Genomic DNA, 56129 nt, shown 5'->3' with positions numbered 1-56129 from the left:
CTGGACCAGCAACTGGACCGTGCCCCGCTCGATCACCAGCGCCGGGTCGCGCGGGTCGGGCAGCGGCAGCAGCGTCGCCGCCGCGGGGGCCGGCTGGAGCTGGTCGGCGCCGACCGCCGGCTCGGCGGGGCCGGCATCGCGCGCCCCGCCGCGGCCGCCCTGCTGGGCCCGGCCGCCCTGCTGGGCCCTACCGCCGGGGCTGCCCTGGTCACCGCGGCCACCCCGAGCGCCCTGCCCGCCGCGTTCGGCCCGGGCGACCTCCCGGCGGACCTCCTCGACGTCCATCCCGAGCAGCCCGGCCAGCTCGTGGACGTACGCCGCCACCAGGGAACGGTCCCGGATGGCGGCGACCAGCGGGGCCGCGGCCCGCAGCGCCGCCAGCCGCCCGTCGGCGCGATCCAGGTCGTACTCGGCGATCACGTTGTCCATCACGAAGCGGTACAGCGGCACCCGGCGGCCGATCAGCTCCCGCACCGCCGCATCACCCTCGTTGATCCGCAGGTCGCACGGGTCCCAGCCGTGCGGCTCCACCGCGACGTACGTCTGGGTGATGAAATTCTCGTCGCCCCGGAAGACCTTCAGCGCCGCTGCCTGCCCGGCCGCATCGCCGTCGAAGGTGAAGACCACCTCGCCCTGGGTGGCCGAGGTCTGACCGATCAACCGCTGCAGGATCCGGGCGTGGTCGTCGCCGAACGCCGTGCCGCAGGACGCGACCGCGGTGTCGACCCCGGACAGGTGCGCCGCCATCACATCGGTGTAGCCCTCCACGACCACCGCCTGGGACTTCTTCGCGATCGGCTGGCGGGCCAGGTCGAGGCCGTACAGCACGTGCGACTTCTTGTAGACGGTGGTCTCGGGGGTGTTGATGTACTTCGCCGGCAACCGGTCGTCGTCGAACAGCCGCCGGCCCCCGAACCCGAGCACCACGCCGCCGGCGTCGCGGATCGGCCAGATCAGGCGGCCCTGGAAGAAGTCCCAGCCGCCGTTCTCCCGGACCAGGCCGGCCCGCACCAGTTCCTCGTCGCGGAACCCCCGCTGCCGCAGGAAGCTGTGCAGGTCGCGGCCGCCGCGCGGCGCGAAGCCGATCCCGAAATGCTCGGCCGCCTGCCGATCGAAGCCGCGGCCGTCGAGGAAACGCCGCCCCTCGAGCGCGTCCGGGGTGGTCAGCTGGTGGGCGAAGAACTCCGCCGCGAGCCGGTTCGCCTCGGTGAGTCGGCGCCGATTGCCGGAGTCGGAGGTGCGGCCACCGTCGTCGACGTAGCGGAGCTGCACGTTGAACTGGTCGGCCAGCCGCTCGACCGCCTCGACGAAGGACAGGTTCTCCTTCTTCTGCAGGAAGGTGATGGCGTCCCCGCCCTCGCCGCAGCCGAAGCAGTAGTAGAGCCCGCGCGCGGGGGTCACCTGGAAGCTCGGGGTCTTCTCGTCGTGGAAGGGACACAACCCCTTGAGCGACCCGGCGCCGGCACGCCGCAGCGTCACGTACGGACTCACCACGTCATCGATCCGGGCGCGCTCCCGCACCAGGGCGATATCCTCCTCATTGATCCGGCCTGCCACAAGGTGTCAGTGTACGTGGCCGGTCCACCGCCGCCGTTCTCAAGCAGCGCACAGGAAACCATCAGCTTCCTTGAATCAGCGGCGAACATGGTGGTCAGAGCAAGCGTCCTGCGATCTTGGAGGAGAACAATGTCGGAGCACCCCGGTCCCCCATCGTTCGAACAGCCCGCCGGCGGGTCACCGACGCCCGGTCAGACCCCGGGCGAGCGGCCCGCACCCGCCCCCGAGAGTGCCCAGGACCAGACCCACGCAGCCGGGCGCGGACAGGCCCCGTACGGACAGACCACGTACGGACAACCGCAGACCCCCTACGGACAGCCCCAGGCCCCGTACGGCCCGCCGTGGCAGTCCTCGCCGCAGTGGCCGGCCAGCGGTCAGGCGGCCGCCCCGACGCCGGGCCCCGGCCAGCTGCAGCCGCCCCACAAGCCGCGGAGCGGATCCGGCCGGCTGGTCGCCCTCGTCCTGGTCGGCGCGCTGCTCGGCGGCGGCGTCGGCTCGGCGGCCACCCTGGCCGCCACCGGCATGAACAACCAGGTGGTGACGGGCGGCACGACCACCCCGGTGGTCCAGGGCAACGGCACGGCCGTCGACTGGGCGACGGTCGCGAAGTCCGTCGAACCGGCCGTGGTCTCGATCACCGTCACGTCCGGCAACAACGGGGCGGAGGGGTCGGGGGTCATCCTCGACACGCAGGGCCACATCGCCACCAACAACCACGTGGTGAGCGGCGGCCAAAACGGACAGATCAGCGTCACCCTGAACAACAACACCATCCACAAGGCCACCATCGTCGGCACCGACCCGGGCACCGACCTGGCGGTGATCAAGCTCACCGATCCGCCGAGCGACCTCACCCCGATCGCCTTCGGCGACGTCAACAAGGTGGCGGTGGGCGACCCGGTGATGGCGATCGGCAATCCACTGGGGCTGTCCGGCAGCGTGACCACCGGCATCGTCTCGGCCCTGCACCGGCCGGTCAGGTCGTCGTCGAGCGAGAACCAGCAGCAGTCCCCGTTCTCCCAGGGGCAGACCCAGTCGGCCGACACCACCGTGGTCACCGACGCGATCCAGACCTCCGCCGCGATCAACCCGGGCAACTCGGGCGGTGCCCTGGTCAACGCCTCGGGCCAGCTGATCGGCCTCACCTCGTCGATCGCCACGCTCGGCAGCTCCTCCAACAGCCAGTCCGGCAACATCGGCATCGGCTTCGCGATCCGTGCCGACCAGGTGCGGGCGGTCACCAACGAGCTGATCAACAAGGGCAGCGCCACCACGCCCCTGCTCGGGGTCTCCACCACTGACGGGGTCAGCACCGTCGGTGGCCAGCAGGTCGTCGGCGCCGAGGTCAAATCGGTCAGCTCAGGGTCACCGGCCGCCAAGGGCGGCGTCCGGACGGGCGACGTCATCACCGGCATGGACGGGGTGCCGATCACCGGATCGGTCAGCCTGGCCGCCCGGGTCCGCAGCCAACAGGTCGGCGACACCGTCACCCTCGACGTCAGCCGCGACGCCACCACCCAGCAGATCAAGGTGACCCTCGCCGGCAAGTGACCCCTCACCGGCAGGGTCACCCTCACCGGCACGTGATCCTCGGCCACAGGGTCATCCTCACCGGCACGTGATCCTCGGCCACAGGGTCACCCTCACCGGCACATGACCCTCACCGACAGGAGCCCTGTCGGCAGAGGTGACCGGTGCGCCGTGGCCGCCGCGTCACCCTGCCCACCCGCGTGAGTAGGGTGACAGCGTGACTGTCGATCTGGGCTGGGGGCTGGCCATCGCCCTGGTGGCGCTCGTCGCCCTGTCGGTGCTGCTGTCCCGCCTCGGTGAGCTGGGCCTGGCCCGCCAGCAGGTGATCGCCGCAGTGCGGGCGGTCCTGCAGCTGGCCGTGGTCTCGTTCATCATCGTGGCCGCCGTACGGTACGTCTGGTCGGCGCTGCTGTTCGTGTTGCTGATGTTCTGCATCGCCACCTGGACGGCCGCGGGCCGGGCCGGGGTCCGCAACGCGATCGGCTGGGTAGCGGTGGCGATCGCGGGCGGCATCGTGCCGGTCGCCGCGGTGATCTTCCTGTCCGGCGCATCGCCGTGGAACGGTGCGGCGATCATCCCGATCGTGGGTATCATCGTCGGCAACGCGATGAACGCGCACACCTTGGTCACCCGCCGCGCCTTCCCGGCGCTGCGGGAGCAACGCGGGCAGTACGAGGCCGCCCTCGCGCTCGGTTTCGAACGGCCCTGGGCCATCCGTCAGATCATCCACCCGGGGACGGCCGAGGCCCTGATGCCCAACATCGACACCACCCGTACGGTCGGGCTGGTGACCCTGCCGGGCGCGTTCATCGGTGTTCTGCTCGGCGGCGGCTCCCCCATCCAGGCAGGCGCCTCCCAGCTGCTGGTGCTGATCGGCATCATGGCCGCCAACGCCGGCGTCGCGGTGCTGGTGGAACGGCTGGCCGCCGCCGGGAAGTTGCTGCCGCCCGACCTGAAGGCGAGCCTGCGTCCCTGACCGGCACGCCTGGCCCTGCTTGCCCCCGACCCGAGACCCGCGACCTGCGCCCCGGACCTGTCATCCCGGACGCGCCCCAGACGCCAGAAGGGCGACCTCGCCGCAGCGGGTCGCCCTCCTGGCGAACACCGGACCGGGTCCGGCGATCGGGGTCAGATCTCGGTCAAGGGTCAGATCTTGATGCAGACGTTGGAGATCTCGGTGTAGAACTCCAGGCCGTGCACGCCGCCCTCGCGGCCGATGCCGGAGTGCTTCATGCCGCCGAACGAGGTGCGCAGGTCGCGGAGGAACCAGGAGTTCACCCAGACGATGCCGGCCTCGAGCTGCGGGGCGACCCGCAGCGCACGCGACATGTCCTTGGTGAAGAAGGTCGCCGACAGACCGTACTTGGTGTCGTTGGCGAGCCTGATCACCTCGTCCTCGTCGGTGAACGGGATCAGCGCGACGGCCGGGCCGAAGATCTCCTCGGTGGCGACGCGCGAGTCGTGCGCCAGACCGGTCCAGATGGTCGGCTCGACCCAGGAGCCACCGTCACGCTCGTCGCCGAACGTCGGGGCGCCGCCACCGGTGACCACCGTGGCGCCCTCCTCCTCGGCGAGACGGTAGTACGACAGCACCTTGTCGCGGTGCTCATCGGAGACCACCGGGCCGAAGTTCATCGCGTCGTCGTCGGGGTAGCCGTACGTCAGCTCGTTCTCGGCGTAGTCCTTCAGCCGGTCACGGACCTGACCGAAGATCGACTCGTGGACGTAGACCCGCTCGGTGCCGAGGCAGACCTGGCCGGTGTTGAGGAAGCAGGACCGGCCCAGCTCCTTGACCGCCAGGTCGAGGTCGGCGTCCTCGAAGACGATGCCGGCGTTCTTGCCGCCCATCTCCATCGAGGTGGCCTTCAGCGTGTCGGCGGTCGCCTTGATGATGATCGAGCCGGTCACGGTCTCACCGGTGAAGGTGATCCCGTCGACGTCCGGGTGCGAGGTGATCATCGCGCCGGTCCTGCCGAAACCGTTCACCACGTTGTAGACACCGGCCGGCACGCCCACCTCGTTCATCACCTCGCCGAGCAGCGAGGCGGTGGACGGGGTGACCTCGGAAGGCTTCACCACGACGGTGTTGCCCATGGCCAGGGCGGGGCCGGCCTTCCAGGTCATCAGCAGCAGCGGCAGGTTCCACGGCGAGATGATGCCGATGACGCCACGGGGGCGGCGGACGCCGAAGTTCCAGGCACCGTTGCCGTCGGGGGTGTCCATCCGGAAGGTCTCGGTCGCGTGCTCCTTGAGGGTGTGCGCGAAGGCCTTGAAGTTCGCGGCGCCACGCGGGATGTCCACGTGGGAGGCGACCGAGTACGGCTTGCCGGTGTCGAGGACCTCGAGCTCGAGGAAGTCGTCGAACCGCTTGGTGATGCCGTTGGCGATGTCGAGGACGAGCTCGATCCGCTGATCGGTGGTGAGCTGGCCCCACGGACCGCTCAGCGCGGCCCGGGCGGCCGCCACCGCGGCGTCCACCTCGGCCTGGCCGGCAGTGTGGACGTGCGCGGTGACCTCGCCGGTGACCGGGTAGAGGACATCGAACGTGTCGCCGGTCTCGACGTACTGGCCGTTGATGAAGTTGGCCACGTTGCGCGGCGTGATGACCTTGTGCATGGGTGCCTGTTTCCTGTCTGTGCTGCTGGTCTGTGGGGTGCTAGCCCTGCGCGGCCGCCCGCCGGGCCTGTCGCTCGGCGATCGTCTCGTCACCGGCCGCGAAGTGGGTCTTCGGGATCTCCCGGATGACGACGCGGATGCTCTCCTTGGGAGCCGCCACCGCCGTCACCGCGGCCTCGGTGAGCTGGGTGATCAGGGCCCGGAGCTGCTCGGGGGTCCGTCCCTCGGTGAGGGTGCATTCGATCAGCGGCATCACTCATCACCACTGTGGAAGTGCACCGACCCGAGGTTGGTGAAGTGGAAGGCGATGGAGGTGCCGGGGGTGGCGAAGTAGGCGTCGGTGATGCCGCCGGTGAGCACGATCCAGCCGGCCTCGATCGCCAGGCCGCGCTTGGCGAGGTCGTTGGCGGCCAGCGCCAGCGCCTCGCCGGGGTGGCCCTGCACCGCGGCGCCGGTGGCGGAGTCGACGATCTCGCCGTTGACCTCGACCAGGACCGCCTCGGTGGACAGATCGACGTCCTCGGGCCGGACCGCGATCGGGCCGGTGGAGAAGGCCCCGGACGAGGCGTTGTCGGCGATCACGTCACCTGCGGTGAAGCGGAAGTTCTTGTAGCGGGAGTCGATCACCTCGCCACCGCCCTGGACCTGGCCGACAGCGGCCATCGCCTGGGCGGCGGTGACGCCCGGCCCCTCGAGCCGGTCCTTCATCACGAAGACCAGCTCGGGCTCGATCCGGGGGTGGATCAGCCGGTCCTGCGGCACCGGGTCGCCGGCGGGCAGGATCATCGCATCGGTCAGCCAGGCGACGAAGGGCATGTCGACGCCCATCCGCTGCTGCTTCGCGCGGGAGGTCAGCCCCAGCTTCACGCCGATCAGCTTCTCCCCGCGGGCGAGGCGCTTGGCCAGGTTGGCGTCCTGGATGCCGTACGCCCCGGCGACGTCGCTCGCCAGCTCGGGCCACTCGTCGCTGATCGGTTCGCGGTCGCGGACCTCGTCCTCGCAGGCGAGCAGCTCCGCGGCGACGCTCTCGTAATCCCAGGCCATGGGTCAGTTCTCCTTCGGGGTGTTGGCGATCAGGGCGGTCACCGAACCGAGTCCGCCGAAGTTGGCGGTCACCCGGTCACCCGGGCCGACCGGGACCATCTTCGTCACCGAGCCGGGCAGCACGACCTTGCCGGCCTCCAGGGTGGTGCCGAGCGGGCCGACGGTGTTGGCGAGCCAGACCAGTGCGTTGATCGGCGAGCCGAGGACGGCGCCGCCGGCACCGGTGCCGACGACCTTGCCGTTCTTGTGCATGGTGCAGCCGGCCAGCCGCAGATCGAGGTCGCCGAGGTAGCTGGGCGTGGAGCCCAGCACGACGCCGCCGCCGGAGGCGTTGTCGGCGACGGTGTCACCGATCCGGATGTCCCAGTCACGCACGCGCGAGTCGACGACCTCCAGGGCCGGCAGCACGTAGTCGATGGCGCGGATCGCGTCGACGACCGTCACCCCGGGGCCCTGCAGGTCCTCCTTGAGCACGAAGGCGATCTCCGGCTCGACCCGGGGCAGGATGTGCCCGCTGAGGTCCATCGGCATGTTCTCGAGGTAGAACTGGTCGGTGAAGATGTGGCCGAAGTCCGGCTGGGCGACCCCCAGCTGCTTCTGCATCGCCGGAGAGGTCAGCCCCACCTTGTAGCCGCCCACGGTGCGGCCCTCGGCCAGCCAGCTGCGCACGGTCAGCATCTGGATCTCGTAGGCGTCCTCGATGCTGAGGTCGGGGTAGGTCTCCCGCAACGGCGGGATCGACACCCCACTGCGGTTGGCCTCGAGCAGCGCCTCCGCGGCGCTGGTCCGGCTGATCGAATCCACGTTCTTCTCCTTCCGTCGGTTGTCGGTCTTGCGAGGTGGGCGGGTCAGCGCCCGAGGGAACGACTGATCCGCTGGGCCGCGGTGTGCAGCAGGCGGGCCAGCGTCGGCACCTGGGGGGCCAGTCGTTCGTTGGGCCCGAGCAGGGACAGCGCAGCGTACGCGTGCTGCTGGAGGTCCAGCAGCGGCACCGCCACCGTCGAGATGCCCTCGTACGACTCGTGGTCGGCATGGGCGTAGCCGAGCCGGCGCACCTCGTCGAGGGTCGCCTCCCACTCCGTACGACTGCGGATGGTGTGGCTGACCCGGGGCGGGAAGCCCGCCTCGGTCCGGGCCCGGGCCGCGTCCGGGTTGTACGCCGCCATCACCTTGCCGGAGCTGGTGACGTGGCTGGGCAGCCGGCGCCCGGACTTGGCGAGCAGCTTCGCCCCCGCGCCGATCTCCAGCCGTTCGATGTAGACGACGTCGGCGCCGTCGGGGACCGAGAGGTTGACCACGTAGCCGGTCTGCCGGCTCAGCTCGAGCATGGTCGGCATCGCGACCTGGCGCAGGTCGAACCGCGCCTGGGCCAGGTGCCCCAGCTCGAACAGGTGGATGCCGAGGCGGTAGCGCCCGGTGTGCGGGTTCTGCTCGACGATCCGTCGCGAGGCCATGGTGGTGAGCAGCCGGTGTGCGGTGCTCTTGGCGATGTCGAGGCGGCGGGCGATGTCGGAGACGCCGAGCTCCCCGTCGACGGAGAAGCACTCCAGGACGTCGAGGGCGGTGCCGACGGACTTCAGCTCACCGCTGCGGGGCTCCTGGCGGTCGCTGCGGGAGCGCGCCGTCGTGGTGACCTCCCAGGTCCTGCTCGGCCCGGTCGTTGTCGACGCCGTTCTGCTCTCGGTCTGTTTGCCCGCTGCCACGGCCGTCATCGACCGAGCACCGCCGCGGCGCCTGCCTCGGCGATCTGCCGGTCCTCCTCCGAGGTGCCGCCGGAGCAGCCGACGGCACCGACCAGTTCGCCGTCGATCACGATCGGGATGCCGCCGCCGAAGATCACCAGGCCGGGACGGTGCGGGATGCCCTGGCCGACCGAAGCGTCGTCACCCGCGAAGAGCTCCGACCACTGGTGGGTGGGCAGCCCCTTGAAGGAGACCACCGAGATGGCTTTGTCCTGCGCGATGGAGGCCGACATCAGGGCCGCCCCGTCCATCCGGTCGAAGCTGACCAGGTTGCCCCCGGCGTCCGCGACGGCGATGTTGACGGCGACGCCCAGCTCGGTGGCCCGGGCGACCGCCCCGGCGATCGCTGTCCGGGCTCCATCGAGCGAGATGACGGTCTGCGGGCGGGTGATGGACACGGGGGTGACTCCTTCCGAGGCGTACGGGTCGGCGTACGGGGCTGGGTGGGCGGTTTCGCCGGCGGTCCGGGGACCCGGGTGGAGGATCCCCGGACCGCGACGGTTGATCGGACTAGGTGAGGACGGTGGTGAAGCGCTCGTTGAGCTCGCGGGCGTGGTAGAAGATCGCCTTGCCGAGCACATCCGGGGTCCAGGTCACCATCGGGCGGTCCGGGAACGACAGGTAGCCGCCGGCGAAGACCTCGTTGCGGTTGCCTGCCGGGTCGAAGAAGTAGACCGTCTTGCCGCGGGTGATGCCGTGGCGGGTCGGGCCGACGTCGATCGGCACGTCGTCCATCGAGAACAGGTCGGCGGCGCGGGTGACCTCCCAGCCCTCCTCCAAACGGAAGGCGAAGTGGTGCAGCTTGGACTGCGGGCCCTCGAGGACGGCGAGCTGGTGGATCTGGGTGGTGGCGGTCATCCAGACGGCGATGGTGTGCTGGTCGGCCGGATCGAGCGAGGTGGCGACCTTCTCCGCGGTCCAGTAGCCGAAGCAGTCGTGCAGGAAGCGCTCCATCAGCCCGCAGTCCTCCGCGGTGATCAGCGCATGGTCGAGGGCAGGGGCACCGACGCCGCGCAGGTCACGCGGGAAGGCCTCCGGGTTGACGTTGCCGACGGCGGCCTGACCGGAGGTCATCTCGTGGTAGACGTCGAACAGGTGGCCGGAGGGGGTGTGGATCCGGAGGATCTCCCCGACCTCGAGCTCCTCGCCCTTGGAGATGCGCTCAGTGGTCGCACCGAACGCGTGGGCCTTGTTCTCGATGTCGGCCAGATCGTCCTCGTACTGGGCCTTGAAGCCGAACTTCACCAGGCCGACGCCACCCTCCTCGAGCACGACGGAGTGGTGGTCCCACTCGTCCCAGCCCTTGAGGTACACCTTGTTGTCGGTGGCGGCAACCTCGTCCAGACCCATCGTCTGGGTGTAGTGCTGACGGGCCTCGGCCAGGTCGGTGACCCGGACGTGGGTGTAGCCCATTCGCATGATCGCCATGAGGGAACTCCTTTGTTGTCGTGGCGGTTGTTGTCGTGGCGGTACTGAATCGGATGCTAGGTGGATGGACGGGATCCGGTGGCTGACGAGAGGTACGTCACACCGGGGTACTGATCCGCGGCGTTTTCGTCGGGACTTCCTTGGCGGACAGCATGTAGCGCATCAGGGGGTTGACCAGGCGCAGCGAGTTCTCCCGGAACTCGACGACCATGTCCTGCGTCGGCACCGCCCGGCAGGGCAGGCAGACACCGTGGGCGGCCTCCTCGGGGGTGACGACCTCGTCGGAGACCGGACGCTCGTAGGTGAACGATCCGTCGTGGACGTCGATCTTGCAGAAGCCGCAGCCCCCGCGCTTGCAGCCGATGCGCATCGCATATCCGGTGCGGTAGAAGGCGCCCATGATGGTCTCACCGTCACGCACCTCGACCACTTCCCCGGTCGGGTGCACAGTCACCTTCGTCATGGCGCTCCTTCGCGTCAGTGCCTCGGGCCGTCCGCGGGCGGCTCGTCGTGCGATACCCAGAACTTTCCTGCAGACGTGTGGCCCCCACCACATTCGTTCCTCGATGCGGAACGGGGTTCGCCCAGCTGGAACGTTACCCGCTGCGCCGCTGCGCCGGACCTAGGCGAATTCCCGGATCGCTTTCGGCAGTCTTGCCGGGTCCCAGTGCAACTCCCGAGTGGCGATGTCGAAGGCGTAGCGGTCGGTCATCCCGCCGATCCAGGTGATCGCGGCACGGACCGTCTCCGGCGAGTCCGCCGGGGCGTCCGGGGCTCCGGGCAGCCGCTCCGGCCGGTGCGAGTAGTGCTCGACCAGCGCCCGGAGCAGGTCGACGACCGCCCGGGACTGGGCCACCGACTCCGGTCGGGTGTAGATCCGTTCGTAGTTGAAGGACCGCAGCCCGGCCAGCGCGGCCGCTTCGTCGGGCCCCATGCCGACCTCCCCGTACGCCCCGACGGTCCGGACGACGGCCCGGACGAAGGTGCGGATCTGGGTCCGCCGGTCCCGGCCGCACCCCTCGGCCACCGCCTCCGGGAGCTCGTCCAGGGTGACGATGCCGGCCCGGGTGGCGTCCTCCAGGTCGTGGGCACAATAGGCGATCCGGTCGGCCCAGGAGACGATCTCCCCCTCGATGGTGGCCGGTGCCGGCCGGGACCAGGAGTGGTTGCGGATGCCGTCGGTGGTCTGGGCACACAGGTTGAGGTCGACGAGCGCGACGTCGGCGCCCCACGGGCCATGGTCATACCCTTCCGGCAGGTACGGATCGAAGGCGTCCTCCGAGGCGTGGCCGCCGGGGCCGTGTCCGCAGTCGTGGCCGAGCGCGATGGCCTCGGTCAGCGCCACGTTGGCTCCGACGCCGCGGGCGATCGACGACGCGACCTGCATCACCTCGAGGGCGTGGGTCAGCCGGGTCCGCTGGTGGTCGGTGGGGTGGACCACGACCTGGGTCTTGCCGGCCAGGCGGCGGAAGGCGGTGGCGTGCACGATGCGATCGCGGTCACGCTCGAAGCAGGTCCGCTCCGGGTCGGGCTCCTCCTCGCGGGGTCGGTCGCCGGCACCGTACGAGAACGCCGCCCCCGGCCGCAGGGTCGCTCGCTCAAGAGCCTCCCGGGCCTGTCGGCCGATCACCTCACCGGGGCCGATCGGCGCCGACGAATCAGCGTGCGCGCGGACGATCCGGTCCCCGTGGCGGTGTCCACCCATGGTGCGGGCCCACTGCCGGGCACGCGGCAGCGGGTCGGTCGTACTGTCAGACACGACCGGGTCGGTCGACAGGGCCGGATCTGCGGACACGTCATGGACGTCCATGCCCTCCATCCTGCCAGCAGCCCCTGACATCGGCCCCGAGCGAAGGACTCAGCCGCCGGAGACGCCGAGCTCCGCGGCGGACAGGTCCTCGCCGAGCCCGCAGGTGTCGGCCAGCCAGCCCTCCGGCATGGCGACGCGGTCCCGTGGCGACCCCTGCCGGCCCCGGGCCACCCCGACGGCGGTGTCCGGGAAGGCCACTGTCGGGTCGAGCCGACCCAGCAGATCGTCGAGCTCGGCGAACGAGGAGACCATCGCCAGACCGCGTCGGACATCACCCCCGACCGGGAAGCCCTTGAAGTACCAGGCGACATGCTTGCGCAGGTCGGTCAGGCCGCGCCGCTCCCCCATCAACCCGGCGAGCAGTTCACCGTGGCGACGGAACATCGCCGCGACCTCGCCGAGGGTCGGCAGGGTGCGGGTCGCCCGGCCGGCGAACGCGTCGGCGAGATCACGGAACAGCCAGGGCCGGCCGAGGCAGCCGCGGCCGATCTCGACCCCGGCGACCCCGGTCTGCCGGACCATCTCCAGGGCGTCGGCAGCCTCCCAGATGTCCCCGTTGCCGAGCACCGGGATCGAGACGTGCCCGACGAGCTCGGCCATCGCGTCCCGGTCGGCGTCGGAGGAGTAGGCCTGGGCGACCGTACGCCCGTGCAGGCAGATCGCGGCGATCCCGGCGTCCTCGGCGATCCGACCGGCGTCCAGGAAGTACCGGTGGTCGTCGTCGATGCCGACCCGGGTCTTCATCGTCACCGGGACACCGTGGCGGTCGGCGGCCCGCACGGTCGACCGGAGGATCTCGCCGAGCAGATCACGCTTCCAGGGCAGCACCCCGCCGCCGCCCTTCCGGGTGACCTTGGGCACCGGGCAGCCGAAGTTGAGGTCGACATGGTCCACCCCGAACTCGGCACAGAGGATCTCCGTCGCGGCTCCCATCACCGCCGGGTCGACGCCGTAGAGCTGCACCGACCGGACCTTCTCGGCGGGCGAGAACGCCAGCATCTCCAGCGACTTGCGGTCGCGCTCGACCAGGCCGCGGGAGGTGATCATCTCGCAGACGTACAGGCCGGCGCCCTGCTCGGCGCACAGCTCCCGGAAGGCGGCATTGGTCACCCCGGCCATCGGTGCGAGCACGACCGGGGTGTCGACGACCACCGCGTCCGGCCGGGACGGAGCCGAAAGGGCCAGCGGGGCGGGCACGCCGAGCGGGGCGGGCGGAGCGGTCAGGAGCACCGGGCGATTGTACGCGGAGTGCCCACGCCCCCGACAGTCGCGACGTGACAGGATGGCACCATGACCCCCCGCGCAGTCGTCTTCGACATGGACGGTGTCCTCACCGACACCGAGAGCGTCTGGGACGAGGTGCGCCGCGGCCTGGCGGCTGAAGAGGGCCTGCCCTGGCCGGCCGGGGCCACCCGGGCGATGATGGGGATGAGCACCCAGGAGTGGAGTGGCTACCTGGTCGGCACGGTGGGCCTGAGCGGCACCGCCGAGGAGGCCGCCCGCCGCACGATCGACGCGCTGGCACAGCGCTACGCGGTGGACCTGCCGGCTCTGCCGGGCGCCGTCGACGCGGTCCGGCGACTCGCCGCACGGTGGCCGCTGGGGCTCGCGTCCTCCTCGCCCCGGCGGCTGATCGACGTCAGCCTGACCATCCTGGGGATCGCTGCGGAGTTCCGGGTCACCGTCTCGACCGAGGAGGTGGGCCGGGGCAAGCCGGCCCCGGACGGCTACCTGCGTGCCTGCGAGCTGCTCGGTGCCGATCCCGCGCAGTGCGTGGCGATCGAGGACTCCAGCAACGGCCTGCGCGCCGCCGCAGCCGCGGGGATGGCGGTGATCGCGGTGCCCCGGCCCGACTTCCCGCCCGCGCCGGGCGCCCTGGAGCTGGCCGACGCCGTGGTCCCCCACCTCGACGATGTCACCCTCGACCTGGTGGAGGGGCTGCGCTGATGGCCACCCCGGAGTTCATCCTGCGCCAGCGGGCGAAGCTCGGCCACGAACTGCTGTGGCTGTCCGGCTGCACGGCCGTCGTGCTCCGCGACGGGTCGCGGGGCCCCGAGACCCTGCTGGTCCGGCGGGCCGACAACAGCATGTGGACGCCCGTCGCCGGCATCATCGATCCCGGCGAGGAACCGTACGCCGCGGCGGTCCGGGAGGTGCACGAGGAAGCGGGGGTGGTGGCCGAGGTCGAGCGGCTGGCCTGGGTCACCGTGACCGATGTGGTCACCTACGAGAACGGCGACCAGACCCAGTACATCGACCACATCTTCCGGTGCCGCTGGCTGTCCGGTGAACCACGCCCGGACCTGGAGGAGACCACCGAGGCACGGTTCTTCCCGATCGACCGGCTGCCACCGATGGACCCGGTGCACACGAGCCGGGTCCGGGTGGTCCTGGAGGACCGACCCGAGACCCGGCTCGGACCGTACGTCGCCTGACCGGCACGGCCTGACGCCGACACATGGTCCGAACCGCACCGCCCGCACCGCACCGCCTGAACGACACGACCTGAGCCGTACGCGGCCCGACCGGCCCGGAGAAGAGACCAGTCCTCTGCCCGGGGGAAGAGGTCAGGCCTCGGCGCTGGACCAGTCGGCGGCCAGGGCACGGACCCGGGCGACCCGGGCGAGGATCGCCTCGGTGTCGGTGGGATCGGAGACCAGGCCGACGAGCATCGCGGTCAGCGGCGCTCCGGGACGGCTGGGCCCGTGCGCCACCTCCGCGATCATGTCGAGCATCGGCGTACGGATCCGGTCGAGCACCTCCGGGGCGATGCCCAGCTCAGCGACCACCGTGTCCAGCCATTCACCCATCCGGCGCATCTTCTCCGCCTCGGCATCGGGATCCGACGACTTGGCCATCCCAGTCCTCCCTCGCGCAGTGCCGGCCCGCAGGGCTCAGCAGCCGATGAGCTTGCCGGCCAGGTACGACTCGACCTGGGCGATCGCGACCCGCTCCTGGGTCATTGTGTCACGCTCGCGCACGGTGACGGCCTGGTCCTGGAGGGTGTCGAAGTCGACGGTCACGCAGTACGGGGTGCCGATCTCGTCCTGACGACGGTAGCGCTTGCCGATCGCCTGTGCGTCGTCGAAGTCCACGTTCCAGTGCTTGCGCAGCTGCGCCGCCAGCTCCTTGGCCTTCGGGGTGAGGTCCTCGTTGCGCGACAGCGGCAGCACCGCGGCCTTCACCGGCGCGAGGCGCGGGTCGAGCTTCAGCACCGTACGCTTGTCGACGCCACCCTTGGCATTGGGCGCCTCGTCCTCGACGTACGCGTCGGTGAGGAAGGCCATCAGCGAGCGGGTCAGGCCGGCCGCCGGCTCGATGACGTACGGCGTGTAGTGCTCACCCTTGGCCTGGTCGAAGTACTCCAGGACGGTGCCGGAGTGCTCGGAGTGGGTGCCCAGGTCGAAGTCGGTGCGGTTGGCCACGCCCTCCAGCTCGCCCCAGTCGGAGCCCTGGAAACCGAACCGGTACTCGATGTCGACGGTGCGCTTCGAGTAGTGGGAGAGCTTCTCCTTGGGGTGCTCGTAGAACCGCAGGTTGGCCGGGTCGATGCCGAGCTCGACGTACCACTGGTGGCGGTTGTCGATCCAGTACTGGTGCCACTCCTCGTCGGTCCCCGGCTCGACGAAGAACTCCATCTCCATCTGCTCGAACTCGCGGGTGCGGAAGATGAAGTTGCCGGGGGTGATCTCGTTGCGGACGGACTTGCCCACCTGGCCGATACCGAACGGCGGCTTCTTGCGCGCCGCGGTCATCACGTTCTTGAAGGTGACGAAGATGCCCTGGGCGGTCTCGGGGCGCAGGTAGTGCAGGCCGGACTCATCCTCGACCGGGCCGAGATAGGTCTTCAGCATCATGTTGAAGTCCCGCGGCTCGGTCCACTGGCCCTTGACCCCGCAGTTGGGGCAGTTGACCTCGGACAGTGCCACCTGGTCGGGATCGGCGACGTCATGCTTGGCGGCGTAGTCCTCCTGCAGGTGGTCGGCCCGCAGCCGCTTGTGGCAGGAGAGGCACTCGGTGAGCGGGTCGGTGAACACCCCCACGTGACCGGAGGCCACCCAGACCTCACGGGGCAGGATGATCGAAGAGTCCAGGCCGACGATGTCCTCGCGCCCGGTGACCATCCACTTCCACCACTGGCGCTTGATGTTCTCCTTCAGCTCGACGCCGTAGGGTCCGTAGTCCCAGGCCGACCTCGTGCCACCGTAGATCTCGCCGCTGGGGAAAACGAAGCCGCGCCGCTTGGCGAGGGAAATGACATTGTCGAGCTTGCTCGGGGCCACGTGTTTTCACTCCGTCTGTCTGTCCGGGGGCATCCGGCTGATGCCACCGGCGGCCAGCCTAGCCGACCACCCCCGCCACAGCGTCAGACGGTGCCCCGGGGGACGTTGTCCCCCAGCTCGTCGGCCGGCAGGTAGGCACTCGGCTCGTCCAGGGCGTACGCCATCACCGGCATCAGCGCATACGTGGCGACCGCGCCGCCGATCGCCCGCCGGTAGCTGAGCGGGTCGTCCCACCGGGTCACCAGGGCCCAGAGCAGGGGGTCGTCGAGGTTGCGGACCAGGTCGACGCCGGCCACCCCGGGGCGGGCCCGGAAGTGGTCGACGGCCACGTCGGCGGCCGCGGCGAACTCCGCCGTACGATCCGCGGGGACCCGGAAGCGATGGATCACCAGCACGGGAAGCAGACTACCCCGGCCACCTGCTGCCTCGACCACCCGATATTGACATTCATTCCCATCTTGTTGAGAATGATTTTCATGAACGGTTCACGTGTCCTCGCCGGTGTCTCCGCCCTGGCCGCCGTCGCTCTGCTGGGCGCCTGTGCTGGTTCCCCCTCGTCCGCCCCGTCGTCCGGGCCGAAGCGGGTCGTCGCCGCGATCTATCCGTACGAGTGGCTGGCCCGCCAGATCGGTGGCGATCGCGTCACGGTGGAGGGCCTGCTGCCACCCGGCGGCGAGGCGCACGACCTCGAGCTGACCCCCCAGCAGGTCGCCGATGTGACGACCCGGGGCGACCTGATCATCTACGAGTCCGCCTTCCAGGCCGCCGTCGACAACGCGGTCGGTCAGGGCACCCGGGGCCGGGCCCTGGACACCCGCACCCTGGTGCAGAACCTCGACACCACCGAGACGGCCGCCGGCCACGACCTCGAGACTCCCACCTCCGCCCACGACCACGCGGCCGACCCGCACGTGTGGCTCGATCCCACCAACATGGTCACCATGGCGACGGCGGTCCGCGACGAGCTGGTCGCCCTCGACCCCGCGGGCACCGACAGCTACCGGGCGAACACCGACACGGTCACCGCTGAGCTCAAGGCCCTGGACGGCGACTACTCCGCCGGCCTGGCCACCTGCGAGCGCCGCGGGTTCGTCACCTCCCACGAGGCGTTCGGCTACCTGGCCCAGCGCTACAACCTGCAGCAGATCTCCATCCGCGGCCTGGACGCGACGGTCGAGCCGACCGCTGCCCGGATCGCCGAGGTGCAGGACCTGGCCAAGCGCGAGGGGATCACCACGATCTTCTACGAGACCGCCGTCTCCCCCGCGGTCTCCCGGTCCATCGCCCAGGATGTCGGCCTGCGGACCGACGTCCTCGACCCGCTCGAGGCCAGGCCGACGGACACCTCGCGCGGCGCCGACTACCTTGGGGTGATGCGCGCGAACCTGCAGTCCCTCCGGACCGCCAACGGATGCCGGTGATGCCCGGGAGCCCGACGCCGCCCGGCACCGATGCAGCAGTGGTCAGCCTGCGCGACGTCTCGGTCACCCTGGGCGGACTGCCCATCGTCCGTGGCGTCTCGGCCGACATCGGCCCGGGTGAGTTCGTCGCCCTGCTGGGCGCCAACGGATCGGGCAAGACCACCCTGCTGCGGGCCGTCCTGCGGCTGGTCCCGCACCAGCGCGGCCGGATCGAGCTGTTCGGCGTGCCGCAGCACGAGTTCCACGACTGGCGCCGGATCGGCTACGTCCCCCAGCACGTCGATCCGGGGCTGCTCACCGCGACCGTACGCGAGATCGTCGCCGCCGGGCGGCTGCCGCTGCGACGTCCGTTCATGCCGCCGCGCCGGGCCGACCGGGAAGCGGTCGACCGGGCCATCCGCGAGGTGGGACTGACGGCGAAGGCCGGCACCCAGCTGGCGCACCTCTCCGGTGGGCAACGGCGCCGGGCGCTGATCGCCCGGGCGCTGGCCACCGACCCGGAGCTGCTGGTGATGGACGAGCCGTTGGCCGGGGTCGACGTGGCCACCCAGCAGTCGCTGGCCGACCTGCTGCGTACGCTCACCGCCGACCGCCGACTCACCGTCCTGGTCGTGCTGCACGAGCACGGTCCGTTCGCCGACCTGGTCCGGCGCAGTCTGCTGCTGCAGGACGGCCGACTGGTGTTCGACGGAGTGGGCTTCGACCCCGACCTCCCGCACGAGCACCACCTGCCGCCGGAGCACGTCTCCTCCCACAACGACTGGGTGCCGGCGTACCCGTCCTTCCCCGAGCCCGAACAGGAGGACGCATGACGACGATCCTCAGCTACCCGTTCATGGTGCGCGCCCTGATCGGGGCGCTGCTCACCGGCCTGATCGCGCCGACGATCGGCATCTACATCGTCCAGAAGCGGCTCAGCCTGCTGGGCGACGGCCTGGGTCACGTGGCCCTCGCCGGGGTCGGCCTGGCGTTGCTCACCGGCACCTCTCCGCTGCCGGTGGCGATCACCGTGGCGATTCTCGGTGCCGTGCTGATCGAGTACCTGCGCCAGCACCAGCGCGCCTCGGGCGACGTCGGGCTGGCGATCCTGTTCTACGGCGGTCTGGCCGGCGGTGTCTTCATGTCCGGCCTGGCCGGCGCCGGCGGCCTGAACCAGTACCTCTTCGGGTCGATCACCACGATCAGCGACGGCGACCTGCTGATGATCGTGGTGCTCACCGTCGTCGCCCTGGTGGTGTCGGTCGGGCTGGCCGACCGGCTGTTCGCGGTGGCGACCGACGAGGAGTACGCCCGCACCCTGGGCCTGCCGATCCGGTTCTACAACTACCTCACCGTCATCCTTGCGGCGGTGGCGATCTCGCTGTCGATGCGGACCGTCGGCCTGCTGCTGGTCAGCGCCCTGATGGTGGTGCCGATCGCGGCGAGCCGCAACCTGGTCACCGGCTTCTGGCTGACGATGGTGCTGGGGATGGCCATCGGGGTGCTCTCCGCGACCGGCGGCATCGTCGGCTCGTTCTACTGGAACGCCCCGCCCGGGGCACTGATCGTGCTGATCGCGATCGCGGTCTTCATCGTCTCGCTGCCGATCGGCGGCGCGCTGACCCGGCGGCGCCACGCCGACCGCGCCGTCCCGGTCGTCGACGAGATCGTCCCGGCGCCGCACGACCACGCGGAGGGCCACGCCCACGTCCACGGCGGACCCGACTGCCACCACCCCGCGGTGCGTCACGGCGACCATGTCGACTACGTGCACGACGGCCACCGCCACGCGATGCACGGCGACCACTACGACGAACACTGAGCGCACGACGAACACTGAGCGCACGACGGACATCGAGCGCCACGACAGCGAGCGCCACGAACAACGGGACAGGAGGTGGCGGGATGACCGTGGGCCAGCGGACGACCCGGCAGCGTGAGGCGGTGCGCCGGGCGATGGACGAGGCCGAGGAGTTCCGGACCGCGCAGCAGGTGCACGACCTGCTGCGCGAGCGGGGCGACCAGGTCGGGCTGACGACGGTCTACCGGGCGCTGCAGGCGATGGCCGACGCCGGGGAGATCGACGCCCTGCGCACCGCTGACGGGGAACTCGCCTACCGTCGCTGCGTCACCGAGCACCACCACCACCATCTGGTCTGCACCCGGTGCGGGCGCACGGTCGAGATCGAGGACCCCGACGTGCACTCCTGGACCCAGCGGGTGGGGGCCCAGCACGGCTTCCACGACGTCCGCCACGATCTGGAGATCTACGGCGTCTGTGCGCAGTGCTGGGCCGCCCGCCCCTGAGTCACCTCCCGGTGCGACGCACTCACTCGTCGATCAGGATCACCCACAGGTGCCGCGGGCCGTGCACGCCCTCGACCCGGCTCAGCTCGATGTCGGAGGTGGCCGACGGCCCACTGATCCAGGTCAGCGGGCTGCCGGCGCGTACCGAGTCGGCCAGCCGGGTGACCGCCTCGGGCACGTCGGACACCACGTCAGCGGCCCGGACCAGGCAGATGTGCCGGTCGGGCACCAAGGAGAGCGCGCGACGCCCCTGGCCCGGGCCGTGGTCGAGCACGATGGTGCCCGTCTCGGCGATGCCGACCGAGCTGGCGGTGACCACGGCATCGGTGGCATCGAGGTCCGCAGCGGTCAGCGACCCGTCGTCGACGCGGACGGACAGGTCCGCGGCCATCTCGAGGGCCCGGCGCAGCTGTTCGTCGGCGCCGGCCGGCAGCACGACCGTACGGGCCCCCGTCCCGGTCAGGCCGCGGACGACCTGGCCGGGCACCTGGGCGGCGGAACAGCGCACCACCGTCGCCTTGTAGTCAGTGACGGTCTCTTCGAAGCGGTCGACCACGTCGGTCATCGGGGTCGGCGCTCCGTACGCCCAGGCGACCGGCCAGTCCGGCTCGGTCACGTCGGTCAGCGAGGCCCGCACCCGGGCCAGGACGTCCTCACGCGCGCTCATCATGATTCTCCTTCCACCACTGGCGGAACGTCTGGGCAGGGACCATCGGGACGTCGCGGTTCTGGGTCCACCGCGACAGCGGCCCGGGCAGCGGGCCGATCGTCCTGATCGGGAGCAGCTTGCCGGCCAGCGAGCTGGCGGCACCGGCCGCCTCGAGGTGCTTGTGGTCGGCCATCACCCAGCTGGCGGCCTTCATCATGGCCGGCTCGAACTGGTTGAGCTGGTGGCGCTTCTTCTCCTCCACCACCCGGTGCCGCTCGTGGACGAGCAGGTCGGCGATCGGGATCTTCACCGGGCACACCTCTGTGCAGGCACCGCACAGCGACGAGGCGAACGGCAGCGACTTGTCGATCGGGTTGTCCACCCCGCGCAGCTGCGGGTTGAGGATCGCCCCGATCGGGCCGGGGTAGACCGAACCGTACGCGTGGCCGCCGACCCGCTCGTACACCGGGCAGATGTTGAGGCAGGCCGAGCAACGGATGCAGCGCAGCGCCTCGCGGCCCTTGGGGTCGGCCAGCGCATTGGTGCGGCCGTTGTCGAGCAGGATGACGTGCACGTTCTGGGGCCCGTCGCCGGGCGTCGGCCCGGACCACATCGAGGTGTACGGGTTCATCCGCTCCCCGGTCGAGGAGCGCGGCAACAGGCACAGGAAGACCTCGAGGTCCGCCACGGTCGGCAGCACCTTCTCGATGCCCACCACCGAGATCAGCGTCTCGGGGAGGGTGAGGTTCATCCGGCCGTTGCCCTCGGACTCGACGACCACCAGGGTGCCGGTCTCGGCGACGGCGAAGTTGGCCCCGGAGATGGCGACCTTGGTGCGGAGGAACTTGTTGCGCAGGTGCGTACGGGCCGCGCCGGCCAGTTCCACCGGCTGCTCGGACAGCCCCTCGGGAGCCGGCGTGCCGTACACGCCCATCTCCTCGCGGAAGATCTCGCGGATCTCGCCGCGGTTGCGGTGGATGGCGGGGACGAGGATGTGGCTCGGGAAGTCGTGGCCGAGCTGGACGATCAGCTCGGCGAGGTCGGTCTCCCAGGCGGCGATCCCGGCCTCCTCGAGCGCCTCGTTCATGCCGATCTCCTGGGTGACCATGGACTTCACCTTGGTCACCTCGCGCTCCCCCGTCGCCCTGACCAGGTCGACGATGATGCGGTTGGCGTCGGCGGCGTCCCGGGCCCAGTGCACGGTGGCGCCGGCCTTCGTCAGGGATGCCTCGAGGGTCTCCAGGTGCTGGTCGAGGTGGCGCAGGGTGCGGTTCTTGATCGCCTCGCCGGCGGAGCGCAGGTCCTGCCAGTTCTCCACTTCGGCGACGACCCGGGCCCGCTTGGCCCGGATGGTGCCGGTGGCATGGCGCAGGTTGGCCCGCTGGACCTGGTTCTCCAGGCCCTTCACGGCGGCCTCGGGGAACGGCAGTGCCGGGCGGGTGGTCCATTCCGGCGGTGCGGGGGTGAGCCGTCCGTCCTTGTCGCGGCGCGGCTGCTCGGTGGCGGTCACTTGCCGTCGCCTCCTTCGGTGTGGGCGAGGATCTCGGCCAGGTGGATCGGCTTCACGCCGCCGCGGTTGCGGTGGATGACGCCGGAGATGTTGAGGGCGCACAGGTTGTCGCCGGTGACGAGATACTCGGCGCCGGTGTCCATCACGTGGCGGGCCTTGTCGTTGACCATCGCCCGGGACACGTCGGGGTTCTTCAGCGAGAAGGTGCCGCCGAAGCCGCAGCACTGCTCGGCGAACTCCAGCTCGATCAGCTGCAGACCCCGGACGGCCCGCAACAGTTGCAGCGGGGCGTCACCGACCTTGGCGACCCGGACCGAGTGACAGGTCGGGTGGTAGGTCACCCGGTGCGGGAAGTAGGCACCCACATCGGTCACGCCGAGGACGTTGACCAGGAACTCGGAGATGTCGAAGGTCCGCGAGGCGACATCGGCGGCCTGGCCGGCCAGCCGGTGGTCCCCGGCCTCCTCCGCGAGCATCGCGTGCTGGTGACGTACGGCGCCGACGCAGGACCCGGACGGTCCGACGATGTACTCGTAGTCCGAGAACGCCTTGACGTACGTCTTCACGCTCGGCAGGGCCTCAGGGTAGTAGCCGGTGTTGGTGAACACCTGGCCGCAGCAGGTCTGTTCCTCGGGGAACACGACCGTGCAGCCGAGTCGCTCGAGGAGACTCACCACCGCCTTGGGCGTGTCGGGAAACATCACGTCGTTGGCGCAGGTGGCGAACAACGCCACCGTCTTCCCGGAACCGGGAAGGCCAACGGAGGATGGGGACGTCATTGTCTCTCCTTCAGCAGGGGATGGGGGTTGGGGAGGAAATCAGGCGGGGAGCAGCCAGCCGAGGACCGGCGTCGACATCAGGCCGACCAGGACGCAGAGGAAGGCCAGCAGGCCGAAGCTCCAGCCGACGATCCGGCGCAGGATGAGGGACTCCTGGCCGATCAGGCCGACCGAGGTGGCGGCGATCGCGAGGTTCTGCGGGCTGATCATCTTGCCGAGGACACCGCCGGAGGCGTTCGCCGAGACGGTGAGGTACGGGTCGAGGCCGATCTGCTTGCCGACGGTGGCCTGGAGTCCGCTGAACAGCGCGTTCGCGGTGGTGTCGGAGCCGGTGACGTAGGTGCCGATCCAGCCGAGGATCGGCGAGAGGAAGGCGAACAGGGCACCGGTGCCGGCGATCCAGGTGCCGATCGTGACGGTCTGGCCGGAGAAGTCCATCACGTACGCCAGGGCGACGACCGAGGCGATGGTGAGGGCGGTGAACCGGAGCTTGTGGGCGTTGCGGCCCAGCGAGCCGACCATCGCCCGGGGGTGCACCCGGTAGATCACCGAGGTGATGATCGCGATGACGGCCAGCAGGGTGCCGGGCGAGGACAGCAGGGCGAGCTTGAAGGTGGTGCGGGTGACCTTGTGGCCGGCGGCGTCCATGATGTTGCCGGACAGTCCGGGCCAGCCGAACTTGATGTCGGTGGCGGCCAGCCCGTGCTGGATCGCCGGGATCAGGTTGACGATCGAGAACAGCGCGACGACGAGGATGTACGGCAGCAGCGCCATGGTGATCCGGCCGGCGGTCAGGCTCTTCGGGTCGGCCGGGGTGTGGGCGTCGCGGTCCAGGCTCGACTCGGGCTCACCGTGCATCAGCCGGGAGATCCGGTCCCGGGCCTCGGCGGAGCCGGTGGGCTTCCAGAACCGCATCAGCACCACGCCGGCGGCGATGCCCAGCAGGGACGCGATGACGTCGGTGAGCTCGACCGACACGTACGTCGAGGTGACCCACTTGGCCACGGAGAACACCCCGCCGATGACCAGCGCGGCCGGCCAGACCTCTTTCAGGCCCTTGCGGCCGTCGATCAGCAGCAGCATCAGGAACGGCACGATGAAGGCGAGGATGGCGGTCTGGCGGCCGACGAAGGCACCGATCCGGTTGTAGTCCAGTCCGGACACGTTGCCGGCCATGATGATCGGGGTGGCGATGGCGCCGAACGCGACCGGGGCGGTGTTGGCGAGCAGCACGGTGAGGGCCGAGCGCAGCGGGGAGTATCCGATCGCCACCAGCATCACCGAGGTGATCGCGACCGGGGCGCCGAAGCCGGCGAGGGCCTCCAGCAGGCCGCCGAAGCAGAACGCCACCAGGATGCCGAGCACGCGCGGATCGTCGGTGATCAGCGAGAACGTCGAGCGCAGGTCCTCGAACCGGCCGCTGACCACGGTGATGTCGTACATCCAGATGGCCGCGAGCAGGATCCAGGTGATCGGGAAGATGCCGAAGGCAGCGCCCTGCAGGGCCGACAGACCGGCCATGCCGACCGGCATCCGGAAGGCGAGGACGGCCACCAGCAACGCGGCGAGCAAGGAGGCGAGACCGGCCAGGTACGCCTTCCACTTCAGCACACCGAGCGTGATGAGCATCACCAGAATGGGGACCAGCGCCACCAGTGCGGAGGCCGTGACGCTGCCCAATGGGTCGAGCGTCGGCTGGAAGGTAGTCATCGGGAACACCTTTGTCCTCTGTCTTCTACGATCGGCTGTCTTCTACGATCATCCGGAAGTCAGCAATGGTCTGACCAACAGCGATAGAGTAATCATTGGTCAGACCAATGGTCAAGAGTGTCCGATTAGACTGATCCGGTGACCCTATCGGAAGGCAGTGACATGACCGCAGGCAGCCGCGCCTACGAAGTCGTCCTCTCCCACGTCGAGGAGGCGATCCTCGACGGATCGCTGGTGATCGGCCAGCAACTGCCCCCCGAGCGGGACCTCGCACTCCAGCTCGGCGTCAGCCGCGCCGCGGTGCGGGAGGCGATCCACGCACTGGTCGCCCAGGGCGTGCTCACCGCCTCGGTCGGCCCCCGTGGCGGGACCCGGGTCGCTGCCCTTCGCACCGAGGCACTCAAGAAGGTGCTGCGGCTCCAGGTGGCCCTCGCGGACTTCCCGGTGGAGGACGTCACCGAGGTCCGGATCGCCCTGGAACGGACCACGATCATGGCTGCCTGCCATGACATCACCGACGAGGACCTCACCGAGTTGCGGGGGATCCTCGATCAGATGGCGACCACCGAGGACCCCGACGTCTTCAACGACCTGGACACCAAGTACCACGTGGCGATCGCGAACACCGGCCACAACACCCTCGCCACCGACATGACGATCGCCATCCGCGAGTCGCTCCGCCGCCCGATCGTGACGGCCGAGAAGCGCATGGACGACTGGCCCAGCTTCCGGCACAGTGCGATGACCGCCCACGAGGCGGTCTACGCAGCGCTCGCCGCTCGCGACCCCGAGCAGGCCGCCGCGGAGATGGAGGCCCACATCCGGGCCGCGTACGCGATCCTGCCGATCGACGAGGCCACCGCACGGGCCGCTGCGGCCCGGGCGGCACAGTCGGTGGTTCCTGGTCCGGCCGACCCGGTCGGTCGCTGAAGCGGTCCCCGACCGCATCGTTCCCGGGCTACCACATCGTTCCCCCCGGCTACCGCATCGGTCCCCGGACTACCGCTCGACCAGGGAGAGGGACCGCAGTCCGCGCTCCATGTGCCAGTTGACGAACGCCGCGGTGAGGCCACTCGCCTCCCGCTGGACGGTTGCCTCCACGGCACTGGTGGCCGCCCAGTCCCCCACCAACAGGGCACTGAGCAGGTCGAGCGTCGCCACCTGGGGGTGCGCGCTGGCCGGCGGCCGGCAGAAGCGGCACACCACTCCGCCCGCCGCCGGTGAGAAGGCGGTGTGCGGCCCGGGGGCTCCGCAGGAGGCGCAGTCGGTGAAGGTCGGGGCATAGCCGGCGACGGCCATCGAGCGCAGCAGGTAGGAGTCGAGCACCATCGCGGCGGGCCGGGGGCCGTCGCTGGTGCCGCGCACCAGCACCGCCAGGGCACCGACGAGCAGCCGGTACTGCTGGAGGGCCGGCTGGTGTTCCTCGCCGACCAGTTTGTCGGCGGTCTCCACCATCGCCTCACCCGCCGTCCAGGCCGGGTAGTCGCAGGCCAGCCGGGCACCGTACGCCTGGATCGTCTCGACCTGGTCGACGTAGTGCAGGTTGCGCCCGGTCGCGAGCTGCAGGTCGACGTGGCTGAACGGCTCGAGCCGAGCGCCGAACCTGGACCCGGTGCGCCGCACGCCGCGGGCCACCGCACGGACCTTGCCGTGGGCGCGGGTCAGCAGCGTGATGATGCGGTCGGCCTCGCCGAGCTTGTGCGTCCGCAGCACCACGGCTTGGTCGCGGTAGGTCGGCACGCGCTCAGTCTAGGCGTCTCCCGCGGCCGGGCCGGGGTGCGCCCCATTAGGCTGGTCCCATGTCGCCCAGCACGCCGGTCCCGCCCCCGCCGCACCCCTCCGGGGCCCGTCCGCCGCAGATCCCGGCCGGCAAGGTGCCCCGACACGTGGCGATCGTGATGGACGGCAACGGGCGTTGGGCCAAGGAGCGCGGCCTGAAGCGGATCGAGGGGCACGCCCGGGGCGAGGCGGTGCTGATGGACGTGCTCGCCGGTGCGATCGAGATCGGTGTGAAGTACGTCTCCGCGTACGCCTTCTCGACCGAGAACTGGAAGCGCTCCCCCGATGAGGTCCGCTGGCTGATGGGGTTCAACCGCAACGTCATCGGCCGGCGTCGCGACGAGCTCGGCGCGATGGGCGTACGGATCCGCTGGGCCGGTCGCCGGCCGCGGCTGTGGCGGTCGGTGATCCGGGAGCTGGAGACCGCCGAGGAACGGACCCGCGACAACGACACCCTGACACTGCAGTTCTGCATGAACTACGGCGGGCGGGCCGAGATCGTCGACGCCGCCCGTCAGATCGCCCGGCTGGCCCGGGACGGCAGGCTGCGTCCCGAGGACATCACCGAGTCGTCGTTCCACCGGTTCCTGGACGAGCCGGACATCCCCGACGTCGACCTGTTCATCCGCTCCTCGGGCGAGCAGCGCACGTCGAACTTCCTGGTCTGGCAGTCCGCGTACGCGGAGATGGTCTTCCTCGACACGCTGTGGCCCGACTTCGACCGGCGCGACCTGTGGGCCGCGATCGAGTCGTACGCCGGCCGGGACCGCCGGATGGGTGGTGCGGTGCCGAACCTCGAGGGCCACACCGAAGCGGCCGACGTGCACCGACCCAACGCCCTGCACGTCACGAAGACCCCGTACGAACTGGCCGAGCCGGTGGCCCCGGGGGTCCGTACGGACGTCATCCCCGACGAGGAGGAGGCAGAGCCGGACGACGGGGCCCTCGCCTGACCGAGGATCCCACCAGGTCGGGATCCGGCCCCGGCCGAGGTGTCCATCCGACCGGGACTCTCGCCCGACAGGAATGCCCGCCCGACAGGAATGCCCGCCCGAGGATCCCTCTCCCAGGCCGGGACCCCGCCGACCGGCCTCCGGTCAGTGCACCTGACCGAAGAGCAGGCCGCGGACGTACGCGGCCTGGCCGGCGTGCTGGGCGGCGTCGTCGACGACGCTGACCAGCCGGACGCCGCGGGTCACCGGCGGGTCCCACCGCTCGTCGACGATCTCGTCGAGCGTTGCGGGTGTCACCGACGCCAGATAGGCCTTGGTGGCCTCGACCGTGGCGTCCAGGTAGCCGGTCAGCAGTGAGGTGTCGTCGACGATGACCTTGCCGACGGCCTCGGTGTCGTGGCCGTAGCCCATCGACCGGGCCGGCAGGTCGAGACCGAACCGCTCGTACCAACCCTGTCCGGTCCAGACCTGCGGTGTGCCGCCCAGTGGTGCGATCTGGACATCCTGTTCACGCGCGATGTGCCACACCAGCCAGGTGATCGAGTTGTGGTCGCCACCCGGGCGTCGGTTCGCCTGGTCGGCGGTCAACCCGCGCAATACCGCGTGACAGACCTCCCGGCTGCGTTCGATTGCATCTGTCAGCAGGTCATTGACATCCATGGACGTGAGACTAACGCGCGCGGGTGGGTGATCCGGATCATACGCAATTTGAACGGGCCACCCGTATCAATCGATTAGGGTTCCCGCATCCCTAACGAAGGAGATCACCCCCATGCTGTCGGACACCTCCCGCCCGATCATCGCGGCCACCGCACCGGTCGTCGCCGAGCGCATTCCCTTCATCACCCCGGAGTTCTACCGCCGGATGTTCGGGGCGCGTCCCGACCTGCTGGACGGCATGTTCAGCCGCTCCAACCAGATCACCGGTGAGCAGCCCAAGGCGCTGGCCGGCTCGATCGTCGCTTTCGCGACCTGGCTGCTGCAGCACCCGGACTCCTACCCGGAGACGGTGCTGTCGCGGATCGCACACAAGCACGCTTCGCTGGGGCTGCAGGAGGACGAGTACCCGACCGTCTACGAGCACCTCTTCGGCGCCATTGCCGCCGACCTCGGTGACGCCGCCACCCCCGAGGTGGTCGAGGCCTGGACCGAGGTCTACTGGCTGATGGCCCACGCGCTGATCAACATGGAGAAGAACCTCTACGCCTCGCAGCCCAACGACAAGCCGTTCGCGCCGTGGCGGGTCACCGGCAAGGAGATCTCCGGCGGGGACGTCGCGGTGATCAGCTTCGAGCCGGCCGACGACACCGCGGTGTCCGACGCCCGCCCGGGCCAGTACGTCTCCATCCTGGTCCCGACCCCCGACGGGATCCGCCAGCCGCGACAGTTCACCCTGATCCCCTCCCCCGCCGGCACTCGGCGGATCGCCGTCAAGCTCGACCCGGCGGGCGAGGTGACCCCGCTGATCCACGAGAAGCTCTCGATCGGCGACGTCTACCAGCTGTCCAACCCGTACGGCGACCTCGTCCTGCGCGACACCCAGGTGCCGCTGGTGCTCGCCTCCGCCGGCATCGGCGTCACCCCGGTGCTCTCGCTGCTCGAGGCACTGGTCCAGCGCGGGTCCGAGCGAGAGGTCGTCGTCCTGCACGCCGACCGCTCCTCGGCCAGCTGGCCGCTCGCCGAGGAGATGAAGAAGCTCGTCGCGCAGCTGCCGAACGCCCGGATCGAGACCTGGTTCGAGGAGGGCACCGATGGTGACCACCAGGGCCTCATGGACGTCTCCGGTGTGGGGATCCCGGCCGACGCCAACGTGGTGATGTGTGGCCCGCTCCCGTTCCTGAAGGCCGTCCGCTCGCAGGTCATCGCCTCCGGGCATCCGGCGGAGAAGGTCTTCTACGAGATCTTCGGTCCTGACCTGTGGCTGGTCCAGGGCACCGAGTCCTGATCACGGCCGGACCGTTCCGGCCCTGACCGTCCGGCTCGGACCGGGGCATCTCGTCCGGACCGGCCGGCTCGGCCGGGTCCGGAACGCCACGAAGCCCTGCTTCTCCTCGTGGGAGGCAGGGCTTCGTGTTCCGGGCGGGGTCAGGTGTGGCGACGGCCCGGGGTCCGGGGGTGCGGTGCCGTCAGCGGATGGCCCGGTTGACCGCGTGGGTGACCGCCTGCAGGGAGGCGGTGATGATGTTCTCGTGGATGCCGACGCCCCACATGATCCGGGCGTCGTCACCGTCGCCGATCTCGCACTCGACGTACGCGGCGGCCTTGGCGTCGCCGCCGGCGGCCATCGCATGCTCGGAGTAGTCCAGGACGCGGACCGAGCGGGTGCCGAAGCTGGACAACGCGTCGACGTACGCCGACACCGGGCCGTTGCCCTCGCCGTGGATCTCCAGCTCCTGGCCGTTCATCGTGACCTTGGCGTCGATGGTGTCGACCCCGTTGTTCTGGGTGCGCACGCCCAGCACCTGCAGCGGGCCGGGGGTCTCGATGTACTCGTGGTCGAAGATGTCCCACAGCTCCTGGGAGCTGATCTCCGCACCGGAGGTGTCGGTGGCCTGCTGGACGACCCGGGAGAACTCGATCTGCAGCCGGCGCGGCAGGTCCAGCTTGTGGTCGGCCTTCATCAGGTACGCCATGCCGCCCTTGCCGGACTGCGAGTTGACCCGGATGACCGCCTCGTACGTACGGCCCACGTCGTGCGGATCGATCGGCAGGTACGGCGCCTCCCAGGGGTTCGCGGTCACCGTGGTGCCGGCGACCTTCGCCTTCTGCTCCAGGTCCTCCAGACCCTTCTTGATGGCGTCCTGGTGGGAGCCGGAGAAGGCGGTGTAGACCAGGTCGCCCGCGTACGGGTGGCGCGCGTGGACCGGCAGGCCGGTGCAGTACTCGACGGTGCGGCGGATCTCGTCCATGTCGGAGAAGTCGATCATCGGGTCGATGCCCTGGCTGAACAGGTTCATCGCCACGGTGACCAGGTCGACGTTACCGGTGCGCTCACCGTGCCCGAACAGGCAGCCCTCGACCCGGTCGGCGCCGGCCATCAGGGCCAGTTCGGTCGCGGCCACGGCGGTGCCGCGGTCGTTGTGGGCGTGCAGCGAGACGGTGACGGACTCGCGGTTGTTGATGTTGCGGCAGAAGTACTCGATCTGGTCGGCATACACATTGGGCGTCGACATCTCGACCGTGGCCGGCAGGTTCAGGATGATCTCCCGGTCGGCGTCCGGCTGCCAGCGGTCCATCACTGCGTTGCAGACCTCGATCGCGTAGTCGGTCGGCGTCTGGGTGAAGATCTCCGGGCTGTACTCGTAACCGAACCGTACGTCGCCCAGGTACTGCTCGGCGTACTTCATCACCAGGTCGGTGCCGCGGCAGGCCAGGTCCTTCGCCTCGTCCTCATCCATCCGGAACACGACCCGGCGGAACATCGGTGCCAGCGCGTTGTACATGTGGATGTTGGCCCGCGCCGCACCCTGCAGGGCCTGGGCGGTGCGCTCGATCAGGTCCTCACGGGCCTGGGTCAGCACGGTGATGGTGACGTCGTCGGGGATCGCGTCGTTCGCGATCAGCTGGTGGACGAAGTCGAAGTCGGTCTGCGAAGCAGACGGGAAGCCGATCTCGATCTCCTTGTAGCCCATCCGCACCAGCAGGTCGAACAGCTTCTGCTTGCGGCTGGGGGTCATCGGGTCGATCAGCGCCTGGTTGCCGTCACGCAGGTCGGTGGACAGCCAACGCGGCGCCTTGGTGATCTTCTTGTCCGGCCAGGTGCGGTCGGGCAGCGCCACGGGCTCGAAGGCGTGGTAGCGCTGGATCGGCATGCCGCTCGGCTGCTGGACCGGGCGGGACTGCGGCATCGTGCCGAACGGACCGGTGAAGGTCACGGGGGTGGTGCTGGCCTGGGGAACGGTGTTGGTGGTCATTTTCTTCCTCGCTGTCAGGAGTGGCGGGACGGCACGCTTCGACTCCGCAGCGAGGAGGCCGACCTCAGTAGGCCTCGCTGCGGCAAGGAAGGAGAATCAGGACCTGTGCCACGTCAGTGACTTTAGCCGAAGGATCCGAGCTGTCAACCGTCATCCCACCCCGGAGACCGCCATCGGCGCCACGACGAGGGTCGCCCGTTCCACCAGCAGTGCCACCTGGACCCGGCTCGGCACGTCGAGCTTGGCCATCGCATGGCTGAGGTGCGTCTTGACGGTGGCGGCGCTGCAGCCCAGCCGACGCGCGATCTGGTCGTTGCTCAGCCCCTCGTGGACGAGCCGGACGACCTCGGTCTCCCGGTCGGTGAGCAGGGAGAGGAGCCCGAGGGCCCGCTCTGTCTCCTCGCGGTGCCCGGAATCGACGAACCGCCGGATCACATACGTGGTGGCGCGCGGTGACAGCACCGAGTCGCCCCGCTGCACCGTCCGCACCCCGGCCCGGATCTGCTCGGGCGGATCGTCCTTGAGCAGGAAGCCGGCGGCGCCGGCCTCCAGGGCCTCGAACACGTGGCTGTCGAGGGCTGCCGAGGTCAGCGCGATGACCCGCGGCGGGTTGACCTCGCGCTGCAGGCGCGCGGTGACGACGATGCCGTTCATCCCCGGCATGTGGAGGTCCATCAGGACGACATCCGGGTGATGGGCGTGCACGGCACCGATCACGTCACGGCCGTCCGACACCTCGGCGACCACCACGAGGCCCGGATCGGCCCCGAGGATCATCCGGACTCCGTTACGCGCCATCGCGTCATCGTCGACCAGCATCACCCGGACCGGCCGGGCGCCCCCTGCTTCTGTCTGTGTCACGCCAACGACCCTAGGAGACACCTGTGACAATTCCGGTCAGCCGGATGTCTCCCCTTGCCAGGGTAGGGATGCCTCGACCATGAAGTGCCCTCGCTCATCCGGCCCGGCAGTCAGGATCCCGCCCAGCAGGGCGGCTCGCTCCTGCATGCCGATCAGCCCACTCCCCGGCCCCGACAGCATCGATCCCGGCCCGGCCGGCCCACTCGACGCACCCCCGTGGCCGAGCGGATTGTCCACCACCAGATGGACCCCGGCGGCCGGTGCGGCGGTCACGTCGACCCGCACCGGCTGCCCGGGTGCGTGCTTGACCGTGTTGGTGAGGGCCTCCTGGAGGATCCGGTAGGTGGCCCGGTCGAGCAGGTCACTCGCCCGGTCGGCATCCTGGACCAGGATCGTGGCCTCGAGACGGACACCGTAGGCCCGCGCGGACCCGACCAGCTCGGGCAGGGCCAGCAGTCCGATCGCAGGCAGGACCTCGGGGCCGTCCGCCGCAGCCGACGACCGCACCGAGGCCGGCCCGCGGAGCGCGACGACCGGGTCGCGGAGGTCCTCCAGCGAGCGGTGGTCGCTGCCCGGGAGTACCTCTCCCCGGATCATCCGGGCCAGTCGGCGTGCGGTCGCCCCGGTCACTCGGCGGGCGAGCACCGATGCAGCGCTCACTCCAGGTCGTTCCAGCATGGGGTTGATCATATGTTCGATTCCTGGCGTGTACATCAGCCGTTCGGGTGACCCCGACGGCCGCCGGCCACCCGAAATGATGACCATGGCGAGCCGGTCGGCCGATGTGGCGCAGGTGCCCCTGCCGGTTCCATGGAACCTGTCAGCCGCACCAGACAGGAGACGCAGATGTCCCAGGCGCCCTACCCCCAGCCCGGGCCCCAACAGCCCGGCCCCCGGTTCCAGCAGGTCCCCGGCCAGCCCTACCCGCCGCAGCAGCCGATCAAGCCCAGGAAGGCGTGGTACAAGCGCCCGTGGTTCTGGATCCTGGTGGCCGTCGTGGTCATCATCATCGGTGTCAACGGCAGCAAGGGCGCCAATCGCACCGCCGGGTCGGGCACCGAGGCGGGCTCACAGGCCACCACTGCGACCCAGCAGACCGAGGCCGCCACCCAGACCCGGGCCACCACCAGCCCCCAGGCCGCTCCCCAGGCCGAGAAGGCCGCCGGCATGAACGAGGCGGTCGACGCCGGAGACCTGCAGTACACCGTGACCAAGGTCCAGACCGGTGTCAGCACGGTCGGTGACCAGTACGTCAACCAGCAGCCCCAGGGCCAGTACGTCCTGGTGACCGTGAGCGTCAAGAACACCGGGAAGTCGGCCACGACGTTCGACTCCAGCCTGGTGAAGCTCTACGACAAGAACGCCGCCCAGTACAGCACCGACACCACTGCCGAGATCTACGCGAACAAGCAGAACACGACGTTCCTGCAGCAGGTCAATCCGGGCAACACCGCCAAGGGCGTGCTCGTCTTCGACATCCCCAAGGATGTCCAGCCCACCCAGCTCGGCGTACGCGGCGGTCTCTTCGGGTCGGAGAAGAAGATCTCACTGTCCTGACCACCACGCCTCCGCTGTTGGGGGGCAGCGGAACGGCGAACGGCCCACGGGTTCACCCCCGCGGGCCGCTTCGTCGTGCCGTACGTGTCAGACCGTGCCGTACGCGTCAGGCCGTGCCGTACGTGTCAGTCGGTGCCCTGGTCGAAGGCCGCGCGGTCGAGCGCCTCCGCCTCGTCATGCGGACCCTTGCCCCCGGCGATGGCCTGCGCGGCGCCGGCCTCCAGCGCGCCGACCAGCTCGGCAGTGGCGCCGCCGACGATGCCCTGCTGGGCGTACTGCTCGAGGCGGGCACGGGAGTCGGCGATGTCGAGGTTGCGCATGGTGAGCTGGCCGATCCGGTCCTCGGGGCCGAACGCGGCGTCCTGGACGCGCTCCATCGACAGCTTCTCCGGGTGGTAGCTCAGCGCCGGGCCCTCGGTGTCGAGGATGGTGTAGTCGTCGCCGCGGCGCAGCCGCAGCGTCACCGACCCGGTGATGGCCGAGCCCACCCAACGCTGCAGCGACTCGCGCAGCATCAGCGACTGCGGGTCGAGCCAGCGACCCTCGTACATCAGGCGACCGAGGCGACGACCCTCGTTGTGGTAGTTCGCCACGGTGTCCTCGTTGTGGATAGCGTTGAGCAGCCGCTCGTAGGCGATGTGCAGCAACGCCATGCCCGGCGCCTCGTAGATGCCGCGGGACTTGGCCTCGATGATCCGGTTCTCGATCTGGTCGGAGACGCCGAGCCCGTGACGGCCACCGATGGCGTTGGCCTCCAGCACCAGCTCGACGGCGGTGGCGAAGGTCCTGCCGTTGATCTCGACCGGGCGGCCCTGCTCGAAGCGGACGGTGACCTCCTCGGTCTTCACCTCGACGCTCTCGTCCCAGGCCTTGACACCCATGATCGGTTCGACGATGTCCAGACCGGTGTCGAGCATCTCGAGCTGCTTGGCCTCGTGGGTCGCGCCCCAGATGTTGGCGTCGGTGGAATACGCCTTCTCCTTGGAGTCGCGGTAGGGCAGGTCGCGCTCGCCCAGCCACTGCGACATCTCGTCGCGCCCACCGAGCTCGTTGACGAAGTCCACGTCCAGCCACGGCTTGTAGATCTGCAGCTGCGGGTTGGCCATCAGCCCGTAGCGGTAGAACCGCTCGATGTCGTTGCCCTTGTAGGTGGAGCCGTCGCCCCAGATGTTGACGTCGTCCTCCTTCATCGCCCGCACCAGCAGGGTGCCGGTGACGGCGCGCCCCAGCGGGGTGGTGTTGAAGTACGCCTTGCCCGCGGTCCGGATGTGGAAGGCGCCGCACTGGAGAGCGGACAGCCCCTCCTCGACCAGTGCCTCACGGCAGTCCACCAGGCGGGAGATATCGGCGCCGTACGCTCCGGCACGCCCCGGGACCGAGGCGATGTCCGGCTCGTCGTACTGCCCGATGTCGGCGGTGTACGTGCACGGAATCGCGCCCTTCTCGCGCATCCAGGCGACGGCGACGGAGGTGTCGAGACCTCCGGAGAAGGCGAGGCCGACGCGCTCGCCGACAGGCAGGGAAGTCAGAACCTTGGACATGGGGGTCAGCCTATCGTCCCGGCCCCGCCCCCCGGCGGACCGTCCGTACGGCCCCGGGCCGCCCCCGGGAGAGCCCGCGAAGCTTCGGGTCAGAAGCCCAGCCGGTTGAGGTACTTCGGGTCGCGCTGCCAGTCCTTCATCACCTTGACCTTGAGGTCGAGGTAGACCGGCACGCCGAGCAGGTGGGCGATCTGCTTGCGGGCGGTGGTGCCGACCTGGCGCAGCCGCTCCCCCTTGTGCCCGATCACGATGCCCTTCTGCGAGTCGCGCTCGACCACCATCGAGGCATAGATGTCGAGCAGCGGCCTGTCCTCGGGACGGTCGGCGCGCATCCGCATCTCGTCGACGACCACCGCGATGGAGTGCGGCAGCTCGTCGCGGACCCCCTCCAGGACCGCCTCGCGGATCAGCTCGGCGACCAGCTGCTCCTCGGGCTCGTCGGTGAACTCGTCGTCGGGGTAGTACTGCGGACCGTACGGCAGCAGGCCCAGCAGGACGTCACCGACCTCCTGCACCTGTTCACCGGTGCGGGCGGAGACCGGGATGATGTGGGTCCAGCTGATGCCGACCTTCTCCTCCAGACCCTGGATGGCCACCAGGTGCTGGCGCAGCCGGTCACCGCTGACCAGGTCGGACTTGGTGGCCAGGGCGACCAGGGTGGGCCGGTTGCGCAGCCGGGCGAGCTGCTCGACCAGGTAGGTGTCCCCGGGGCCGATCCGCTGGTCGGCGGGCAGGCAGACCGCCACCACGTCGACCTCGGACCAGGTGTCGCGGACCAGGTCGTTGAGCCGCTCCCCCAACAACGTACGGGGACGGTGCAGGCCGGGGGTGTCGATCAGCACCAGCTGGCCGTCGGGGCGGGTGATGATGCCGCGGACGACGTGGCGGGTGGTCTGCGGCTTGTCCGAGGCGATGGCGATCTTCTGCCCCACCAGGGCATTCGTCAGCGTCGACTTGCCGGCGTTGGGCCGGCCGACGAAGCAGACGAAGCCGGACCGATAGCCGTCCGTGTCGTTGTCGGTGGTGCTCTGGTCCGCCATCACTTCTCCTCCGTGTCGTCGGCCGTCCGTGGCGCCGAGTGGCCGCGTTCGTCGCCGGTCTCCTCGTCCCCGGTCCGGGTGACCAGGACGGTGCCGATCTGGTTGCGCCGGCCCTGGGCCCGCTCGGCCACCAGTTCGAGGCCCTCCCAGCGCACCACCGAGCCGGCGATGGGCACCATGTTGAGCAGCTTGGCCATCAGGCCGCCGACCGTGTCGACGTCCTCATCGTCGAGCCTGCGCCCGAACAGCTCCCCCAGCTCGTCGACCGCGAGACGCGCCGAGACCCGGTATCGACCCCCGCCGAGCTGGGTGATCGGGGCCACCTCGCCCGCGTCGTACTCGTCGACGATCTCCCCGACGATCTCCTCGAGGATGTCCTCGATCGTCGCCAGGCCGGCGGTGCCGCCGAATTCGTCGACCACCATCACCAGATGCGAGTGGGTGGCCTGCATGTCCCGCAGCAGGTCGTCGACCGGCTTGGAGTCGGGGCACCAGACGGGCGGGCGCATCAGCGAGGAGACCTTCTCGGTGGTCTGCGCCTGCGGGTTGTCGTACGTCCGCTTCATCAGGTCCTTGAGGAACACGATGCCGACGACATTGTCCAGACCGCCCTCCCCGACCACCGGGATCCGGCTGAAGCCCGACCGCAGCGCCAGCGAGGTGGCCTGGCGCAGCGTCTTGGTGTCATCGATCGAGACGATGTCGGTCCGCGGCACCATGACCTCCTTGACCATGGTGTCGCCCAGCTCGAAGACGGAGTGGATCATCCGACGCTCGCCGGCCTCGATCACGTCCGACTCCTCCGCCTTGTCGACCAGCTCGCGCAGTTCCGCCTCGGAGGAGAACGGCCCGTCGTCGAAGCCCCGGCCGGGGGTGAGGATGTTGCCGAGCGCGATCAGCAGCTGCGGGATCGGCCCCAGCACGGTGGTCAGGCCCGTCACCAGGCCCGAGGTGCGGGTGGCGATCCCATCGGCGCGCTGGCGACCCAGCGTCCGCGGCGCGACCCCCCAGGCGATGAACGAGACGATCACCATCGACCCGATGGCGAGCAACAGCTCCGCCCAGTCGCGCAGGTCCAGGCCCATCACGACCCGGGTGACCAGGACGATGGCGGTGACCTCGAGGATGGTCCGGATGAACAGCACCGCGTTCAGCGTGGGGGCGGGGTCCTCGGTGATCAGCTCCAGGCGCCGGGCGCCGGGCGCCCCCTCCTCCACCAGGTTCTGCGCCCGGGCGTGGGAGAACGAGTGCAGCGCCGACTCGATGGCCGCGAGGAACCCGGCGGCGACGGCGAGGACGAAAGCAATGACCAGCTGGACGATGTCCGGCTCGCTCATGCCTTCCCGCCCGCGCTCGCCCGATGGGCCTCGTACGCCGCCATCAGGCGATCGTGCAGGCCGAACATCTCGGCGTGCTCCTCAGGGGTGGCATGGTCGTAGCCGAGCAGGTGCAGGATGCCGTGCACCAGCAGGTACTCCGCCTCCTGGTCCGGGGTACGGGCGTTCTCGGCGGCCTGCCGTGCGGTCACCGCCGGGCAGAGCACGATGTCACCGAGCAGGCCGGCCGGCTCCGGCTCGTCCGGCTCCGGGATCCGCAGCTCGTCCATCGGGAAGGACAACACGTCGGTCGGGCCGGGCAGATCCATGTACTTGACGTGGTAGGCCGCCATCGTCTCCTCGTCGACCAGCACGATCGACAACTCGGCCTGCGGGTGGATCCGCAGCTCGCCGAGCACCCAGGTGGCCAGCGCGGTCAGGCCCTTCTCGTCGGCCTCGTCCCCCGACTCGTTGTTCAGTTCGACGCTCACCGGCGCTTGGTCCCCTTCTCCTGGTTGTCCTGACCGCGGGCCGACTCGAACCGGTCGTACGCGGCGACGATCCGCCCCACCAGCCGGTGCCGGACGACATCCTTGCTGGTCAGCTGGCAGAACGCGATGTCCTCGACGTCACCCAGGATCTCCGGGACGACGCGCAGGCCGGAGCGCTGGCCGCCCGGCAGGTCGACCTGGGTGACATCACCGGTGACGACCATCTTCGACCCGAAGCCGAGACGGGTGAGGAACATCTTCATCTGCTCGGCGGTGGTGTTCTGCGCCTCGTCGAGGATGATGAACGCATCGTTGAGCGTACGGCCGCGCATGTACGCCAGCGGGGCCACCTCGATGGTGCCGGCGGTGAGCAGCCGCGGGATGGAGTCCGGGTCGACCATGTCGTGCAGCGCGTCGTACAGCGGCCGGACGTACGGGTCGATCTTGTCGCTCAGTGTGCCGGGCAGGTAGCCGAGGTGTTCGCCGGCCTCCACCGCGGGGCGGGTGAGGATCAGCCGGTTGACCTCCTTGCGCTGCAGCGCCTGGACCGCCTTCGCCACAGCGAGGTACGTCTTGCCGGTGCCCGCCGGACCGATGCCGAAGACGACCGTGTGCCGGTCGATGGCGTCGACGTAGTGCTTCTGGTTGAGCGTCTTCGGTCGGATGGTCCGGCCGCGGTTGGACAGGATCGAGTGGGTGAGCACGTCGGCGGGGCGCACCTCGGCCTCCCCCGCCAGCATCCCGACCAGCCGCTCGACGGCGTCACCGGTCAGGCCCTGGCCGGTGCGGATGATGGTGACCATCTCGGTCAGCGCCTCGGTGCCCGCCCGCAGGGCGGCCTCGTCGCCGGACAGATGGATCTCGTTGCCCCGGACGTGGATGTCGGCGTCGAGGACCCGTTCGAGGATCCGCAGGAACTCGTCGCGCGGGCCGAGGACCGACACCATGTCGATCGAGGCGGGCACGATGAGCGTACGGACCCCTCGGCCCTTGTCGTCATCGATCACGTCGACGGTGCGCACGCTGGACAGGATGCCTCCGAATGTCGCGGGACAGGGCCTCCCGGGGCGGGAGGACCGGATGGCTCCATCGTAGTCGGACTCTCAGTCGTCGCGGCGTTCCGCTTCCTCGACCTGGTCCTCGTCGAGGATCTGGACGGCGGCCTCCTCGGCGCTCGCGGCGCCGCCGGAGATGCCCACGTCGTGGCCGATCAGCCCCGCCTCCCGGTCCTCGCCGTCGTAGCCGGCGTTGTCGTCGACCAGTCGACCGGCGCGCCGGTAGTCCCGTTCGTCGTCACCGGTGCCGTTCCAGTCCGGCTCCTCGAAGCGCTCGCGCCCCGGGTCCTCGCGCTTGATCCGCTGTTGCAGCCCGACGGGACCCTCCAGAACCTCGGTCATGGCGCCCGACCAGTCGTCGGGGGCGATGATCCCCTCATCGAGAGGATCCTCGACCCCACGCTCGACGAGACTCTGCTCCGGGTCGAGCTGGTCGACGACCTCCGACGGGTCCGTGTTGGCTTCGTCGTTGTAGGTGGTCATACCCACAGTGTGCCTCGTCCGGACCCGGATCGTGCGTCGTCCGGGTAGGAGACCGGGGAGGTGTCGCGCCACATGGATGGGACGTGGGCGTCACGTGGATGAGACGTGACGTCACGTGAAAAACAAGGCCACCTCCCCCAAATGGTCAGACCATTCAATTTGGTCAGACCATAGAGGTACTGTCGTTCCGACAGTCAATGACGATCAGGAGTCTCCCCATGGCCACGTCGACGGCGCACGACCACACCACCCTCCTCGGTTCGGCCGGGATGTACTCCGCGAGTGAGTTCGACCGGCGTTCCCTGGCCCATGACGCCTCCCACTACCTCGTCGTCCCGCAGATCGTGGCCACCCCCCGGTCCGCCGACGACATCGGCACGCTGTTCCGTGCGGCCCGCAGCAGCGGCCTGCCACTGACCTTCCGCTCCGGCGGCACCAGCCTGTCCGGACAGGCCCAGGGCCGCGGCATCCTCGCCGACACCCGGGCGAACTTCCGCGGCATCGAGGTCCTCGACGACGGGGTCCGGGTCCGGGTGCAGCCGGGCGCGACCGTCCGCGCGGTGAACCTGGCGCTGCGCCCGTACGGTCGCAAGATCGGTCCCGACCCGGCTTCCGAGGTCGCCTGCACGATCGGTGGCGTGGTCGCCAACAACTCCTCCGGGATGGCCTGCGGCACCGAGTTCAACACCTACCGGACGCTCGAGTCCATGGTGCTGGTGCTGCCCTCGGGCACGGTGATCGACACCGGCGTCCCGGACGCCGACGAGAAGCTGCGCCGGCTCGAGCCCACCCTCTACGCCGGGCTGGACGGCCTGCGCGACCGGGTCCGGTCCCGCCGGGACTCGGTCGACACGATCCGCCAGCAGTTCTCGATGAAGAACACCATGGGCTACGGGCTGAACTCGTTCCTCGACCACGACCGCCCGGTCGAGATCCTGGCCCACCTGATGATCGGTTCGGAGGGCACGCTCGGCTTCGTCGCGGAGGCGACCCTGCGCACCGTCGAGGTGCTGCCGGCGATCACCACCGGCCTGATGGTGTTCGGGACCATCGACACGGCGATGGCGGCACTGCCCGACCTGGTGGCGGCCGGGTTCGCGACGGTCGAGCTGATGGACTCGGTCAGCCTGCGGGTCGCCCGGACACTGTCCGGCAGCCCCCGGGCGATCACCGACCTGCAGGTCAAGGACCACGCGGCACTGCTGGTCGAGTTCCACGGGCACACCACCGAGGAGCTGGCCGACCGGATCGCCTCCGCCCGGCCGGTGACCGACCAGCTGCCGTTGGCGGTGCCCTTCGGGATGGCCGAGGACGCCCGCCGGGCCGCCGAGCTGTGGACCGTCCGCAAGGGTCTGTACGCGGCCGTCGCCGGCAACCGGCCGAGTGGCACGACCGCTCTGCTCGAGGACGTCGTGGTGCCGGTCGGCGCGCTGGGCCGGACCTGTTCCGAGCTCGCCGAGCTGTTCGTCAGGCACGGCTACCAGGACTCGGTGATCTTCGGCCACGCCAAGGACGGCAACATCCACTTCATGCTCAACGAGCAGTTCGCCGGCGGGTCGCAGACGGCCCGCTACGAGGCGTTCACCGACGACATGGTCGATGTCGTCCTCGGCCACCACGGCTCGCTGAAGGCCGAGCACGGCACCGGCCGGATCATGGCGCCGTTCGTCGCCCGCCAGTACGGCCAGGAGCTGTACGAGGTGATGGTCGCGGTCAAGCAGCTGTGCGACCCCGACGCACTGCTCAACCCGGGCGTCGTGCTCTCGGAGACCCCCCGCTCGTACGTCCAGGACCTCAAGCAGTCCCCGACGGTCGAGGAGGAGGTCGATCGCTGCGTCGAGTGCGGCTACTGCGAGCCGATCTGCCCCAGCCGTGACCTCACCCTCACCCCGCGCAAACGGATCGCCCTGCGCCGCGAGATCACCGCCGCCCAGCAGGCCGGCAACACCGCACTCGCCGACGAGCTGACGAAGGCCTACCGCTACCAGGGCATCGAGACCTGCGCGGTCGACGGCCTGTGCTCGGTGAACTGCCCGCTCGACATCAACACCGGCGACCTGGTGCGCCGGCTGCGCGCCGAGGGCCACGGCAACGCCTCACAGGCCGTCTGGGACGCCCTGGCCCGCAACTGGGGCGGGCTCACCGCGGCCGGCGGGGTGGCGATGAACGTCGCCGCCGCCGTCCCACCACTCGCCACCGCGGCGACCGACATCGGCCGTGCGGTGCTCGGCCACGACAACCTGCAGCGCTGGACCTCCGACCTGCCGCGCGGTGGCAGCCGCCGGGCACCGCGGCACCCCGCCGGACCGGTGGCGGTCTGGTTCCCCGCGTGCATCCACAACCTGTTCGGCGCCGCCGAGGGCGGGCCCGGCGTCGGCCCGGCCCTCGACGCCCTGCTGGCCCGGACCGGCACGACGGTCGACATCCCGGAGGGGATCAACGGGCTGTGCTGCGGCACGCCCTGGTCCTCGAAGGGCTTCACCCGTGGCCACGCCACGATGCGGGAGAAGGCGCTGCCGATCCTGTGGGAGGCCACCGGCCACGGCCGGCTGCCCGTCGTCGTCGACGGCGCCTCCTGCACCGAGGGTGTGCTGAAGTTCCAGCACACGGACCCCGACCCGAGGTACGGGGAGCTGACCATCATCGACGCGGTCGAGTTCGTCGCCGACCGGCTCCTCGACGACCTGGTCGTCACCCACCCGTACGACACGGTGGTGCTGCACAACACCTGCTCGATGACCCACCTCGGCCTCAATGCCGCGGCACGGGCGATCGCCGAGAAGATCGCCTCGTCGGTCATCGTCCCGGTGGCGACGGGCTGTTGTGCCTTCGCCGGCGACCGCGGCATGCTGCACCCGGAACTGACCGCCTCGGCGACGAAGGGCGAGGCCACCGAGGTGGCGGCCCGGACCGGCCGGGACACCGGACGGACGGCGTACGCCTCGGCCAACCGGACCTGCGAAGTGGGAATGACCCGGGCCACCGGGCAGACCTACCACCACATCCTGGAGCTGCTCGACCTGGCGACCCGGCCCTGACGGCTCAGTACCGGCGGTCCTGACGCTCACCACCAGCGGCCTGACGGCTCATGCCTCACCACCAGCGGCCTGACGCCTCATGCCTCACCACCAGCGGCCTGACGCCTCAGGACCGCCGGTGGTGCCCGGAGTAGAAGCGGCCGAGCACCTCGTCGCGGCAGTCCTCGAACCGGCCCTCCTCCAGCGACGTACGGATGTCGTCGACCAGCCGGACGGTGAACCGCTCGTTGTGGATCGTCGCCAGTGTGGCCGACAGCATCTCCTTGGCCTTGAACAGGTGGTGCAGGTAGGCGCGCGAGTAGTGCGTGCAGGTGTAGCAGTCGCACGAGGGGTCGATCGGGCCGAAATCGCGCCGGTTCTCGGCCCGGGTGATGTTGAACCGGCCGTCGCGCGTGTAGAGGGCGGCGTTGCGCGCGACCCGGGAGGGCTGGACGCAGTCGAAGGTGTCGGCCCCGTTCTCGATCGCGGTGAAGAAGTCGTCCGGCTCGGAGATGCCGAGCAGGTGCCGCGGCTTGTCGGCCGGCAGCTCGTCGCTGACCCAGCCGACGATGGTGCCCAAGTTCGCCTTCTCCAGCGCCCCACCGATGCCGAACCCGTCGAATCCGCACCCGTCGACCGTCATCTCGGCCAGGCCGCGGGCGGCGGACCGGCGCAGGTCCTCGTACTGGGCGCCCTGGACCACCCCGAACAGCGCCTGGTACGGCCGGCCGACCCGCTCCTCGGTCAGCCGTCGATGCTCGACCAGGCAACGCCGGGCCCAGCGCCGGGTGCGCTCGACCGACTCCACCTGGTACGCCCGGGTGTTCATCAGCGTCGTCAGCTCGTCGAAGGCGAACATGATGTCGGCGCCCAGCTGGTGCTGGATCCGCATCGACACCTCGGGGGTGAAGCGGAGCTGATCGCCGTTGAGGTGGGAGAAGAAGGTCACCCCGTCCTCGTCGACGAACGCCCGCCGCGTCTTGCCCTCGGCGATCACGTCGTCGTTCTGCAGGCCGGTGGTGTCCATCGCCAGGACCTTCTTGAACCCGGCACCGAGGCTCATCACCTGGAAGCCCCCGGAATCGGTGAAGGTCGGCCCCGGCCAGTTCATGAAGGCGCCGAGTCCACCGGCCTCGTCGACGATGTCGGAGCCCGGCTGCAGATACAGGTGGTACGCGTTCGCCAGCACCGCCTGGGCACCGAGCTGCTCGACCTGGCCGGGCGTGACCGCCTTCACCGTGGCCTTGGTACCGACCGCCACGAACGCCGGGGTCCGGATCTGCCCGTGCGGGGTGCTGATCACCCCCGTACGCCCCCGCCCGTTGTCCAGCTCGACCTCGCGACGGAAACCGAACGCCGACGGACCTCCCGGCGAGCGCGCCCCGCAGCCTCGCCCCCGGGCGGGCTCTTCCGGGACGCGCTCCCGAACGTGGTCAGCCCGGACGGGCCCTGGGGCGGACTCCGCCGCGCGCTCCCGCGCGACGTCGGCGACTGGACTGGCGGGCTGACTGGTCAGGGTTCCTCCCGGTGAGAGCGTACGACGTCGGATGCGGCCGCCCCAGGATACCCGGGCAGGCGGGCCGGTCCCCGGACGACCGGGCGGGCTCGGCGGATCCACCGAGCGGCCTGTTGGCCGGGTCGCTTCCCGTACAGCCCGATCGGCCCGATCGGCCCGATCGACTTGACCGGCTTGACCGGCTTGACCGACGTCAAGGATTCCGACGGGCGCCCACCGTACGGTCGAAGACATCAACCATCGGACATCCCGAACGGGGAGGGATCTTCACCATGTCCATCCGTACATCGTCCATCCGCGCTTTCCTGCGCTCCGCCGTCGAGGCCGTCGTCCCGGTTGCCCGGGCGCACTGTGACACCGCCCAGGGCCCTGCGGTCACCGACGGGCGCCGCGCCCTGGAGACCGGCGACATCAACTACGCCTACAAGTGGCTCCAGGCCGATCCGGCCGCCGAGGCCGAGCTGGCCGAGGTGTTCACCCGGAGCCTGGCCGTGCGTACCCTCGGGGAGGACGCCCGCTGGGTGGCCGACCGGCTGTTCCTCGAGACCCTGGTGCGCCTGCACCGGATGGGTGAGGGCGTCGGGTTCACCGGCATCCAGCCCACCGGCACCCGGATCCCGGCCGTCGTCGTGGCGGCCGACCGGGCCCTCGAGACCGGTGACGACACCGAGGTGCGCGCCCTCGTCCCGGCCGAGCGCAGCGCCGAACTGCACCGCCGGTTCAGCGTCGCCCTGGCCAAGCGGGACTTCGACATCGACGACGTCGACGCCGCCCGGGACTTCGTCGCCGCGTACGTCAGCTTCTTCAAGTACGCCGAGGGCGAGGAACACGAGCACGCCCACGGGCATGAGCACGGTGGGCATGGGGACGGCGGGTCGGAACACGACAGGCATGAGCACAGCGGGCCGGAACACGAGCACCATGTCCCTGCCGGACACGCGCACTGAGCTCGGATCCACCGCGTATCGGTACGGGGCCGGCGCACACCGACCCGGTGCCACCGCACTCGGCCCCGGGAGCACGCCACACCGGCCCGCGACCACGCCACACCGGCCCGGGACCGGCGCACGCCGCAAGCCGCGCTGGTCGCCGCTGGTCCGGGTGGAAGGACGCTCAATGCTGCCGACCCTCCGGCCGGGTCGGGTGCTTCTCACCCGGCCGGTGAGCGGGCGGCTGAGGGTCGGCGACATCGTGGTGATCGCGGCACCCGACGGCGGCCGGCTGGTCAAGCGGCTGGTCGCCGGTCCCGGTGCCCTGGTCCGGATGGGCGCGGGTCGGCTGAGCGTCAACGGCCCGCGGCCCGAGGGCGCCCACGTCGAGACCTGGCGGGTCCCCGCCGAGCACTGGTTCGTCGTCGGCGACAATCTCGCCGAGTCCGACGATTCGCGGGTGTGGCGGCAGCCGTACGTCTCATCCCGCGCGATCATCGGGGTGGCGGTCGGTCGATGACTCCCCGTGGCTCCATCGTCCCTCAGCCGCCGCGCTTTCACGGAGCCGCCTCAGTTCCATTCAGCTGCCGCCCGCCGGCGCGCCGCGGCTGAATGAAACGGCCGCGGCTGGCAACGACAAGCGCGGCTGAATGAAGCGGCCGCGGCTGAATATGGGGGGCGGCCGCGGCTGGCGACGCAAACCGCAGCGACGACGCCAAGCACGGCTGAATGGAACCGCAGCGAGGCCTGTCAGACCCCATGCACCTGGAGGCCTGTCAGACCCGATGCGAAGGGTGCACCAACGCCTGAGCCTGGGCGAGGCCGACGATCCCGGCGCTGGAGCTGCGCAGCACCCCGTCGTTGACCAGCACCGGGACAGCCCCGGCCGCGACGAGGACGGCGAGCTCCTCGGGAGCGATCCCGCCCTCGGGCCCGACGATCAGCAGGACGGTGCCGACCCGGGGCAGGTCGAGCCCCGCCAGCCAGTGCTCGGCGGACTCGTGCAACACGTACGCGGCGTCGGCGGTCGGCACCAGCGCGGCCAGACCGGCGGTGTCGACGACGTCGTGGACCGTGGGCATCCGGAGCCGACGTGACTGCTTGGCGGCCTCGCGGACCGTACGGCGCCACTTCTCGGTGCCCTTGGCGGCCTTCTCGCCGGTCCACCGGACGATCGCCCGGGCCGACTGCCACGGCACGACCTCGTCGACGCCGGCCTGGGTCATCATGTCGATGGCCTGCTCGTCGTGGCCGCCCTTGGCCAGTGCCTGGGCGATCACCCAGCGGATCGCCGGCCGGGGAGCGTGCAGCAGCTCGTCGGCGCGTACGTCGATGCTCTTCTTGCCGACCGCGACGACCTCGCCGCGGATCCCGCTGCCGGCCCCATCGGTGAGGACGACGACCTCGCCGACCCGGATCCGCCGGACGACGGCGGCGTGGCGGCCCTCCTCCCCCGCCAGGGTGACGACGTCACCGAGGGCGGGGGCGCCCGCGAACTCATGCAGGAAGACCGGATCGGTCATCGGTCCACCTCAACCTTCGAGGGCCTCGCAACTTTCGAGGGCGTGCAGCTTTCGGTCACCGCTCCGCCTCAGCCCTCGAAGGCGTCGCGCAGCTTGCCGAAGAAGCCCTTCTCCTTGGCGTGGCCGAGCTTGACCTCGTGCTCGCCGCGGAGGTCGGCCAGCTGACGCAGCAGCTCGCGCTGTTCCGGATCCAGCTTGGTGGGGGTCTGCACCAGGAAGGTGACGCCCATGTCGCCGCGACCGTTGGACCGCAGCTTCGGGATGCCCTTACCCCGGACGCTGATCCGGGTGCCGGACTGGGTGCCGGCGGGGATCTCCACGTCGACGAGGGACTCCTCGGCCGTGGCCCCCTCCTTCTCCGCGTCCAGCGTGGGCACCTGCACCGACGTGCCGAGCGCGGCGGCGGTCATCGGGACCCGGACGACGGTCTCCAGATCGGCACCCTTGCGGGTGAAGTTCTCGTGCTGCTCGACCCGCAGCTCGACATAGAGGTCACCGGCGGGGCCGCCGCCGGGGCCGACCTCGCCCTGGGCGGACAGGTGGATCCGGTTGCCGGTGTCCACCCCGGCGGGCACCTTGACATTGAGCGTCCGGGTGGTGCGCACCCGTCCCTCCCCGGAGCACTCCGGGCAGGGGTCAGGGATGACCGTGCCGTAGCCGCGGCAGGTCGGGCACGGCGAGGAGGTCCGGATGTCGCCGAGGAAGGACCGCTGCACCTGGGTGACCTCGCCGGCGCCGTGACACGTCCGGCAGGTGACCGGGGCGTTGCCCTCGGCCGAGCCGGAGCCACCGCACCGGGAGCACAGCACCGCGGTGTCGACCTGCAGTGCCTTGGTCGTCCCGAAGGCCGCCTCGGCCAGGGTGAGTGACATCCCGACGAGGGCGTCCTGGCCCTTGCGCACCCGGGAGCGCGGGCCCCGCGAGGTCGCCTGGCCGAACATCGACCCGATCAGGTCGGTGAAGTCGAAGCCGCCGGCTCCGCCGAAACCGCCCATGCCGCCGAAGCCGCCACCCATCCCGCCGTGGCCCATCGGGTCACCACCGCGGTCGTACACGGCGCGCTTCTGGGGGTCCTTCAGCACCTCGTACGCCTCGTTCAGCTCTTTGAACTGCTCGGCGGCGTCGTCGGTCTGCGCGACATCGGGGTGCACCTTCATGGCCCGCTTGCGATAGGCCTTCTTGATCGTCTCCCCGTCCGCATCGCGGCCGACACCCAGGATCTCGTAGTAGTCCTTGCTCATGTCCTCGTCATCCTCAGGCCAGGAAACGGCCCACATAGCGTGCAACAGCGCGTACGGACGCCATCATCGACGGATAGTCCATCCGGGTCGGTCCGACAATACCGAGGGTCGCCCAGACATCCTGCGGGCTGCCGTAGGCACTGGCGACCATCGACGTCGACTGCAGCCCCTCGTACGGGTTCTCCCCGCCGATCCGGACGAACACGTCGTCCGAGGTGGCGGCCTCGCCGAGCAGCTTGAGCAGCACGACCTGCTCCTCGAGCGCCTCGAGCACCGGCCCGACGGTCGACTCGAACTCGCTGGCGAACCGGGCCAGGTTGGGCACCCCCCCGACCACGACCCGGGTGCTGGGCGGGGTGCCGAGCAGCTCGAGCAGGGTGGTGATGGCGACCCGTGCCGCTGCCCGGTCCTCGGGCCGGAACTCCTCGTCGACCGACGCCAGCACCTCGATCGCCCGCTGCGCCGAGCGGTCCACGACGGCGGCGGCCAACCGGGTGCGGATCTCGGCCCGCAGCTCCTCGTCCACCACGAGGGTGAGGGTGTGCTGCTCGACCCGGCCGTTGGAACTGACCACGATCAACATCAGATCGTCGGCGCTGAGCCGGATCAGATCGACGTGCCGGACCACCGTGGAGGAGATCACCGGGTACTGGACGATGGCCACCTGGTGGGTCAGCCGGGCCAGCAGCCGGACGGTCCGGGCGACGACGTCGTCCATGTCGACCGCGCCGGACATGAACGTCTCGACCGCCCGCCGCTCGGCCACCGACAGCGGCTTGATCTCGCCGATCTGGTCGACGAACAGGCGATAGCCCTTGTCGGTGGGGATCCGGCCGGCACTGGTGTGCGGCTGGGTGATGTAGCCCTCGTCCTCCAGGACGGCCATGTCGTTGCGCACCGTGGCCGGCGAGACGCCCAGCCGGTAGCGCTCGACCAGCGCCTTCGACCCGACCGGTTCCTGACTGGAGACGTAGTCGGTGACGATGGCGCGCAGCACGGTCAGCTTGCGATCGTCGAGCATGTCCCCTCCTCACCCCTCCGGGGTGGCACCCGGCCGGTATTGGCACTCCGCCACTCCGAGTGCCAGTCTAGCGCCATGAGCCATGGACCCTCCCCAGCCGTTCCTTCCGTCGCTCTCGGCCCCTGGGAGGCGATCGGCGAGCGTACGTGGCGTGCGGTCGCCGAACCGGAATCGGTCACCATCGGGCTGGTGGCCGGGACCGGCGGAGCGCTCGTCATCGACACCGGGAGCACCCCCGCCCAGGGCGCCGAGATCCGGCGTACCGCGGAGGCGGTCGCTGGGGTGCCGGTGGTTGCCGTCGCCCTCACCCACGCCCACTACGACCACGTCGGCGGGCTGGCCGCGTTCCGCGACCTGCCGATCCATGCCCAGCGCCAGCTGGGCGCACACCTGACCGACCCGGCGCTGCTGGCGGACCTGGCGCCGTACGGGGCGAGCGCTGCGGACCTGCCGGTGCCGACACACACCTTCGGGGTGGCCCACGCGGTCGATCTCGGCGATCGGGTGGTGGAACTGATCTCGGTCGGCCGGGCCCACACCGACCACGACGCCATCGCCGTGGTGGCCGACGCCCGGCTGATCTTCGCCGGCGACATCGTGGAGCCGGCCGGCCCGCAGCTGGGCCCGGACGCCGACCCGGAGCGCTGGCCCGGCTCGCTGGACCATCTGATCGGGCTGATGCTGCGCCCCGATTGGCTGGCCTACCCCGGCCACGGCGGCCCGATGGCGATGGCCGACGTCACCCTGCAGCGCGGCTGGATCGCCTCGATCCTCGGCGAGGTGACCAACCTGGTCTCCGACGGCATCCGCTACGAGGACGCCGAACAGCGCGGCGACTGGCCCTTCCCGTGGCAGCGGATCGCCCCGGGCGTCCGCACCGCCTACGACCTGCTGGCCGCCCGCGGCTTCGCGCCGCGCGACCAGCTGCCGATCATCCGCAAGGACGTCCGCGAGGACTGAGTTGGCGGCCCGGGTGCCTGAGCCGCGGACGCCGATGGTCATGGTGGGACGACCGTGGCTCACGCAACCCGAGGTCACTCGGGCCGAGGTCACTCGGCCTGAGCGAGGCGCCCCAGGATCACTCGGCCTGGGTCGGGGTGGGCCGGGTGCCGAGCCGGGGGCCCAGCGCAGCGCGGACCGAGGCCGCCAGCGGCTCGGTGGCCCCGACGACCATCCCGAAGCCGTCCGTTCCGGGGACGTACGCCGACCCGTCGGTGAGCAGCGCGGTGCCACCCATCTCCTCGACCATCAGCATCCCCGGGACGTGGTCCCACGGGCGCGGCCGGCCGTAGACGAGGAAGTCGGTCTGGCCGGTGACCATCCGCGGGTAGTCGACACCGCAGCACAGCGCGCTGGTGGTGATCAGGGGCAGCGCCGCGTCCGCCGACCGCTGCTGGATCACCACCCGGGCCGACCGGCCGCGCCAGTCGGCCGGGTCCGCCGACGGGGCCGGCCGGGAGACCTGTTCGCCGTTGCGGGTGACCCCCTCACCGCGCACCGCGACGTACGCGGTGGCGTACTCCGGCTGCCAGATCCAGGCCCGGACCGTACGGCCGTGGCGGACCTCGCCGATCATCACGGCGTAGTCCTCCTTGCCGTTGACGAAGTTCTTGGTGCCGTCCACCGGGTCGATGGTGAAGCCGTGCGCGGCACCGAGGAGGTGCGGCGGCAGGCCGGGGTTGGCGGCGGTGGCCTCCTCGCCGATGATCAGCGCATCGGGATAGGCCCGCGACAGGATCTCGGTCAGCCGCACCTCGGACTCGCGGTCGGCGACGGTGACCAGGTCACCCGGCCCCTTCTCCGCGATCTCGTCGCTCCGCAGAGCTCGGAACCGGGGTCGGATCACCTCATCGGCGACCTGCTGGATGATGTCGAGGACCTGGTCGGTGGAGAGCTCACGGGGTGCCGCCATGTGCCCCACTGTGTCACACGTCATGTCCGGCCCGGGCAGGGGCCCGCGGCGCGGCCCGGCTCAACTCTCCCGGTCGAGGTGGTCCTGGGTGACGAAGTCGATCAGCCGCTCGACCTCGCGCAACAGCCCGGGGTCGAGATCGTTCCAGTTGCCCACCCGGGACAGGATGAACTGCCAGGCCGCGGCGATGTCCGCCTGGTCGGTGTGCGGCCAGCCCATCGCCGCGCAGACCCCGTGCTTCCAGTCGGTGCCGCGTGGGATCCGGGGCCATTCCTGCAGTCCCAGCCGGGCCGGTTTCACCGCCTCCCAGATGTCGATGTAGCGATGGCCGGTGACCAGCACGTGGTCGCCCCAGGGGCCGGCCGCGACCTGCTCGACGATGCGTGACTCCTTGCTGCCGGGGACCAAGTGGTCGACCAGCACACCCAACCGGTGCCCGGCACGGGGGCCGAACTCGGCCACGATGGCCGGCAGGTCGTCCATACCGCCCATGTACTCGACCACGACGCCGACGTGGCGCAGGTCGTCGCCCCAGACCTTCTCGACCAGCTGGGCGTCGTGTCGGCCCTCGACGTAGATCCGGCTGGGCAGCGCGATCTTGGCGGACTCGGCCGGGCCGACCCGCGACCCGGAGCGGGTGTGGGTGGGGTCGGCGCTCCGGCGCGCCGGCGCCTTCAGCGTCACCGGCTCCCCCTCGAGCAGGAAGCCCGGGCCGAGCGGGAACGACCGGCGCCGGCCCTTGCGGTCCTCCAGGACCACCAGGCCGTTCTCCCAGCGCACCACGGCGCCGCAGAACCCGCTGGCGGGATCCTCGATCACCAGCCCGGACCGCACCACCTCGTCACGGGAGGGCGTCGTCCGCCGGCTCCGCTGGGCTCCGGCGGCCAGCACGTCGGTGGGGTATCTGCTCGTGGCCATGGTCAGAGGCTATGTCGGGGCACCGACACCGCCCGTCCGCGACACCCGGCCGTTATCGGACGGCGATCCGGCTCGCCCGGCTCACAGAGCATGACGGCGACCAACCTCTCATCTGTCAGCAGTCTTGCGTCGACGCTATGACACCACCCACGGAGGCCACACGGATAGCCTTTCGTCTACATTCCACCGTCCAATCACCCCAAGAACCGAAAGACATGTTAGCGTCCTGGCGACACGTCAAACCGGGAGGAATTTCAGGTCCATCAAGAAGACCGCCACTCGAGCAATCACTGCAGGGATTCTCCTGACCACAACTGCGGCCGGGATCGCCTCGGCAGACAACGTCGGAGGTGGCATCTGGAACCACGGATTCGGCTTGACCACGGTCTACTCGAATTACTATCACCCCAGCACCTGCCACGGTTCCACCGCGATCGGAACCGTGAAGAACTACTCAGGCAACACCAATCCCGGAGTATGGGCATACGCTTCATCACAACGCACCAGTTCGGGCACGAATCAGGCCTATTGGAATTACTGCTGACAACCACACCGCGCAGCATCTTCATGCTCGTAGCGTGGGCCGGACTCTTGGCCCACGCTACGAGCATGACATCGGCACTGAACGTAAGGAAAGCCACACATGATCATCCGCGTTCTCCGCGGCAGTTACCTGCTGGCAATTCTCAGCGGGCTACTGTTCGGCTGGGTGGCCGCCACGATCTACGATGAGTCAGGGATCACCGTCGCCGGATCGTATGTGGTGGTCCGGGATGCCGAACCCGACGCAAACCTTACGGCGATCCCGGCAGCGATGGAGGACTTTGCTCACGCCCACCGGGTGAACATCGCCGAGCAGGTCCTGACTCTCGACAACAGTCTGGGGTCGCGGAATCTCTATCTCTTCGTGGGCGATCCGAAACACAGCAGCGCCCGATGGCTATCCGATGGCTACCCGTCGTTCTCCCACGCAGTGCGAACGACCGTACAATCGGCCGACGAATTAGGTGACGTCGATCCGCGCGCCTATTACTACGTCATGGCCGGCCCGCAAGTCGCAGAATCATTGGCGGCTCATCTTCGCCCATTGGGTGTCAGCGCCGTCGCCCACGACAACAACGACCCATCGTCGTTCGTCCGCGTCTTCGTCGACACCCCCGTCTGGTGGGGGTTCGTGATCATCACACTGACCGGCGCGGCCCTCGCCGTTGCTGCGGTACTCGGGAACGCCGAGAGCTACGGCGCTCAACGGCTGCTCGGCCGGTCCTACGGTGTGATCCTTCTGCGGGATCTGCGCCTCTGCGTACGGCCCATGGGTCTTGCCCTCGGAATAGGGGCTATCACGTCCGCATCCGCCCACCTGATGCGCAACGGTTTCGGGCACCAGGCGGGAACGCTCGCATTGGTCAGCGGCATCCTGATCGTCAGCCAGCTTCTCGTGTCACTGCTTGCGCACAGCACGGCAGTGGCGCTGACGTTCCGGACCTCGGTCGTCGACGCGCTCAAAGGCGAGCTTCCGAGCGACCTGGCCACGGTCGCTGTGGCGGCGATCCGCATCCCGGCCCTCATCATGACCGTCGTCATCGCCACGACCTGGCTCAGCACAACGGAGCTGAACACGCTCTACCGCACCCAGCGGCACCACTGGGACACCGCTGCGGTCTTCATTGCGACCAGCGGCACGGTGACGACCGTGCCGACCCGCGACCAGAGGGACGGCACGCCGTGGGTTGCGATCGGACAGATGGTCAGACAAGCCGACACGCAGGGCCAGGTCATCCTGGCGAAGGAGAGCCGGATCCTCACCGACGGACCCCCACTGTCTTCGGTGATCGTGAACCCGACGCTCTTGACGGCCCAGCCACTCCTCACGACAGATGGATCGACGCTCCGAGCGCCCCGGAGCTCCGACGAAGCCTTGATCGGCATCCCAATCCAGCGCTGGGAACAGCGCGACGCCATCCTCGCTGCAGTCGGCAGAGATTTCCACGACACCGCCCAGTACCAAGGGGCAACGGCACCTCGGCGCCTGATACCGGTGCAATTGCAGAACGACCAGCAGGTGTTCACGTACGGCAACGCTCTGTATCAGGTCGAGCACTACACGGTGAACAACGCTGTGGTCATTGCGCTGCCCGCAGGCAGCCCAGCAGTCACCGACGACAACCTCGCGGCGTGGTCAACCCAGCAGGGAATCGTGTTCACCGACAAGGAGTCGGCCACAGCCGCAGTCCGGGCCCATCGGCTCGATCGAGTGATCAGTGGCATCAGGACCGTCGCCTCTGCGGGCGCCGAACAGATGTATCAACGGGCGCTGACCGAGCGCATCCTCGTCATCGCGCTGGGGGCCGGGACCTTGTCCATCGTCGTCACTTCGGTGGCGACGGCGACGGTGTTCGTCTCCCGACACCGCAGGCGCATCTTCGTGCGTCATATCCACGGCTGGCCACTGCCGCGTATCATCGCGCTCCCGTTGATCGGTGACCTGACTGTAACGACAGGACTTGCAGCCTGGGGCGTCAGCCGACAGGCCCGAACCGTGGACATTATCGCCCGGGGATTCCCCGCTCCCGATCCCCATCTGGCCGCATGCGCTCTCCTCATCGCCTTTCTCGGTGCGACGGCCACGGCGATAATACTGGCCCGAATCTCACAGCTCACCATCCTCGACTCCACCGCAGATGCCTAAGGAACCCCATGCTGCACATCGACGGCCTCACCAAGAGCTATGGCAGGCACATCCTGTGGAGCGACCTCACCCGTACGGTCCCTTCCGCAGCAATGACCGCCCTGACAGGACCGAGCGGCAGCGGTAAGTCGACCCTGTTGAACTGCATCGGCCTGCTCGACCGCCCGGACTCCGGCGACATCAGGTTTGACGGACGCCCGCTCTCCGGTGTCTCGTCACATCGCGCCAGGATCTTCCGCCGCGACACCCTCGGCTATCTCTTCCAGAACTACGCCCTTATCCCTGACACCACGATCAAGGAGAACCTGCAGGTCGCGCTCCCTCGTCTCAGCCGCCGAGAGTCCCGTGCACGGCTGGCCGACGCCCTGGCAGCGGTCGGTCTGGCGGGGCGAGCCCAGGAGCCGACCCACCACCTCAGCGGTGGCGAGCAACAACGGCTCGCCCTCGCACGCCTGATCGTCCGGAAGCCGGCCCTCATCCTGGCCGACGAGCCCACCGGGGCGCTGGACGAGGACAATGCCACGATGGTCATCGGGACCCTGCGGCAGTTGGCGGAGGCCGGTGCGACAGTGCTGATCGCGACCCACAATGCGACGGTACGGGATGCCTGTGGGGAACAGATCGACCTGACCTGCACCGGTCACCCCGATGGCCCACCTCCCGGACCGGTGCCCCCGGGTCTCAGTCCAACAGGTCGCGGACGATCCCGTCGGCCAGCAAGCGTCCGCGTAGGGTGAGGACAAGCTGCACCTGTCCGGCGGCCTCGCGGACCTCCGCCAGCCCGCGGAGGACCAGGTCGGGCACTCGGCGACGCTCGGTCGCCGTCAGCACCTCCAGTGGCAGCCCGTCGGCCAGCCGCAGCTCGAGCAGCACCCGCTCCACCCGGCGCTGCTCGGCGGTGAGGATCTCGCGGCCCTGCGCGGGCGTACGTCCCTCGGCCAGCGCCCGGGCGTACGCGGCGGGGTGCTTGCGGTTCCAGAACCGTACGCCGCCGATGTGGCTGTGCGCGCCGGGCCCGATCCCCCACCAGTCCGCGCCCCGCCAGTAGCCGAGGTTGTGGCGGCACCGGTCATCGGGGGTCCGGGCCCAGTTGCTCACCTCGTACCAGGACAGGCCGGCCGCACCGAGCTCCTTCTCGGCGACCAAGTACTTGTCGGCCAGATCGTCGTCATCGGTCATCGGGATCTCGCCGCGGCGCACCCGAGCGGCGAACCGGGTGCCCTGCTCGACGATCAGCGCGTACGCCGACACGTGGTCGGGCCCGGCGGCCAGTGCCGCCTGCAGGCTGTGCCGCCAGGAGTCCACGCTCTCCCCCGGGGTGCCGTAGATCAGGTCCAGCGATACGTGTCGGAAGCCCGCCGCCCTGGCCGCACCGACCATCGCGGCCGCCCGGCCGGGGGTGTGCACCCGGTCCAGCAGCCGCAGCACCTGCTCGTCGGCGGACTGCATGCCGAACGAGATCCGGGTGAAGCCGCCCTCGGCCAACTCGGCCAGCCCCTCGGCGTCGATCGACTCCGGATTGGACTCGGTGGTGACCTCGGCGTCCGCGGCGAGCCCGAACGTGTCGCGGACGCCGTCGAGGAAGCGGACCAGGTCGCCGGGCGGCAGCAGGGTGGGCGTCCCGCCACCGACGAAGACGGTGGACACCGCCGGGACATCGGGCCCGAGCACCCGGCGGGCCAGCGCCAGCTCGGTCAGCGCCGCGTCCACGTACGTCCCGCGGGTGGCGCCGGGCCCGGTGCCGAGCTGGTCGGCGGTGTAGGTGTTGAAGTCGCAGTAGCCGCAGCGGGTGGTGCAGAACGGCACGTGCAGGTAGATCTCCAGCGGTCGGCGGGCCGCCTCGGCCAGCGCGGACGCCGGCAGTGTGCCGTCCGGCGGCACCGGATCGCCGTCAGGAAGCGTGGATGGCATCAGCTGTTCCTTCTCATCCGGACCATTCTGCCGCGCCGCAGAGCCCGTGGAATACTCCGATCCTGGAGCTTCCTATCGACCGGGGGTGACGCCGACG

54 protein-coding genes and 1 pseudogene (1 of these 55 running past the window's edge) are annotated in these 56129 nt (G+C 70.0%); 19 read left to right on the top strand and 36 right to left on the bottom strand.

Translation table 11 applies throughout. The features are described 5' to 3' along the window. On the bottom strand, window positions 1-1557 hold the 5' portion of the coding sequence (dnaG, locus tag VB059_RS04680) for a DNA primase (RefSeq protein ID WP_323420864.1). The gene continues 444 nt to the left of window position 1, outside the view; 1557 of the gene's 2001 nt are visible here — the first part of the coding sequence; the start codon lies at window positions 1555-1557; its stop codon lies beyond the left edge, outside the window. 129 nt (window positions 1558-1686) lie between these two features. On the opposite strand from dnaG, the gene VB059_RS04675 reads away from it, so the two are divergent. Both VB059_RS04675 and VB059_RS04670 read left to right on the top strand, forming a co-directional pair. Continuing rightward, window positions 1687-3108: a S1C family serine protease gene (locus VB059_RS04675; protein WP_323420863.1), complete on the top strand. Its 1422-nt coding sequence runs from the start codon at window positions 1687-1689 to the stop codon at window positions 3106-3108. A gap of 232 nt (window positions 3109-3340) precedes the next feature. Beyond that, window positions 3341-4063, top strand: coding sequence for an ABC transporter permease (locus VB059_RS04670; RefSeq protein ID WP_416339501.1), 723 nt, complete (start codon window positions 3341-3343; stop codon window positions 4061-4063). A 170-nt stretch (window positions 4064-4233) separates the two neighbouring features. On the opposite strand, the gene VB059_RS04665 is transcribed toward VB059_RS04670, so the two are convergent. The 10 genes from VB059_RS04665 to dusB all read right to left on the bottom strand — a co-directional run bounded on the left by VB059_RS04665 (window position 4234) and on the right by dusB (window position 12951). Continuing rightward, complete coding sequence (locus VB059_RS04665; protein WP_323420861.1) at window positions 4234-5703, bottom strand: 2-hydroxymuconic semialdehyde dehydrogenase; 1470 nt, start codon at window positions 5701-5703, stop codon at window positions 4234-4236. Between the two features lie 40 nt (window positions 5704-5743). Beyond that, on the bottom strand, window positions 5744-5956 hold the full coding sequence (locus VB059_RS04660; RefSeq protein ID WP_323420860.1) for a 2-hydroxymuconate tautomerase: 213 nt from the start codon (window positions 5954-5956) through the stop codon (window positions 5744-5746). Then, window positions 5956-6747: a 2-keto-4-pentenoate hydratase gene (locus VB059_RS04655; RefSeq protein WP_323420859.1), complete on the bottom strand. Its 792-nt coding sequence runs from the start codon at window positions 6745-6747 to the stop codon at window positions 5956-5958. Before VB059_RS04655 ends, VB059_RS04660 begins: the two co-directional genes overlap by 1 nt. Window positions 6748-6750: 3 nt before the next feature. Then, complete coding sequence (locus tag VB059_RS04650; protein ID WP_323420858.1) at window positions 6751-7551, bottom strand: 2-keto-4-pentenoate hydratase; 801 nt, start codon at window positions 7549-7551, stop codon at window positions 6751-6753. A 44-nt stretch (window positions 7552-7595) separates the two neighbouring features. Beyond that, window positions 7596-8459, bottom strand: a complete 864-nt coding sequence (locus VB059_RS04645) for an IclR family transcriptional regulator (RefSeq protein ID WP_323420857.1) — start codon at window positions 8457-8459, stop codon at window positions 7596-7598. Beyond that, entirely contained in the window at window positions 8456-8887 is a 432-nt protein-coding gene (locus VB059_RS04640; RefSeq protein ID WP_323420856.1) for a heme-binding protein, read from the bottom strand. Before VB059_RS04640 ends, VB059_RS04645 begins: the two co-directional genes overlap by 4 nt. A 112-nt stretch (window positions 8888-8999) precedes the next feature. Continuing rightward, window positions 9000-9917, bottom strand: coding sequence for a catechol 2,3-dioxygenase (locus tag VB059_RS04635; RefSeq protein ID WP_323420855.1), 918 nt, complete (start codon window positions 9915-9917; stop codon window positions 9000-9002). 97 nt (window positions 9918-10014) lie between these two features. Next, on the bottom strand, window positions 10015-10380 hold the full coding sequence (locus tag VB059_RS04630; RefSeq protein ID WP_323420854.1) for a 2Fe-2S iron-sulfur cluster-binding protein: 366 nt from the start codon (window positions 10378-10380) through the stop codon (window positions 10015-10017). Between the two features lie 159 nt (window positions 10381-10539). Further along, entirely contained in the window at window positions 10540-11622 is a 1083-nt protein-coding gene (locus VB059_RS04625) for an HD domain-containing protein (protein ID WP_323420908.1), read from the bottom strand. A gap of 153 nt (window positions 11623-11775) precedes the next feature. Beyond that, window positions 11776-12951 (bottom strand): tRNA dihydrouridine synthase DusB, encoded by a 1176-nt coding sequence (gene dusB, locus VB059_RS04620; RefSeq protein ID WP_416339500.1) that lies wholly within the window; start codon window positions 12949-12951, stop codon window positions 11776-11778. A gap of 66 nt (window positions 12952-13017) precedes the next feature. On the opposite strand from dusB, the gene VB059_RS04615 reads away from it, so the two are divergent. Together VB059_RS04615 and VB059_RS04610 are read left to right on the top strand one after the other, a co-directional pair. Then, window positions 13018-13674 carry an HAD family phosphatase gene (locus tag VB059_RS04615; RefSeq protein ID WP_323420853.1) on the top strand — a complete coding sequence of 219 codons (657 nt, stop codon included), beginning with the start codon at window positions 13018-13020 and terminating at the stop codon, window positions 13672-13674. Then, a complete protein-coding gene (locus VB059_RS04610; protein WP_323420852.1) occupies window positions 13674-14162 on the top strand; it encodes an NUDIX domain-containing protein in 489 nt (162 codons plus the stop codon). Before VB059_RS04615 ends, VB059_RS04610 begins: the two co-directional genes overlap by 1 nt. A gap of 132 nt (window positions 14163-14294) precedes the next feature. On the opposite strand, the gene VB059_RS04605 is transcribed toward VB059_RS04610, so the two are convergent. From VB059_RS04605 to VB059_RS04595, 3 genes are all read right to left on the bottom strand, one after another. Beyond that, entirely contained in the window at window positions 14295-14585 is a 291-nt protein-coding gene (locus VB059_RS04605) for a DUF6457 domain-containing protein (RefSeq protein ID WP_323420851.1), read from the bottom strand. Between the two features lie 36 nt (window positions 14586-14621). Continuing rightward, window positions 14622-16010 (bottom strand): glycine--tRNA ligase, encoded by a 1389-nt coding sequence (locus VB059_RS04600; RefSeq protein ID WP_323420850.1) that lies wholly within the window; start codon window positions 16008-16010, stop codon window positions 14622-14624. A gap of 83 nt (window positions 16011-16093) precedes the next feature. Next, entirely contained in the window at window positions 16094-16405 is a 312-nt protein-coding gene (locus VB059_RS04595) for an antibiotic biosynthesis monooxygenase (protein ID WP_323420849.1), read from the bottom strand. A gap of 81 nt (window positions 16406-16486) precedes the next feature. On the opposite strand from VB059_RS04595, the gene VB059_RS04590 reads away from it, so the two are divergent. The 4 genes from VB059_RS04590 (at window position 16487) to VB059_RS04575 (ending at window position 19717) form a co-directional block, all read left to right on the top strand. Further along, complete coding sequence (locus VB059_RS04590; RefSeq protein ID WP_323420848.1) at window positions 16487-17431, top strand: metal ABC transporter substrate-binding protein; 945 nt, start codon at window positions 16487-16489, stop codon at window positions 17429-17431. After that, window positions 17431-18243 (top strand): ABC transporter ATP-binding protein, encoded by an 813-nt coding sequence (locus tag VB059_RS04585; protein WP_323420847.1) that lies wholly within the window; start codon window positions 17431-17433, stop codon window positions 18241-18243. The genes VB059_RS04590 and VB059_RS04585 overlap by 1 nt, the downstream gene beginning before the upstream one ends. Further along, window positions 18240-19232 carry a metal ABC transporter permease gene (locus VB059_RS04580; RefSeq protein WP_323420846.1) on the top strand — a complete coding sequence of 331 codons (993 nt, stop codon included), beginning with the start codon at window positions 18240-18242 and terminating at the stop codon, window positions 19230-19232. Before VB059_RS04585 ends, VB059_RS04580 begins: the two co-directional genes overlap by 4 nt. A gap of 83 nt (window positions 19233-19315) precedes the next feature. Further along, window positions 19316-19717, top strand: a complete 402-nt coding sequence (locus VB059_RS04575) for a transcriptional repressor (protein ID WP_323420845.1) — start codon at window positions 19316-19318, stop codon at window positions 19715-19717. 22 nt (window positions 19718-19739) lie between these two features. Here VB059_RS04575 and VB059_RS04570 read toward each other — a convergent pair whose 3' ends face one another. Genes VB059_RS04570 through VB059_RS04555 form a run of 4 tightly spaced genes read right to left on the bottom strand, consistent with a single transcriptional unit; the run spans window position 19740 to window position 24374 of the window. Further along, on the bottom strand, window positions 19740-20384 hold the full coding sequence (locus VB059_RS04570; RefSeq protein ID WP_323420844.1) for a lactate utilization protein C: 645 nt from the start codon (window positions 20382-20384) through the stop codon (window positions 19740-19742). After that, window positions 20371-21876 carry a LutB/LldF family L-lactate oxidation iron-sulfur protein gene (locus VB059_RS04565; RefSeq protein WP_323420843.1) on the bottom strand — a complete coding sequence of 502 codons (1506 nt, stop codon included), beginning with the start codon at window positions 21874-21876 and terminating at the stop codon, window positions 20371-20373. Before VB059_RS04565 ends, VB059_RS04570 begins: the two co-directional genes overlap by 14 nt. Continuing rightward, window positions 21873-22655, bottom strand: a complete 783-nt coding sequence (locus tag VB059_RS04560; protein ID WP_323420842.1) for a (Fe-S)-binding protein — start codon at window positions 22653-22655, stop codon at window positions 21873-21875. Before VB059_RS04560 ends, VB059_RS04565 begins: the two co-directional genes overlap by 4 nt. 39 nt (window positions 22656-22694) lie before the next feature. Beyond that, entirely contained in the window at window positions 22695-24374 is a 1680-nt protein-coding gene (locus VB059_RS04555) for an L-lactate permease (RefSeq protein ID WP_323420841.1), read from the bottom strand. A 153-nt stretch (window positions 24375-24527) separates the two neighbouring features. Here VB059_RS04555 and VB059_RS04550 point away from each other — a divergent pair, with 153 nt between their 5' ends. Further along, window positions 24528-25295 carry a FadR/GntR family transcriptional regulator gene (locus VB059_RS04550; protein ID WP_323420840.1) on the top strand — a complete coding sequence of 256 codons (768 nt, stop codon included), beginning with the start codon at window positions 24528-24530 and terminating at the stop codon, window positions 25293-25295. Between the two features lie 69 nt (window positions 25296-25364). On the opposite strand, the gene recO is transcribed toward VB059_RS04550, so the two are convergent. Then, window positions 25365-26105, bottom strand: coding sequence for a DNA repair protein RecO (gene recO, locus VB059_RS04545; protein WP_323420839.1), 741 nt, complete (start codon window positions 26103-26105; stop codon window positions 25365-25367). 59 nt (window positions 26106-26164) lie between these two features. Here recO and VB059_RS04540 point away from each other — a divergent pair. After that, window positions 26165-26938: pseudogene (locus tag VB059_RS04540) on the top strand (isoprenyl transferase); the annotation flags it as partial. Between the two features lie 303 nt (window positions 26939-27241). Here VB059_RS04540 and VB059_RS04535 read toward each other — a convergent pair. Beyond that, on the bottom strand, window positions 27242-27757 hold the full coding sequence (locus VB059_RS04535; protein ID WP_323420838.1) for a mycothiol transferase: 516 nt from the start codon (window positions 27755-27757) through the stop codon (window positions 27242-27244). Window positions 27758-27869: 112 nt separating this feature from the next. Here VB059_RS04535 and VB059_RS04530 point away from each other — a divergent pair, with 112 nt between their 5' ends. Further along, complete coding sequence (locus VB059_RS04530) at window positions 27870-29042, top strand: globin domain-containing protein (RefSeq protein WP_323420837.1); 1173 nt, start codon at window positions 27870-27872, stop codon at window positions 29040-29042. Between the two features lie 181 nt (window positions 29043-29223). Here the strand turns inward: VB059_RS04530 and leuA are convergent, their stop codons facing one another. The 3 genes from leuA to VB059_RS04515 all read right to left on the bottom strand — a co-directional run bounded on the left by leuA (window position 29224) and on the right by VB059_RS04515 (window position 32550). Next, window positions 29224-30909, bottom strand: a complete 1686-nt coding sequence (gene leuA / locus VB059_RS04525) for a 2-isopropylmalate synthase (protein ID WP_416339499.1) — start codon at window positions 30907-30909, stop codon at window positions 29224-29226. 252 nt (window positions 30910-31161) lie between these two features. Continuing rightward, window positions 31162-31872, bottom strand: a complete 711-nt coding sequence (locus tag VB059_RS04520) for a response regulator transcription factor (protein ID WP_323420836.1) — start codon at window positions 31870-31872, stop codon at window positions 31162-31164. Between the two features lie 36 nt (window positions 31873-31908). Next, window positions 31909-32550 carry a hypothetical protein gene (locus VB059_RS04515; protein ID WP_323420835.1) on the bottom strand — a complete coding sequence of 214 codons (642 nt, stop codon included), beginning with the start codon at window positions 32548-32550 and terminating at the stop codon, window positions 31909-31911. 168 nt (window positions 32551-32718) lie between these two features. Between VB059_RS04515 and VB059_RS04510 the strand changes: the two genes are divergently transcribed. Then, window positions 32719-33429 carry a DUF4352 domain-containing protein gene (locus VB059_RS04510; RefSeq protein ID WP_323420834.1) on the top strand — a complete coding sequence of 237 codons (711 nt, stop codon included), beginning with the start codon at window positions 32719-32721 and terminating at the stop codon, window positions 33427-33429. 125 nt (window positions 33430-33554) lie between these two features. Here VB059_RS04510 and argG read toward each other — a convergent pair whose 3' ends face one another. The 6 genes from argG to VB059_RS04480 all read right to left on the bottom strand — a co-directional run bounded on the left by argG (window position 33555) and on the right by VB059_RS04480 (window position 39355). Further along, window positions 33555-34970 carry an argininosuccinate synthase gene (gene argG / locus VB059_RS04505; protein ID WP_323420833.1) on the bottom strand — a complete coding sequence of 472 codons (1416 nt, stop codon included), beginning with the start codon at window positions 34968-34970 and terminating at the stop codon, window positions 33555-33557. A gap of 89 nt (window positions 34971-35059) precedes the next feature. Beyond that, window positions 35060-36010 carry a GTPase Era gene (gene era / locus VB059_RS04500; protein WP_323420832.1) on the bottom strand — a complete coding sequence of 317 codons (951 nt, stop codon included), beginning with the start codon at window positions 36008-36010 and terminating at the stop codon, window positions 35060-35062. Next, a complete protein-coding gene (locus tag VB059_RS04495) occupies window positions 36010-37347 on the bottom strand; it encodes a hemolysin family protein (RefSeq protein ID WP_323420831.1) in 1338 nt (445 codons plus the stop codon). The genes era and VB059_RS04495 overlap by 1 nt, the downstream gene beginning before the upstream one ends. Further along, complete coding sequence (gene ybeY / locus VB059_RS04490; RefSeq protein ID WP_323420830.1) at window positions 37344-37817, bottom strand: rRNA maturation RNase YbeY; 474 nt, start codon at window positions 37815-37817, stop codon at window positions 37344-37346. Before ybeY ends, VB059_RS04495 begins: the two co-directional genes overlap by 4 nt. Beyond that, window positions 37814-38764 (bottom strand): PhoH family protein, encoded by a 951-nt coding sequence (locus VB059_RS04485; RefSeq protein WP_323420905.1) that lies wholly within the window; start codon window positions 38762-38764, stop codon window positions 37814-37816. The genes ybeY and VB059_RS04485 overlap by 4 nt, the downstream gene beginning before the upstream one ends. 156 nt (window positions 38765-38920) lie before the next feature. Beyond that, window positions 38921-39355, bottom strand: a complete 435-nt coding sequence (locus VB059_RS04480) for a DUF5709 domain-containing protein (RefSeq protein WP_323420829.1) — start codon at window positions 39353-39355, stop codon at window positions 38921-38923. A 218-nt stretch (window positions 39356-39573) separates the two neighbouring features. Between VB059_RS04480 and VB059_RS04475 the strand changes: the two genes are divergently transcribed. Continuing rightward, entirely contained in the window at window positions 39574-42393 is a 2820-nt protein-coding gene (locus tag VB059_RS04475) for an FAD-binding and (Fe-S)-binding domain-containing protein (RefSeq protein ID WP_323420828.1), read from the top strand. Window positions 42394-42499: 106 nt separating this feature from the next. Here the strand turns inward: VB059_RS04475 and tgt are convergent, their stop codons facing one another. After that, window positions 42500-43702 carry a tRNA guanosine(34) transglycosylase Tgt gene (gene tgt / locus VB059_RS04470; protein WP_323420904.1) on the bottom strand — a complete coding sequence of 401 codons (1203 nt, stop codon included), beginning with the start codon at window positions 43700-43702 and terminating at the stop codon, window positions 42500-42502. 458 nt (window positions 43703-44160) lie between these two features. Here tgt and VB059_RS04465 point away from each other — a divergent pair, with 458 nt between their 5' ends. After that, window positions 44161-44835 carry a DUF6448 family protein gene (locus VB059_RS04465; RefSeq protein ID WP_323420827.1) on the top strand — a complete coding sequence of 225 codons (675 nt, stop codon included), beginning with the start codon at window positions 44161-44163 and terminating at the stop codon, window positions 44833-44835. Next, complete coding sequence (gene lepB, locus VB059_RS04460; protein ID WP_323420826.1) at window positions 44735-45337, top strand: signal peptidase I; 603 nt, start codon at window positions 44735-44737, stop codon at window positions 45335-45337. Before VB059_RS04465 ends, lepB begins: the two co-directional genes overlap by 101 nt. Before the next feature lie 256 nt (window positions 45338-45593). Here lepB and VB059_RS04455 read toward each other — a convergent pair whose 3' ends face one another. From VB059_RS04455 to hrcA, 3 genes are all read right to left on the bottom strand, one after another. Beyond that, window positions 45594-46340 (bottom strand): 16S rRNA (uracil(1498)-N(3))-methyltransferase, encoded by a 747-nt coding sequence (locus VB059_RS04455; protein WP_323420825.1) that lies wholly within the window; start codon window positions 46338-46340, stop codon window positions 45594-45596. 68 nt (window positions 46341-46408) lie between these two features. After that, entirely contained in the window at window positions 46409-47581 is a 1173-nt protein-coding gene (gene dnaJ, locus VB059_RS04450) for a molecular chaperone DnaJ (RefSeq protein WP_323420824.1), read from the bottom strand. 13 nt (window positions 47582-47594) lie between these two features. After that, complete coding sequence (gene hrcA / locus VB059_RS04445) at window positions 47595-48602, bottom strand: heat-inducible transcriptional repressor HrcA (RefSeq protein WP_323420823.1); 1008 nt, start codon at window positions 48600-48602, stop codon at window positions 47595-47597. A 75-nt stretch (window positions 48603-48677) separates the two neighbouring features. On the opposite strand from hrcA, the gene VB059_RS04440 reads away from it, so the two are divergent. Next, window positions 48678-49562 (top strand): MBL fold metallo-hydrolase, encoded by an 885-nt coding sequence (locus VB059_RS04440; protein WP_323420822.1) that lies wholly within the window; start codon window positions 48678-48680, stop codon window positions 49560-49562. A 118-nt stretch (window positions 49563-49680) separates the two neighbouring features. Here VB059_RS04440 and VB059_RS04435 read toward each other — a convergent pair whose 3' ends face one another. Both VB059_RS04435 and VB059_RS04430 read right to left on the bottom strand, forming a co-directional pair. Further along, window positions 49681-50514 carry an inositol monophosphatase gene (locus VB059_RS04435; RefSeq protein ID WP_323420821.1) on the bottom strand — a complete coding sequence of 278 codons (834 nt, stop codon included), beginning with the start codon at window positions 50512-50514 and terminating at the stop codon, window positions 49681-49683. Between the two features lie 60 nt (window positions 50515-50574). Then, window positions 50575-51438, bottom strand: a complete 864-nt coding sequence (locus VB059_RS04430) for a DUF3097 domain-containing protein (RefSeq protein WP_416339498.1) — start codon at window positions 51436-51438, stop codon at window positions 50575-50577. Between the two features lie 118 nt (window positions 51439-51556). Here VB059_RS04430 and VB059_RS14530 point away from each other — a divergent pair, with 118 nt between their 5' ends. The 3 genes from VB059_RS14530 (at window position 51557) to VB059_RS04420 (ending at window position 54858) form a co-directional block, all read left to right on the top strand. After that, window positions 51557-51976 (top strand): lactococcin 972 family bacteriocin, encoded by a 420-nt coding sequence (locus VB059_RS14530; RefSeq protein WP_416339496.1) that lies wholly within the window; start codon window positions 51557-51559, stop codon window positions 51974-51976. Window positions 51977-52075: 99 nt separating this feature from the next. Then, window positions 52076-54121, top strand: a complete 2046-nt coding sequence (locus VB059_RS04425) for a hypothetical protein (RefSeq protein WP_323420819.1) — start codon at window positions 52076-52078, stop codon at window positions 54119-54121. 8 nt (window positions 54122-54129) lie between these two features. Beyond that, window positions 54130-54858, top strand: a complete 729-nt coding sequence (locus VB059_RS04420; protein WP_323420818.1) for an ABC transporter ATP-binding protein — start codon at window positions 54130-54132, stop codon at window positions 54856-54858. Here VB059_RS04420 and hemW read toward each other — a convergent pair. After that, the gene (gene hemW / locus VB059_RS04415; protein ID WP_323420817.1) at window positions 54803-56032 is read right to left on the bottom strand and encodes a radical SAM family heme chaperone HemW; all 1230 of its coding nucleotides are present in this window, start codon (window positions 56030-56032) and stop codon (window positions 54803-54805) included. The genes VB059_RS04420 and hemW overlap by 56 nt on opposite strands. Between the last annotated feature and the right edge of the window lie 97 nt (window positions 56033-56129).

The sequence above is a fragment of the Raineyella sp. genome (assembly GCF_034933565.1).
Classification (GTDB): domain Bacteria; phylum Actinomycetota; class Actinomycetes; order Propionibacteriales; family Propionibacteriaceae; genus Raineyella.
Note: the sequence above shows the minus strand (reverse complement) of the source record. Positions and strands in the feature narration are given on the sequence as shown.

Coding starts and splice junctions, on each gene's coding strand:
- VB059_RS04515 (WP_323420835.1), bottom strand. CDS start 32,550: ATGCTGGAACGACCTGGAGTGAGCGCTGCATCGGTGCTCGCCCGCCGA.
- VB059_RS04550 (WP_323420840.1), top strand. CDS start 24,528: ATGACCGCAGGCAGCCGCGCCTACGAAGTCGTCCTCTCCCACGTCGAG.
- VB059_RS04440 (WP_323420822.1), top strand. CDS start 48,678: ATGAGCCATGGACCCTCCCCAGCCGTTCCTTCCGTCGCTCTCGGCCCC.
- VB059_RS04570 (WP_323420844.1), bottom strand. CDS start 20,384: ATGAGCGCGCGTGAGGACGTCCTGGCCCGGGTGCGGGCCTCGCTGACC.
- VB059_RS04665 (WP_323420861.1), bottom strand. CDS start 5,703: ATGCACAAGGTCATCACGCCGCGCAACGTGGCCAACTTCATCAACGGC.
- VB059_RS04675 (WP_323420863.1), top strand. CDS start 1,687: ATGTCGGAGCACCCCGGTCCCCCATCGTTCGAACAGCCCGCCGGCGGG.
- VB059_RS04435 (WP_323420821.1), bottom strand. CDS start 50,514: ATGGCGGCACCCCGTGAGCTCTCCACCGACCAGGTCCTCGACATCATC.
- leuA (WP_416339499.1), bottom strand. CDS start 30,909: ATGCCGATCCAGCGCTACCACGCCTTCGAGCCCGTGGCGCTGCCCGAC.
- VB059_RS04625 (WP_323420908.1), bottom strand. CDS start 11,622: ATGGGTGGACACCGCCACGGGGACCGGATCGTCCGCGCGCACGCTGAT.
- VB059_RS04455 (WP_323420825.1), bottom strand. CDS start 46,340: ATGACCGATCCGGTCTTCCTGCATGAGTTCGCGGGCGCCCCCGCCCTC.
- VB059_RS04480 (WP_323420829.1), bottom strand. CDS start 39,355: ATGACCACCTACAACGACGAAGCCAACACGGACCCGTCGGAGGTCGTC.
- dnaJ (WP_323420824.1), bottom strand. CDS start 47,581: ATGAGCAAGGACTACTACGAGATCCTGGGTGTCGGCCGCGATGCGGAC.
- VB059_RS04575 (WP_323420845.1), top strand. CDS start 19,316: ATGACCGTGGGCCAGCGGACGACCCGGCAGCGTGAGGCGGTGCGCCGG.
- hemW (WP_323420817.1), bottom strand. CDS start 56,032: ATGCCATCCACGCTTCCTGACGGCGATCCGGTGCCGCCGGACGGCACA.
- VB059_RS04660 (WP_323420860.1), bottom strand. CDS start 5,956: ATGCCGCTGATCGAATGCACCCTCACCGAGGGACGGACCCCCGAGCAG.
- VB059_RS04465 (WP_323420827.1), top strand. CDS start 44,161: ATGTCCATCCGTACATCGTCCATCCGCGCTTTCCTGCGCTCCGCCGTC.
- argG (WP_323420833.1), bottom strand. CDS start 34,970: ATGTCCAAGGTTCTGACTTCCCTGCCTGTCGGCGAGCGCGTCGGCCTC.
- VB059_RS04530 (WP_323420837.1), top strand. CDS start 27,870: ATGCTGTCGGACACCTCCCGCCCGATCATCGCGGCCACCGCACCGGTC.
- VB059_RS04485 (WP_323420905.1), bottom strand. CDS start 38,764: ATGGTGTCGGTCCTCGGCCCGCGCGACGAGTTCCTGCGGATCCTCGAA.
- era (WP_323420832.1), bottom strand. CDS start 36,010: ATGGCGGACCAGAGCACCACCGACAACGACACGGACGGCTATCGGTCC.
- VB059_RS04475 (WP_323420828.1), top strand. CDS start 39,574: ATGGCCACGTCGACGGCGCACGACCACACCACCCTCCTCGGTTCGGCC.
- VB059_RS04655 (WP_323420859.1), bottom strand. CDS start 6,747: ATGGCCTGGGATTACGAGAGCGTCGCCGCGGAGCTGCTCGCCTGCGAG.
- VB059_RS04610 (WP_323420852.1), top strand. CDS start 13,674: ATGGCCACCCCGGAGTTCATCCTGCGCCAGCGGGCGAAGCTCGGCCAC.
- VB059_RS04560 (WP_323420842.1), bottom strand. CDS start 22,655: ATGACGTCCCCATCCTCCGTTGGCCTTCCCGGTTCCGGGAAGACGGTG.
- hrcA (WP_323420823.1), bottom strand. CDS start 48,602: ATGCTCGACGATCGCAAGCTGACCGTGCTGCGCGCCATCGTCACCGAC.
- VB059_RS04645 (WP_323420857.1), bottom strand. CDS start 8,459: ATGACGGCCGTGGCAGCGGGCAAACAGACCGAGAGCAGAACGGCGTCG.
- VB059_RS04605 (WP_323420851.1), bottom strand. CDS start 14,585: ATGGCCAAGTCGTCGGATCCCGATGCCGAGGCGGAGAAGATGCGCCGG.
- VB059_RS04420 (WP_323420818.1), top strand. CDS start 54,130: ATGCTGCACATCGACGGCCTCACCAAGAGCTATGGCAGGCACATCCTG.
- VB059_RS04495 (WP_323420831.1), bottom strand. CDS start 37,347: ATGAGCGAGCCGGACATCGTCCAGCTGGTCATTGCTTTCGTCCTCGCC.
- VB059_RS04585 (WP_323420847.1), top strand. CDS start 17,431: ATGCCCGGGAGCCCGACGCCGCCCGGCACCGATGCAGCAGTGGTCAGC.
- lepB (WP_323420826.1), top strand. CDS start 44,735: ATGAGCACGGTGGGCATGGGGACGGCGGGTCGGAACACGACAGGCATG.
- VB059_RS04635 (WP_323420855.1), bottom strand. CDS start 9,917: ATGGCGATCATGCGAATGGGCTACACCCACGTCCGGGTCACCGACCTG.
- VB059_RS04630 (WP_323420854.1), bottom strand. CDS start 10,380: ATGACGAAGGTGACTGTGCACCCGACCGGGGAAGTGGTCGAGGTGCGT.
- VB059_RS04535 (WP_323420838.1), bottom strand. CDS start 27,757: ATGGATGTCAATGACCTGCTGACAGATGCAATCGAACGCAGCCGGGAG.
- VB059_RS04615 (WP_323420853.1), top strand. CDS start 13,018: ATGACCCCCCGCGCAGTCGTCTTCGACATGGACGGTGTCCTCACCGAC.
- VB059_RS04510 (WP_323420834.1), top strand. CDS start 32,719: ATGTCCCAGGCGCCCTACCCCCAGCCCGGGCCCCAACAGCCCGGCCCC.
- VB059_RS04580 (WP_323420846.1), top strand. CDS start 18,240: ATGACGACGATCCTCAGCTACCCGTTCATGGTGCGCGCCCTGATCGGG.
- VB059_RS04425 (WP_323420819.1), top strand. CDS start 52,076: ATGATCATCCGCGTTCTCCGCGGCAGTTACCTGCTGGCAATTCTCAGC.
- VB059_RS04590 (WP_323420848.1), top strand. CDS start 16,487: ATGAACGGTTCACGTGTCCTCGCCGGTGTCTCCGCCCTGGCCGCCGTC.